The following is a 55834-nucleotide window of genomic DNA, read 5'->3' as shown; positions in this document are numbered from 1 at the left end:
AGCGGACAGGATCGTAACCTGCGCCGATTTGCGGCGCCTCGATGATCTCATGATAGGCGATGACATAGGGGATAGTGCTGCCTCCGGGCACCTCGGCACGGGCCACGGCAGACCGCGCGCCATCCGCGCCGATGATCAGGCGGGTGGGAATGCTGTGCAGTTCACCGCTTGCCTTTTCGCGATAGACAATGCTTGGGTTCGGCCCGTTACGGTCAACCTTGACGAAAGTGCCGGTGAGCCGCGTTGCCCCGGCCCCTGCCGCGCGGTCGCGCAGGAATTCGTCGAAATGCTCGCGGTCCACCATACCGATAAAGCCGTTTTCAATGGCCATGTCGACGCTGCGCTGGGTGGGCGAGATCATTCGCGCCATGGTGATATGCGCCACGAGCTGATCCTCGGGAATGGCGAAATCGGCGATCAGGCGCGGCGGGATCGCGCCGCCGCAGGGCTTGATGCGCCCGGCGCGGTCGAGCATCGCGACCTTGTGGCCCGAGCGGGCCAGATCCTCGGCGGCGGTGGCACCGCTTGGCCCCCCGCCGATCACGACGACATCATACATGGCTATTCTCCCGGTATCAGGCCGGCTGCGCCGGGGTGAGGTTTCATGATCTGGACCGCCAAAAGCGCGGCGGCCGTGAACAGAAGGGCTTCGCCGACAAAGACGAGCCCGAAGGATTCTGCGTCACCAAGGGTGGTGTGGCGCAGGATGTCCACGGCGGCAGCCCCGGCGAGACCGCCAAAACCGGCAGCGATGGCCTGCGCCCCGCCCCAGAGCCCCATCCTCGTGCCTTCACGCGTTTCGCGCCCGCGCCCCGCCAGAGCCATCATCGCGCCGATGGCGGCGACCGCGAACATGCCGTTGAAGAAACCGAGCGTGACGACGGCAGGCACCAGGGGCGCGCCCTGCCCGATTTGCCCGAGAAGGGTGATCGCAACGAGGCTGGCGGCAGAGCCGATACAGCCCGCGACGACCCAGCCACGCAGCGATCCGATCCGCAATCCGGTCACCGCGATGCCGACCGTCAGCATGCCAAGGAAAACGCCGCCATTCTGCGCGCCCGACAGCTGCGTAGACTGGCCGGGCGTATAGGCAAAGACCAGACCTGCGTAAGGTTCCAGGATCAGTTCCTGCATGAAATAGGCGACCATCGAGAGGAAAACGAAGATGGTGAAATGGCGGGCCTCGGGTTCGGCCCAGATTTCGCGTAGCGCGATAAGAAAGGGCACCGGTTCGGGCTGCGGCTGGCGGATCAGGCCGTGCTCGACACGCCAGACAGCGACAGTGGTCAGCGCCACCGCGCCAAGGGTGACGATGGCCACGATCCGGAGCAGCAAGCCCGGACTATAGGGATGAAGAACCCCCCCCACGGTGGCCGCCGTCACGGCAATGCCCGCGATCATCATCAGCCATGTGATAGTGGCGGCGGCGGCGCGGCGTTCGGGCTTTGTGGCGGTCGCGAGCAGCGCCAGAAGCGAGGTGCCGGAGGCCCCCACGCCAAGGCCGATCAGCGCATAGGAAACAACGGAGAGCGCGAGACCGGCGGCATAGCTGCTTGCAAAGAGAACAACTCCGAGAGCCGCCCCGAAACCGCCGAGCGCCAAGGCGACCATGCCGCCAATGATCCATGCCGTGCGGCGACCGCCGGTGTCGGAACGATAACCCCATTGAGGCCGGGTGATCTGAATGCCGTAATGCAGCGCCACCAGCAGGGCGGGCAGCACGGCGGGCAAAGCGAGTTCCACGACCATGAGCCGGTTCAGAGTCGAGGTTGTCAGCACGAATATCGCACCGAGGCACATCTGTACCAAACCCAGCCGGATGATGGAAAACCAACTGAGTGTCATGGCAAGACCTCGAGCGTTCGGATGGCAAAGGCGGAGATCAGCATGCCCGATACGTAAAGTGTCACGCCGACCCCATTGTACCAAGGCGCCTTGGCGCGCGGGTCGCGCAAAAGCACACGCATCGCTGCAAGCTGGCCGATCAGTACAGCGAGAATGGCGGCGGCGTGCAGCGGCCTGTCCCACGTAAACAAGAGCGCGATGACCAGAACCTGCGGCAGCGCCATCACCCAGCAGGCCAGCCGGGCCGCGCGCTCCGGGCCCATGGTGACCGGAAGCGAGTTGACGCCCATGCGGCTGTCGCCCTCAAGCGCCTTGAAATCGTTGAGCGTCATGATGCCATGCGCGCCTATTGCATAGAGCAGCGCCATCAGGATCACCGGCGTTTCCGGCAAGCCTGCGGACAGGACCGCCGCTCCGGTAAACCATGGCAGGCCTTCGTAGCACAGGCCCACAAGCCCCGGACCCCAGAGGCCCGAGCGTTTGACCCGGATCGGTTCCGCCGAATAGGCCCAGGCCGCCAGAACGGCCAAGACGGTTGCGGCGAACCCCCAGGGGCCGAGCGGGATGGCAAGCAGAAGCGACAGAACCGTCATCGCCAGCGCGATCCAAAGACCCCAGCGCCCCGGTATGCGGCCCGAGGGAATGGGGCGATTGGGTTCGTTGATCGCATCGACGAACCGGTCGCACCAGTCATTCGCGGCCTGGCTCATTCCGCAAACGACGGGACCGGCGAGCACGATGCCGAGAACTACCAGCGTCCAGCGGCCTTGCGGTGTTTCTCCGGAGGACACGACTCCACATAGATAGGCCCACATCGGCGGGAACCAGGTGATCGGCTTGATCAGCTGCAGCGCCGCGGCGGGCTCGGGAAAAGACCGGGGATGTGAATCCAAGATGACACTCATGTGTCTATCTTGATTTACATGTCGAGTCGTTGCAAGGAAAAGGATGGCCGACGCTGCGACCGGGGGTCAGCTGTCGGATTCGCTGTCGTGCAGCCCGTATTTCCGAAGCTTTACATAAAGGCTCTGGCGCGAAAGGCCGAGCATTTCAGCGGCGGCGGCGCGATTGTTCCGGGTCAGTTCAATGGCGGTTTCGATGCAGAGCTTTTCGACGACATCGTTGGTTTCGGCCACGATGTCCTTGAGCTTGGCCGAGCCGACCAGTTCGACCACGTTCTGATGCACCGCCTCTTCGGACTGGGGGTTGAGCGTGGTACGCATGGCTTCGACACGGCTGGCGTCGCGCACGAGGAAGGCCAGCGAGGGTCGCGCCCGCAGGTTCAGATAGGAAACCGAGATCTCGACAGCCGTCCAGCCGCCGAGTTCGTTCTTGAGACGCGTGGAATAGACGCGCATGTGGCCCGAGCGCGCAGCGTTTTCGAGCAGGATCGTCATGTCGATCTGCCCGCGTGACAGGTAGTCGGCGATGCTGCGGCCCTTGACGTCGGAAGCATTGCCGAAATCGATCATGTCGACAAAGGCTTCGTTCGCGGATTCGATCACGCCCTTGGTATCCGTGAAGACGATGGCGTCCTTTCCGTCACGGAACAGGGCGTTGAGGTTCAGGCTGAGCCGGTCATCGACGAGGTGCTCCGTATCTTCGGCATCAAGCCTACACAGAAGGTAACGCTCGCCCGCGGCGCGGAACAGGTTGGGCACGATGGAAACAAATCGTCGGCTCGCGCGGGTCATGACCGACAGATCGGCGGGCTGTTCGGACATCGCGATGCTGAGCAGGCTTTCGGTAAATTCAGTTCGGCGGCGATCCTTGAATTCCTGTGCGAAAGCCGACCCCTTCAGCTCTTCGACGCCGGAACCGAGGAGATTGGCGGCGGCATCGTTGAGATCGCGCACCCGCCCGTCGTTCACATTCACAAGAACGAAGGCTTCGCGCGTTGAGGCCATCACCATGCGGTAGCGGGCATCGAATTCTCGCCGTTCCTCGTAGCCGCGCTCGAGTGAAATCTGGGCCTGAACCAATTGCTGCTGGGCCTCTGCGACCTGCTGGAGATCGCGACCGATCATCAACAGCGTGCCTTCGCGGCTTACCTTGTGGACGTGGTAGCGGATCGGGAACTGCCAGGTGGCATTGTCGCGGTGATTGAGCTCGGCCGTGATCGACTTGTCATGACCTTTGGCAAACCTGTCGAGCACCGACTGGAGTTTCGGCCGGCTCTCGATCGTCAGGAATTCGCTCAGCGGTCTTCCTTTCCAGTGATCGAGATTTCCGTACCGGCTGCTTTGCTCTTCACTGAGAACTGAGATGACCTCACCGTCATGGGAAACGACCAGCGCGATGTCGGATGCCGAGGCAAGGACCGTGGGCAGGTATTCACTGTCGATACCGGGAATAGAGAAATCTTCCATCACGTTCCGCTGGTCAGAATTCATTTACGGTCCATTACTCTTTCATTCATGTCGAAGTCGGTCGACGCCAGAGCGATATTATAGTCGGCGGTCACCAGATCAACGCCGGTCTTTGCCATAAGGTCCTCTTCGCATTGAATGATCGGACCACCAAGGACAATACGTGGGGTTTTTGCAAGCCTGGAACGCATGACCTGCACGGTTTTCACCACATTGTCCAATGCGACGGACCCGCTGCACGATATCAGCACGGTTTCAAAAGGCTCTGACGTCAGCTTGCTGACGATCTTTTCGGGCAATGCAGGGGCCATCAGATGAACCGAATAGCCCGAGCGCCTTATCTTGTCGGCAAGCACGACGGGACCGATCAGGTGATCTTCCCTGTCGCAAACGGCGATCAAAACAGATGCCATCGGAGTAAGGTTGCTGCTGTGATGCCAGTCCGCCGAAAGGAGCTTGCATAGCCCGTGCAACCGGGCCGATCCCAGCGAGACCGCCGCAAAGCTGGCCTCGTCCTCTTCCCACTGCCGGCCCATTTCGCGGGCTGCATCGGAAATACAGTAATCGATGATGTCTGCCGGGCTGAGATCGCGGGATAACAGCGCGTTTCGCGCTTCTTCCAGAATAAAGATGTCCTTGGACATGGCGGTTCGAACCAACCAGTCGGTCGCATCGGTGACTCTTTCGCGGAATTCTTTCGGTGGTTTGTTGCGGAGTTCTGATATGACGCGGCGCGCTAATGCGTCGACGTTTTTGGCTGCGACTCCTTTCAGCCCATTGTCCCTCTTAGGTATTGGCATTGACGCGCCTCCCCGACCCAACACGGCGACGAGCACGGCGATAGGGCCAAAATTTCCTCCAAACGCCTCTCAAGTTTCATCCAGAGGCTGTAAAATGTCAAAGAGATTAGACAGAACCGGAAATTTGTAAGGATATTCAAGGGGCGCAAATAAACTTATGGGTCTAAACTCCTTTATTCACTGGCTCTGAAAGAAGGAATCGGTCCCACCGTTAGTCGAGTGTCAGGTTAAATGTGTAAGTTTTGGTTGACACTTATCCGAAACGCCCGTTAGATTTTCTCACAAGCAAGTGAGGAATCGGATATGTCCCGACGCCACGATGCACTTCCAGGCCCCCTGTATACGCCAGTTCAGCGTAAGAGGCGCGACGCCTCCCGCTGGACGCTGGTTCAGGGCATTCTGGCGCCCCTGCAATTCGCGGTGTTCCTGATCTCGGTCATTCTGGTGCTGCGCTACCTGCTGACCGGCGAAGGATATCCGCTGGCTACGCTGTCCATCGTGGTGAAAACCGGCGTGCTGTTCCTGATCATGATCACCGGCGCCATCTGGGAAAAGGTCGTTTTCGGCCAGTACCTTTTTGCGCGGGCCTTTTTCTGGGAAGATGTGTTTTCATTCGCCGTTATCTCTTTGCACAGCGCTTATCTCTACGCGCTCTGGGCCGGGTCGCTGCCTCCCGAAGGGCTGATGGCGCTAGCACTGGTCGCCTATCTTGCCTACGTAATCAACGCGGGTCAGTTCGTCTGGAAGCTCCGCATTGCGCGGCTTGAAGACCGGGTGACAGAATGACCGGGCGCGCCCTCGGTTGTGCGGAAATGCCGGTGCTGCGCCAGCGGGGCCAGCGCGAAGTGTTCTGCGGTCTCACCTCGATCATCTGGCTGCACCGGAAAATGCAGGATGCCTTCTTTCTTGTGGTCGGCTCCCGCACCTGCGCGCATCTTTTGCAAAGCGCCGCGGGGGTAATGATTTTTGCCGAACCGCGTTTCGGTACGGCGGTGCTCGAAGAAACCGATCTTGCCGGGATGGCAGATGCGCAGGAAGAGATCGACCGCGAGGTCGAACGTCTTTTGTCGCGGCGCCGTGATATCCGGCGGCTGTTTCTTGTCGGGTCCTGCCCATCGGAAGTGATCAAGCTGGATCTTTCGAAGGCCGCCGAAAGGCTTAGCAGGAAATACGCGCCGCAAGTGCGCGTGCTCAATTTCTCCGGGTCGGGTATTGAGACGACGTTTACCGAAGGCGAGGATGCCTGTCTTGCGGCGATGGTGCCGGATCTGGCCGAAATTGATGACCGGCAGTTGCTTATGGTGGGCGCGCTGCCCGACGTGGTACAGGATCAGGCGCTGAGCCTGCTGGACCAGCTTGGGATCGGCCCGGTCACGGTGCTGCCGTCGATGCGCGCGGACGATCCGGTGGGCGTGGGTCCGAAAACGGTCTTTGCCATGACGCAGCCGTTTCTGGGCGAAACCTGCGCCGCACTTGAGCGTCGGGGCGCACGCCATATCCCGGCGCCCTTCCCCTTTGGCGAGATCGGCACGACGGCGTGGTTGCGTGCGATTGCGGATGAATTCGATGTGTCGGATGCCGTTTTCGAGCGTGTCACTGAGGCGCCGCGCGCCCGGGCGCGCAGTGCCGTGGCGCGGGCGTCTGAAGTGTTGCGCGACCGTTCGGTGTTCTTTTTCCCGGACAGCCAGCTTGAGATCCCGCTGGCCCGGTTTCTGACCACGGAATGCGGGATGCGCGCCGTGGAAATCGGCGCGCCTTATATCCATCGACAGCTTGTCGAACCTGATCTTGAGATGATCGACGAGGGGCCGGTTCTATCCGAAGGGCAGGACGTCGATTTACAATTGGATCGGGCGCGCGCTGTACGGGCAGATCTGACGGTCTGCGGGTTGGGGCTGGCGAACCCATTGGAGGCCGAAGGGCTGACGACCAAGTGGGCCATCGAACTGGTGTTTACCCCGGTTCATTTCTACGAACAGGCGGGCGATCTGGCAGGCCTTTTCGCGCGGCCTCTGCGGCGACGCGATATGTTGCGGGTGGCGGCGGAATGAAGCTGACCGTCTGGACATATGAAGGCCCGCCCCATGTGGGCGCCATGCGTGTCGCGACCGCGATGAAGGGGCTGCATTACGTGTTGCACGCACCGCAGGGCGACACCTATGCCGATCTGCTGTTCACGATGATCGAGCGACGCGACCACCGCCCACCTGTCACCTACACGACCTTTCAGGCGCGCGATCTGGGTGCCGATACCGCAATGCTTTTCAAGACCGCCTGTCAGGACGCTTATGACCGATTCCGCCCGCAGGCGATGATCGTGGGCGCATCCTGTACGGCTGAGCTTATCCAGGACGACCCCGGCGGCATGGCGGAAGCGATGGAGCTTCCGGTGCCCGTCATCGCGCTGGACCTGCCAAGTTATCAACGCAAGGAAAACTTTGGCGCGGATGAGACCTTCTTCCAGATTACCCGCGCGCTTGCCCGGCCTGTGGATCGGACGGAATGGGTAAGCTGCAACCTGATCGGGCCGACCGCGCTTGGGTTTCGTCACCGCGATGACGTGACCGAGTTGACCGGGCTGTTGTCGGATATGGGCATAGATGTGAATGTCGTCGCCCCGCTGGACGCGACGCCCGCCGATATCGCCCGGCTTGGCGCGGCGCATTTCAACGTGCTGATGTACCCGGAAACCGGCGAGAGTGCCTGTCGCTGGATGGAGCGCGAGCTTGGCCTGCCCTTTACCAAGACCGTGCCGATCGGCGTCGGCGCAACCCGTGATTTCGTGACCGAGGTGGCCGAGTTGGCAGGTTTGGCCCCGCGTCTGGATACGAAACGGCTCCGCCAGCCCTGGTACACGGCCAGCGTGGACAGCACCTATCTGACCGGCAAGCGCGTCTTTATCTTTGGAGATGGCACGCATGTGGTTACTGCGGCGCGTATCGCGCGGGACGAGATGGGTTTCGAGGTTGTCGGCATCGGCTGTTACAACCGCGAACAGGCGCGCGCCGTGCGGCGCTTGGCCAGCGATTTCGGACTGACGGCGCTGATCACCGACGATTATCTCGACGTAGAGGCAGCGATTGCGGATCTCGCGCCGGAGTTGATCCTTGGCACCCAGATGGAGCGACATATCGGCAAACGGCTTGGCATTCCCTGCGCCGTGATTTCAGCACCGGTGCATGTGCAGGACTTCCCGGCGCGCTATTCGCCACAGATGGGGCTGGAAGGTGCCAACGTCATTTTCGACACATGGGTGCATCCGCTGGTCATGGGGCTTGAGGAACATCTGTTGCACATGTTCCGCGACGATTTCGAATTTCACGATGATGCGGGCGCGAGCCATCATGGCAGCCCGGCCGTGCCGCGCGGCAATGCAGCCCCCGCATCTGCGCCGACTACCGTGGCGGTTGATGCCGTTGCCGATCCGGGAACGGTCATCTGGCTGGCAGAGGCAGAAACCGAGTTGCGAAAGGTCCCGTTCTTTGTGCGCGGCAAGGCGCGGCGCAACACCGAGGCTTTTGCCCATGACCGGGGCCAGCACGAAATCAGCGTCGAGACTCTTTACGAAGCAAAGGCCCATTATGCGCGATGATTTCAACATCACGGCCAAGGCCTATAACGTGGTGATCATCACGCTGGATTCCCATGCGGCGGGGCCCGTGACGCGGGCAAGCCTGCGCCTTGCGCGGGACTTTCCGGGACTACGGGTAACGGTTCATGCGGCGGCGGAATGGGGCGAGAACCCGGAGACACTGCAAAAGGCCAAAGCCGCCATCGCCAGCGCGGACATGATCCTGGCCAACCTGTTGTTCCTCGAAGAACATGTGCGCCAGATCCTGCCCGACCTCAAAGCGCGGCGCGATCATGTCGATGGCATGATCGGCGTCATCGCCGACGCCGAAATCGTCAAGCTGACGCGGCTGGGACAGCTCGACATGGCAAAGCCTGCCTCATCGATGATGAAACTGGTCAAACGGCTGCGCGGATCGAGTGCGCCCTCGACCGAAAGCGGCGCAAAGAAGATGCAGATGCTGCGCCGCCTGCCGCGTATCCTACGGTTCCTTCCCGGCAAAGCGCAGGACCTGCGGTCATGGTTCCTTGTGATGCAGTACTGGCTTGCCGGATCGGACGACAATATCGAAGCGATGGTGCGCTATCTGCTGGGCAGATATGCAAACCGGCCCGAATGGCAGGGGGCTGAGGCCGCAGCGCCAGTCGAGTACCCGGAGGTTGGCCTTTACCATCCCGATCTTCCGACGCGCATCACGACCTGTGCGAGCGATCTGCCCGCGCTTGGAAAAACCCAAGGCACCGTGGGGCTGTTGTTGATGCGCTCTTACGTGCTGTCCGGTGACACGGCTCATTATGACATGGTCATTCGTCGGATGGAGGCGGCGGGGCTGCGGGTGATCCCGGCTTTTGCCGGCGGTCTTGATGGGCGACCGGCCATCGAAAGCTATTTCCGCAAGGCCGGTGCCGTACAGATCGACGCGCTAGTGTCGCTCACCGGTTTCAGCCTTGTCGGCGGGCCGGCCTACAACGACAACGCCGCCGCAATAGAGATTCTGAGGGCGCTGGATGTGCCCTATCTGGCGGCGCACCCGCTGGAATTCCAGACGCTGGGTCAATGGGCCGAGAGCACGCAGGGGCTTGGTCCGATCGAGACGACGATGCTTGTTGCCCTGCCCGAGTTGGACGGGGCGATCAACCCGACGGTCTTTGCCGGGCGTCATGGGTCTGACGGATGCGCTGGTTGTGCGCATCGCTGCACGAATGGGGCGGGCACCAAGTCGATGGCCCCTTGCCCCGAACGTATCGACAGCCTTGTAGAGAAGACCCTGCGCATGGTGCGGCTGCGGCAGCGCGAACTGGCGAAGAAAAAGGTCGGGATCGTGCTGTTCGGCTTTCCGCCAAATGCCGGGGCGGCGGGCACGGCGGCCTATCTGAGCGTCTTTGAATCCCTGCACAACACGCTGCGGGCGATGGCCACGCGGGGCTATACCGTGGAGGTGCCCGAAAGCGTCGATGATTTAAGGTCGGCCGTGCTCGAAGGTAATGCGGGGCGATACGGTCAGGAGGCCAATGTCGCGGACCGGATCAGCGCCGAGACCATTGTACGCGGCACCGCCCATCTTGAGGCGATCGAAGCGGTCTGGGGTCCCGCGCCGGGTCGGGTGCAGACCGACGGGCGTGACGTCTTTGTGCTGGGGCAGCATTTCGGCAATGTCTTTGTCGGTGTGCAGCCTGCGTTCGGCTACGAGGGCGATCCGATGCGCCTGCTGTTCGAGCGCGGCTTTGCCCCGACCCATGCTTTTGCCGCCTTTTACCTATGGCTGAGAAATACCTACCAGGCCGATGTTCTTCTGCATTTCGGGATGCACGGGGCGCTGGAATTCATGCCAGGCAAACAGGCGGGGATGGGGGCCACGGACTGGCCAGACCGGCTGATCGGCGAGATTCCGAATGTTTACCTTTATGCCTCGAACAACCCGTCCGAGGCAACTTTGGCGAAACGGCGCAGCGGCGCAGTGACGGTCAGCCATCTGACCCCGCCGCTGGCCAGGGCCGGTCTCTACAAGGGGCTTGCCGAGTTGAAGGACAGCCTGACCCGATGGCGCGGCACCTCGCCCGACGCGGTGGAGCGCGTTGAGCTGGAGGCCCTGATCCGCGAACAGGCTGCAGCCGTCGATCTGGCGGAAAGCGATCCGCAGGTGCTGTGGCTGCGCTTGCTGGAAACCGAGGATGCGCTAATCCCCGATGGGTTGCACGTGGTTGGACGAGCACTGAGTGCTGAGGCCAAGGCGGAATACCTCGAGCTCGTGGCGGATGCGCCCGAGGAAACGCGCCGGGTGGTCGAAACCCATCTGGGTGGTGACAGCGAAATTGACGCGCTGATGCGCGCATTGGAGGGTCGGTTCATCCCGCCGGTGCCGGGCGGCGATCTGATCCGCAATCCCGAGATCCTGCCGACCGGGCGCAATATACATGCCTTTGACCCGTTCCGGATGCCGACCGCCTTTGCCTGCCGCGAGGGCGCGAAACAGGCGCAGCTTTTGCTGGAAACCCATGACGGGCTACCCCGGTCGGTCGCGCTGGTGCTCTGGGGCAGCGACAACATCAAATCCGATGGCGGACCTATCGGTCAGGCGCTGGCGCTGATCGGGGCCACACCCCGGTTCGACAGTTTCGGCCGTTTGAGCGGCGCTGACCTTGTCCCACTGGCCGAACTTGGCCGTCCCCGGATCGACGTGGTGATGACGTTATCGGGCATATTCCGTGACCTGCTGCCGCTGCAATCGCGGCTGCTGGCCGAGGCGGCGTTTTTGGCGGCGACGGCCGATGAACCGCTGGAGCTGAACTATGTGCGCACCCATGCGCTGGCCTATGCCGAGCGTATGGGTGTCAGTCTCGAAGTCGCAGCCCTGCGCGTGTTTTCGAATGCCGAGGGTGCCTATGGGTCGAACGTGAACCAGCTGGTCGACAGTTCCGCCTTTGGCGATGAGGACGAACTGGCCGATGCCTATCAGGCGCGCAAGAGCTTTGCCTATGGCGTGAACGGGAAGGCGCAGCAGAATCCGGCGTTGCTTACCGAGGTGCTGCGTGATGTCGAAGTCGCCTATCAGAACCTCGAATCCATCGAGCTGGGCGTCACCACAGTGGACCACTACTTTGATACGCTGGGCGGGATATCGCGCGCGGTGAAACGCGCCCGTGGACAAGAGGCCGCCATTTACATCAGCGACCACACGCGGGGCGCGGGCCAGGTTCGAACGCTGGCGGCGCAGGTCGCGTTGGAAACCCGGTCGCGGGCGCTGAACCCGAAATTCTATGAACCGCTGCTGTCCCACGGCTCGGAAGGGGTGCGCCAGATCGAAGCGCATCTGACAAATACGCTGGGCTGGTCCGCGACCACCGGACAGGTGGAACCTTGGGTCTACCAGCGGCTGTCTGAAACCTTTGTGCTGGATGCGGATATGCGCGCGCGGCTGTCGGCTTTGAACCCGGTGGCAAGCTCCCGGATGGCCAATCGCCTGCTTGAAGCGAACGACCGCGCCTATTGGCAGCCCGATGCCGCCACGCTTGCCGCGCTTCAGGACGCCGCCGACCTTCTGGAAGATCGCATGGAAGGGATTGCCGCAGAATGACCCTGTTGACCCCCAAGCCGAAAAGGATGCCCTCATGAGCCCGCTCGACAAAGGCGTTCCGTCCCTGCGCGGACTGGACGGAGAAGGATCGGTGCAGGTGCATCAGGACGATGCGCTGAAGATCGAGGGGGCCAAGGTATTCTCGGTCTATGGCAAGGGCGGGATCGGAAAGTCGACGACTTCGTCCAACCTGTCGGCAGCGTTTTCCATGATGGGCAAGCGGGTTCTGCAGATCGGGTGCGACCCCAAGCATGACAGCACCTTTACCCTTACCGGTACGCTCGTGCCGACGGTGATCGACATCCTCAAGGAGGTCGAATTCCACACCGAAGAGCTGCGCCCCGAGGATTTCGTCTTTGACGGTTTCAACGGTGTCAAATGCGTCGAGGCCGGCGGGCCGCCCGCCGGAACCGGCTGCGGCGGGTATGTCGTTGGCCAGACCGTCAAGCTGCTGAAGCAGCACCATCTTCTTGATGACACCGACGTGGTGATCTTTGACGTGCTGGGCGATGTGGTCTGCGGCGGCTTTGCCGCGCCCCTGCAACATGCGGACCGGGCGGTTATCGTGACCGCCAACGATTTCGACAGCATATACGCCATGAACCGCATCATCGCGGCGGTGCAGGCGAAATCGGCCAATTACAAGGTGAGGCTGGCGGGATGCGTCGCAAACCGTTCGCGCGAGACCAACGAGGTGGACCGTTATTGCAGCACCGTCGGGTTCAACAGGATCGCGCATATGCCCGATCTCGACGCGATCCGCCGTTCACGGCTGAAGAAAAAGACCCTGTTCGAGATGGACGCCGACGAGGACATCGTCGCGGTCCAGAAGGAATACATACGTCTGGCGGAAACGCTCTGGAACGGGACCGAGCCGCTGGCACCTGCACCGCTGCCCGACCGCGAAATCTTTGAATTGCTGGGATTCGATTGATGACCTACGAGGCGACACGCAACCGGGTCGAAACCTATTTCGACCAGTCCGCGACCCGCACATGGGAGCGTCTGACCAGCACGGCAAAGGTCAGCCGCATCCGCGAAACCGTGCGACGGGGACGTGACCAGATGCGTGCCCGTCTGCTGGCGCGGCTACCGGATGATCTGCACGGCGCGCGGATACTGGATGCGGGCTGTGGCGCCGGTCAGATGACAGAAGAACTGGCCGCGCGCGGTGCAGATGTCGTCGCCGCGGATGTCTCACCCTCGCTGATCGACATCGCCCGGCGACGGCTAGACCCGGCACTGGCGGGCCGCGTGCGCTTTGCGGTTGGCGATATGCTCGACGCGGAACTAGGGACGTTCGATCACGCGCTGGCAATGGACAGCCTGATCTACTACGGGCCAGAGGATATAAAAGCCGCGGTGGCCGGGCTTGGCGCGCGCTGCACGCAGTCGCTGGTTTTCACCGTCGCACCGCGTACGCCGCTGCTGATGGCGATGTGGCACAGCGGCAAGATGTTTCCCCGCGCCGACCGGTCGCCCGTCATGGTGCCGCATTCGCCCGGACGTCTGGTGCGCGAACTTGGCGGACCCGCACGCATGACCGATGTGGGACGGACAAGCTCGGGCTTTTATATCTCGCACGCGCTGGAGTATCGCTCATGAAACCCCGGCGCAGCCCCCTGACCCTTTTGTCGCCGAGCGCCCTGCCCTTTGCGGATGCGGCCAGCCCGGGACTGACGATGGGACAGTTGCTGCGCCTTTCGCTGTTTCAGGTTTCGGTCGGCATGGCCTCGGTCATGTTACTGGGGACGCTGAACCGGGTTATGATCGTAGAGCTGAACGTCATGGCGAGCGTGGTGGCCGTGATGATCGCCCTGCCTGTTCTGATCGCGCCGTTCCGCGCCTTGCTTGGATTTCGCAGCGACACCCATCGCAGCGCGATCGGGTGGAAACGGATTCCCTATCTCTGGTTCGGCTCGCTTTGGCAGATGGGCGGGCTGGCGGTGATGCCCTTTGCGCTGCTGGTCCTTGGCGGCAACCCGGTTCACGACGTGCCCTTTGCCGGCGAAGTGCTGGCCGCGCTGGCCTTCTTGATGACAGGGCTCGGGCTGCATATGACGCAGACCGCCGGGCTGGCGCTGGCAAGCGACCGGGCAAGCGACGAAACCCGGCCGCGCGTCGTCGCCCTGCTATATGTGATGTTCCTTGTGGGCATGGGCCTTTCGGCGGTGATCATCGGCTGGCTGCTTCGCGACTTCTCGGGTCTACGGCTGGTGCGGGTAGTGCAGGGCGCGGCGGTGGTTGGCATCGCGCTGAACCTGATCGCACTTTGGAAACAGGAATCCATGCGCCCGATGAGCCGGTCCGAACGCAGCGCGCCGCGCCCAAGATTCGCGGATGCGTGGACCGATTTCGCCGCGCGCGCCCAAGTCGTGCGCCTGCTTGTGGTCGTCTTTTTCGGCACCATGGCATTCAACATGCAGGATGTGCTGCTGGAGCCATACGGCGGCGAGATCCTTGGTCTTTCGGTCGGAGCGACGACCATGCTTACGGCCGTCTGGGCGTGCGGCGCGCTGGCCGGATTTTGCGCAGCCGCGCGGAGGCTGGCCCGGGATGGCGATCCGTTCCGTATTGCCGCGCTGGGGCTGATGGTGGGGCTGGTTGCCTTTTCGCTGGTCATCTTTGCCGCGCCGATGCAGTCGGGCCTGTTGTTCTTTGCCGGTGCCGGGCTGATCGGGCTGGGCGGCGGGTTCTTTTCGGTCGCCACCCTGACCGCCGCCATGGCATTGCCGGTGGGAGACGTCGCCGGCCGTGGTCTTGCCCTTGGCGCGTGGGGCGCGGCGCAGGCCACGGCCGCCGGACTATCGATCGCGATTGGCGGCACGCTGCGCGATGTCATCAACACGCAGGCGCTTGCCGGGCATCTGGGTGCCGGGCTGAACAGCGCCTCGACCGGATACTCCTTTGTCTACCATATCGAGATCGGACTGATCTTTGTGACCCTCGCGGCGCTTGGACCGCTTGTGCGCAACGCGGTCCGTCCTGCCCCCCCTTCTGCAACCCCGACGCGGATCGGCCTTGCCGATTTCCCGACATGACATCTTTGACGCCGGAAAGGATCATTCCATGACACAGACATTCTTTGGCAATTTCGATCTCGCCAGCCTGTCGATCTGGCTTTTCTGGATCTTTTTCGCGCTACTGATCTACTACCTTCAGCGCGAGAACATGCGCGAAGGTTATCCGCTGCAAAACGAAAACGGCGAGCCTTCGGCGAACCAAGGCATGTTCCCGGTACCGGATGACAAGACCTTTATCCTGCCGCATGGGCGCGGGGTCGTTTCGTTCCCAAGCGACCAAAAGGGCGAACGCGCCGGTCTTGATATGGCGCTGGCCCGTACGGCGGTCAGCGAAGGTTTTCCGATGGTCCCGCTTGGCGATCCAATGATCGACGGGGTGGGGCCTGCCTCATGGGCGATGCGGCGTGACGTGCCGGAACTGGACGGGGCCGGCCACCCGAAGATCGTGCCGATGGCAGCCTCTGAACATTACCAGATCGTTGCGGGCCGCGATCCGCGCGGCATGCCGGTTGTCGCAGGCGACAGGGTGATCGTTGGACGGATCAAGGACCTCTGGCTCGACGAGCCGGAGCAGATGGTGCGCTATCTCGAAATCGAGCTGGACGGCAATATCGGGATGGGTTCGCGGCTGGTGCCGATGCCGATGGCAAAGGTGAAATCGAACCATGTCGCTGTGCGGTCGATATTTTCCAGCCATTTCGAAGCGGTTCCCAAACATACGGCGCCCAATCAGGTGACGCTGCTCGAGGAAGACAAGATCAGCGGCTATTACGCCGGGGGTCTTCTGTATGCGAGCGCGGAGCGACTTGAGCCGCAGCTTTGACACACCGACGCAAGGAGACGACGCCATGAGCCATGACGATTTCGCCGCAGAACCGATAAAGGGCCTGCCGGAGCTGCCGCCAAAAGGCGAAGCGATCCTTTGGCAGGGGCGTCCGGAAACTTGGGCGCTGGCGCGGGAGGCGTTGAATATCCTTTGGGTTGCGGGGTATTTCGTTGCGCTCACGCTTTGGCGGTTTGTCACCGTGGTCGATCAGATGCCGCTCGATTTGGCCATCGCAGCGGCCATTCCTTTTCTGATCCTTGGCGCGATCAGCTGCGGGCTACTCTGGATCGTCGCCTTTGTGCAGGCACGGTCCACGGTTTACACGCTTACCAATCGACGGGTCGCGATGCGGATCGGATCGGCCCTGACGGTCACGCTGAACATGCCCTTTACCCGTATCGCGACAGCCGATCTGTCGCTGCGCCGCGACGGAACCGGGACGATCGCGCTGAAGCCTGATGGCAGTGCGAGGCTGAGTTACCTCGTCTGCTGGCCGCATGTCCGGCCCTGGCATTTCCAGACACAACCGGCCCTGCGCTGCATTCCCGACGCCGAAAAGGTCGCCGCGCTGCTGGCCGATGCCGCCGAAACCCGTGTCTCGACACCCCGGATCGAACGGCGCCCGGCGCCGCAGGCAATTGCCGCAGAGTGAGATGAGATCATGACCATGTACGCCAGCGCAGAACGCAGATCCGCCCCAGACGGGAAAATCCCGCGCTACCTGCTGCGCGCGATGTTCGCGCTGGTTGTCTGTGTGCTGGCCCTAGTCACCTATGCCCGGTTGAGCGACGTGCCCCTGTCCGCCACCCCGCCCGAAGGTGCGATTGTCGCGAAACGCCAAATGACCCTGTCTTTCAACGATCTCAGCGGCGCGGTGCAGGTGCTCAACCCCGACGGCAGCCTGATGGTCGACCTTGGACCTGAAGAAGGCGGGTTTGTCGCCGGTGTCGCCCGGGTCATCAACCGCGAAAGAATCAAGAACCGGGCCGCGCCGGACGGGCCGGTCGTGCTGGTACGCCGCGACACCGGCCGGATTGCCATTACCGACCCCAGCACAGGCTGGAGCGCCGACCTCATGGGGTTTGGCGCGGATAATGCCAGGGCCTTCGCCAGGCTTCTGGACAGATGAGAGGGAAGCAAAAATGGGACTGATCACTAAGGAAGTCGAACGGGCACCCTGTACCGTCGAAATCAGCCACAGGTTCGAAAGCCTGCACGCGCATGTACGATTCAGCAACGGCGTCACCGTCAATCCGGGTGACGAGGTTCAGGTACAGGGCCCGGAGATCATGGCGCCCTTTGGCGAGGTCGTAAGCGAAGAACGCGAGGCCGTCATTTTGCGCGCCAGTGCGCTGGAGCGGTTCTGGACCCGCTGGACCGGAGATCTCGAAGTGATGGAGCTTTGCGAATTCTCGTTCTCGGAAGAGGTGACGCTATGAACATCCAGACCATGCACACCGCCGACATGACCAATGCCGAAGAGTCGCTGGCGCTTCAGCAGGCTCAGTCGGACATCGACAGCACCTCGGCCACGGATGTGGCGATGCAGAACACGCTGCTGACGCCCCGGTTCTATACGACCGATTTTGACGAGATGGACGCAATCGACGTGTCGCCTGTTCGCGCGGATTGGGACGCTTTGATAGACGAAATGAAAAGCGACCCTAACAAGGGCCATTTCAAGAAAAACGAAGACTGGGACCATGTCGACTGGGATGGGATGGAGCCGGCGCTGCGCAAGGAATTCATTGATTTTCTGATCTCGTCCTGCACGGCAGAATTTTCAGGCTGCGTGCTTTACAAGGAAATGAAACGGCGCGGGACGAACAAGGACATCACCCAGCTTTTCCAGCTTATGGCGCGGGACGAGGCACGGCATGCCGGGTTCATCAACGACGCGCTGCGCGAAGCCGGTGTGGCGATCAACCTCGGCTTTCTGACGCAAAAGAAAAAATACACGTATTTCCGGCCGAAATTCATCTATTACGCGACCTACTTGTCGGAAAAGATCGGCTACGCGCGTTACATCACGATTTTCCGGCATCTGCAGGCGCATCCCGAGCACCGGTTTCACCCGATCTTCAAATGGTTCGAGGAGTGGTGCAACGACGAGTTCCGCCATGGCGAAGCCTTTGCCCTGCTGATGAAAAGCGACCCCAAGTTGACCTCGGGGATGAATGTCTACTGGATCAAATTCTTCCTGACGGCGGTCTACGGCACGATGTACGTGCGCGACCATCAACGCCCGGCCTTTCACGAAGCCCTAGGCGTCGATCCCGACTGGTACGCGCGTGAAGTGTTTACCAAGACCTCCGAGCTGACCAAGCAAATCTTTCCGGTCACATTGGATATCGACAACCCGAGATGGCAGCGCGGCTGTGAGAAACTCCAGCGCGCCAATGCCCGTATCGCCGAGGGCAAGCGGCGCGGCGGGCTGGGCGGCTGGATGACGAGCACGCTGAATTCAGCGCGGGCAGCGATGGCCTTTGCCGGACTTTATACGATCCCGGTCAAGCGCCATGTGGTTCCAGCCTCGACCCGTCTGGAGCCTGCTTACTGATGGAAAACCCCTGGATCGCCGCACTGTCTGCATTGTTTCTCTGGTGGTTCGCCACCGGCGCGATCCTGATCGTGGTGCGGCGTGCCGGGACAGCCGGAGCCAATGTCGCTCTGGCCGCCCTGCCCCTCCTTGGGCTTGGAATCTGGGGATTCACGGCGACATTGCAGGACACGAGCGGCATAGGGGCCTATGGCGGCTTTATTGCGGCGCTGGCGATATGGGGCTGGATCGAGCTTGCCTTTCTGACCGGGCTTGCCACCGGTCCCAATCTGCATCCCTGCCCGAAAGACATTCCCGAATGGGAAAGGTTCATTCGCGCATGGGGGACCATCGCCCATCATGAAATGTTGATCCTCGGCTTTGCGCTGGCCATGCTGGCCCTTGGATGGGGGGCGGAAAACCAGGTGGGCGTCTGGACCTTCCTCGTGCTTTTCGCGGCGCGGATCTCGGCCAAGCTGAACCTCTATCTCGGCGTGCCACGGATCAATCTGGAGTTCCTGCCAGAAGCCCTGTCGCACCTGCCAAGCCATTTCCGCATGGCGCCGATGAACTGGCTGTTCCCGGTGTCGGTGACGCTGCTCGCCTTTGCTACCGATTGCTGGCTGGAGCGCCTGCTGGCGGCCGAGAGCGCTGGCGCGCGCACCGGCTATGCGCTTATTGCGGCGATTACCGGGCTGGCGCTGGTCGAACACTGGCTGATGGTCCTGCCTTTGCCCGACGCGAAACTCTGGCGCTGGATGCTTCCCGCGCCGAAACCCACACAAACCAAGAAAACAATACGGGAGGCGCATCATGGATTTTGATGCCATGTTCGACACACAACTCGACGCTTTGAAGCAAGAGGGGAATTACCGCGTTTTCGCCGAGCTGGAACGGCGCTGCGGCCATTTTCCCCGTGCGAAGAGCCATGATGACAATGCGCCCGACGAGGTGACCGTGTGGTGTTCGAACGACTATCTTGGGATGGGTCAGCATCCGGTGGTGCGCGACGCCATGAAAGAGGCCGTCGATCGTTGCGGCACCGGCGCGGGCGGGACGCGCAATATCTCGGGGACCAACCACCATCACCTGCTGCTGGAGCGGGAGCTGGCCGATCTGCACGGCAAGCAGGACGCCCTGCTGTTCACCTCGGGCTATGTGTCGAACTGGGCTGCCCTGTCGACGCTGGGCAGCCGCCTGCCCGATGCGGTGATACTGTCGGATTCGCTCAACCACGCGAGCATGATCGAAGGCATTCGCCAGTCCCGCGCCAACAAGGTCATCTGGAAACACAACGATCCGGAAGACCTAGACCGTGCGCTGTCGGCTCTGCCGGCCAATACCTGCAAGATCGTCGCCTTTGAATCGGTATATTCAATGGACGGCGATATCTGCCCGATGCAGGAGATCGTCGAAGTGGCCGAAAAACATGGCGCGATGACCTATCTGGATGAGGTTCACGCGGTCGGACTCTATGGCGCGCGCGGCGGTGGCATCAGCGAACGTGAAGGGCTGGCAGACCGCATTACCCTGATCGAGGGGACACTGGGCAAAGCCTATGGCTGCATGGGCGGTTATATCACCGGATCGGCGTCGATGTGCGATTTCATCCGCTCTTTCGCCTCGGGTTTCATTTTCACCACGGCCCTCCCCCCGGCCATCGCGGCCGCGGCTCAGGCGAGCATTGCGCATCTGAAGCAGTCTGATGAGGAACGCAAAATCCAGCGTGACCGCGTGGCGAGACTGCGGTCGATGCTCAATGCGCAGGGAATTCCCCATCTCGACAACCCCAGCCACATCATACCAGTGATGATCAAGGACCCGGTCAAATGCCGGATGCTGGCCGATATCCTGATGAACGATTACGGCATCTACGTGCAGCCGATCAATTATCCGACCGTCCCCAAAGGAACGGAGCGCCTGCGCTTTACGCCATCGCCGCTGCACAGCGACGCGGATATCGATCATCTGGTGCAAGCGCTTACGGTTCTGTGGAAGCAATGTGCGCTGGCCCGAGCGGTTGCCTGATCACAAAACGCAGGTCTCTTTTTCATGCACTTGACAACTAACATGGTGCGCTAGGTTTACAGATATCATTTTGGGAGGTTCAAATGAGAGTCGTGTTTTTGGTTTCGGCGGCAGCCATTAGCTTGGCAGTTCCCGCTTTCGCGCAGGACGCATCCGGAGACCCGGAAAAAGGTGCCAGAGAATTCAACAAGTGCAAGGCGTGCCATTCCATCGTCGATGCGAGCGGCGAAGCCGTGGTCAAAGGCGGCAAGGTTGGCCCCAATTTATACGGTGTGGTCGGTCGGAAAGCTGGCAGCGTCGAAGACTTCAACTATTCAGAGTCGATGGTGGCAGCCGGGGAAGCGGGTCTGAACTGGGATCTGGAGCATTTCATTCCCTATGTCGCAGATCCAACAGGTTTCCTGAGAGGCTACCTTGAAGACGACAAGGCCAGAGGCAAGATGATCTTCAAGCTCAACAAGGAAGAAGACGCGCAGAATGTCTGGGCCTACATCGCTTCCGTCAGCGAGTGATCGGATCGTATCCGGACCGGCAGCTTGAAGGATTTCTCGGGGTAATTCGTACCCTGCCAGAGCTACTGTAATCTCGCCGCGATGCTCTGGGGACTAATGACGACGGCTTATGGCTTGGGAACCGGTCTGTGCCCTGCGATGCCTATCGACGTGAAGAGTACGAACCAACGCCTTTGAGTAGCTTCGTCATGCTACGGATAGAACAGCTGTTTCCTCTTCCGCGGCGGAAACCGGGAGGTCAAATTGGAAGCGGCTGCCCTTGCCGACTTCGCTTGTTGCTGACATCCGGCCTCCGTGAGCTTCGACGATCTGCTTAGCGATGGCAAGCCCAAGGCCAAAGCCGCCATGCGCCCGGGTCGGCGAGTTATCGACCTGCTGGAACCTTTCGAAAATGCGTTCAAGATCCTCACGCTCGATGCCGCAACCTGTATCTTCAACGCTGAAGAAAACGCGCCCTTTGTTCTCTTCGGCAGTTATAGTTATGCCGCCCTCGGTGGTGAATTTTGTCGCGTTGCCGACGAGGTTATACAGAACCTGACGCAGGCGTTTTTTATCCGCGAAGGCGGTTGCCGCGTTCACCTCTGCGGTCAATGTCAGCCCCTTTTTCTTTGCCATAGGGGTCAGATCATCGAGGATGGACTGAACCGCTTCCTCGACATCGACACTCGTGAAATCGATGTCGACCTTGCCACGTTCCACTTCCGCCCAATCCAGCAAGTCATTCACAAGGGTGAGCATGTGGTCGGCCGATTTCTCGATCTTGGTCGAGTAGAGTTCGACGGCCTGATCATAAGCGAACCCAGCCTTTCCCAGCCCCTCTTCCTGGTCGGTGATCTCCAACTCGGAAAGAAAATCTGTTCGCTGCGGAAGGAGGCCTTTTTTTGCAAGAAACTGTGCGTAGCCGATGATTACCGTCAGGGGGGTACGGAGTTCGTGTGTGACGTTGCTAAGGAAATCCGACTTTTGTGAGTTCGCAGCCTCGGCTGCAATCTGGGCATTTTTCAACGCCGTAACTTCCGTCAGGATCGAGACCGAAAAACCATCTGCGGTGCGGCTTTCAGAAACGCTCACCCAGCTTTCGTCAGGGCGCATGTAGACGAACTCCTGACCTTCCTTGTGCGCATCGAGCCGTTCCCGGACCCATTCTTCATCAGAAACCAAATCCCGATTGCGGCGACCCTTCGAGGCAATACGGATAAGGGTTTCGTACCGGATTCCCGGTCCGATATCGCCGAGGATTTCTTGGAAAGGTGCCGCGAAACGGGAATTACAGACGAGCAGGCGATCATGTTCGTCATAGAGAACAAATCCTGCATCGATGGCTTCGACGGCATTTTTCAATAGCTTGTGCGCGCGGACTTTCGCGCGGGAAAGACGCCGAACCCATTCCAAGGCGATCGTTACAAGAGAAATGACCAGAAGGATTACGGCTAGCAGGAACAGGAAATAGGCCGAAATAGAAGGCCATCCATTTGAAGGGACCGCGAGAAGTTCCCATTCGTTCGATCCCAAAGCAATCGTTTTACTGACCGGCTCCATCGTCAAAGCTCTTCGGCTGCCGAGAAGCGTTTGACTTGCCGAGGATGGATCGACGGATCTTAACGCAACGAGCAACTTACCATCGTAGCTTTCCTGCCCGGTCGGAACCGTCAGGACCTCATCATCACGGAAGGCGACAAGAATCGAACCCCATAGCCTACCCGTCGTGGCGCCAACTTTTCTGTAGATCGGATAGGCAACAAGTTGGAATTTGGAGGCATCGCTGCCTTGGATCGTTTCACTTATGAATGGTGACGGAAAGACCGTGAACTGCAATGCGATATCTGCGTAGACAATCATTTCCGGCGATTGAAATCCGTAGCTCACCTTGCTTCCGTTCTGGTTATCCAGAATGGACACGCCCGCGATGCTTGGGTGGAGCCCCACGAGGACTTGAGCTGCGTTTGACGCGATTTCTGCGGTAACGCCCGCATCTGAAGCCGCGGCTGTTCCCAGACGTCCTGCCGTCACATCAAGACCATAGAATTTGCTCTGGAGATCTCGGGCAATATCCTGCAGATCGTCCTCAACCTGAGCGAGGACCAAGCTGTTATAGCGTGAATTTTCCAGCAGCAGGAGGCCGCTGCCGAGGGTGCCGAGGATCAGCGTCAGAATTACGATGCCTGCACCAGACAAGCGGGCAATAGTTTCGGAATTAAACATTCTCTCCATCCCATATATTGCCAGCGTTTTAGTAAGCCCCCTCCTCCGCGAGGACTTTCAGCAAGCGCTAGCAATACATTATTCGAAAATGTTTATTTTATGACGAATGCTTGATTATTAAAAAACCTGGCAAATACAGCGGTGTGAATTTCTTACAATATTTATTATAGTGTCACGCCGCAAATTAAAGTTTTATGTCAATTCCTTACCGATACTACCCATGTTTCTTGACGGAGCTGTTCCTGAAAAAAACCGGCAACATACACACGTCGGTCCTCAGATTTTCCCGGCGGTTCGCAAGCTTTCTATCGCGCCATCATCATAGCCCAGAGCGCCAAGCACCGCATCGGTGTCTGCGCCAAGTTCGGAAGGCACGCGGGTAGCAGTGGTCGCTTTGCCATTCGCAACGAAGCTGAGCGAAGGCACGTGGACCGGGTGATCAATCCCTTCGATCTCAAGCGTGGACATCAAACCGCGCGCAGCAATCTGGTCTTCGTGCAGTATTTCCTCCAGCCCGCGTATGCGTCCTGCGGGGACTGTTACGTCAGCGAGAATTGTCTCCCATTCGGCGGCTGTGCGGGTCAAAAATATCGCGTTCAGTTTTTCACGCAACTCTGCAGCATTCTGACTGCGATCCCCGGGCGTACCCCAGCGCGGGTCCTGCAGGATGTCGGGTGCGCCGATTGCGTGGCACATACGCTGGAACTGCAGTTCATTGTTGGCGGCCAGCATCAGCACCCCGTCCGCGGTTTCGAAAGCTCCGGACGAAGGGCTCTGGCTCCAGGCTTCATTGCCCGATTGCTGAGGGATCCAGCCGGTTGTGAGATGGGTGCTCATCAGGGAAGCCATCAGCATCAGCGACGTATCGAGCATCGACACATCAACCTGAACGGCTTCGCCGGTGCGTTGAGTTTCGAGCACGCCGGAAACAACGGCCAGGGCTGCGTTCATTCCGGTGGCATAATCGACATAGGGCGATCCCACCTTGTTCGGCCCCGATCCGGGCTGACCGGTGGTCATCATGATACCGCACATGCCCTGGATGACATGGTCATAAGCCGGACGGCCGCTGAATGGGCCGTTCTGCCCGAAGGCGGATATGGAGCAATAGACGATCTTGGGCGCCAGCGCCTTGACCACCTCGAAACCCAGACCCAAGCGTTCGGCAACACCCGGCTTGAAATTCTCTATGAAGATATCGGCGGTCGCGATCAGTTTCTTCGCAACCTCAAGACCTTCCGGGGTTTTGAGGTCAAGTGTGACAGACTTCTTATTGCCGCCCTGAACAATGTAAGCCAGTCCCAGCTTTCTTTCAGCCAATTCAGGGACTCCGCCGCCAACGCGGGTCCAGTCCCCCTCACCCGGTTTCTCAATTTTCAGCACTTCCGCGCCCATCAGTGCGAGAAGATAGGTGGCATAGGGTCCGGCGAGCACCTGTGACAGGTCGACGACCCGCAGGCCCTTGAGCGGTTGGAACATCGGTAGAGTCCTTATGAAACGTTCGGGTAAGGGAATGTGCCGCACAGCCCTAGCCGGGGCCGTGCGGTCAGATGCAGACAATTATTGCGGTTCGATACCCGCTTTGCGGAATATCTCGCCATGCACCTTGTAGGTCCGATCCATCTCGGCGCGGGCCTCTTGTGCATTCATGTACATGACCGGAATGGCGGCCGAACCGGTGACCTTCAGAAAGGTTTCATCGGTTTCGGCCTTGGCCAGCGCATCGGAAATCTTTTGCACGATCTCCTGCGGTGTGCCCTTGGGAAGCATCACCCCAGCGCGGCTGTCCATGGCAAGTGGATAGCCGTATTCCTCGATTGACTTAACATCGGGCCAGGACGGCTGGCGATAGGTGGTCAGTGTGGCCAGAGTTTTGATCTGGTCAGGATACTTAACGTGGATGCCCCCGGAATAGGCCGCCGCCACCTGATTTCCCAAGAGCGTATTCACCATGTCGCCGCCACCCTTGACCGGGACATAATTGACCTCCAGTCCCTCTTTCTTAGCGATCTCGTTCATCATCATTCTTGCCGTAGGACTGAGAGATGCGACCGAAAAGCCGGGGTTTTCTTTTCCCCAAGCGATGAACTCGTCGAGATCGTCATAGGGCGCACTGGCGGGCGCGGCGAGGCTGACCTGATAAGCCGTTATGAACCCGGCCCATTCAAAATCTTCCGGTGTGAAGTTCACGCGTTTCATCAGGAAAGGTTCAGCGTTCACGACCGAGTTGGCATGGAACAGCATCGTATAACCGTCAGGCTCGGCCTGGGTCACCTCACGTGCGGCAACAGCCCCGCCCGCACCCGGGCGGTTTATGACGTTGATCGGTTGGCCGAGTTCGGCCGACATGACCTGCGCCGCAGCGCGGGCAACCAGATCGGTCTGTCCGCCGGCGTTGTAGCCGACCAGCATCGAGATCGGTTTGGTCGGGTAGTCCTCTTGGGCCAGCACGGGGCCGGTCAGCCCGGTTGTGCCCAGAAAGAGCACGGCAAAGGCCGCTGTAAGGTGGCGTCGGTTCAGTTTCACGATATCCTCCCTTCGTGATTTTGTCCTGTGACGGCGGGTCCGGTTTCGCGGGACGCGCTTTGGGTGCGGCCCCGCGCAAGGATGACAAGCGTCACCAGCGTGAGGGCCATGAAGACAAGCGCAATCGGGTGGTCGCCCAGATTGCGCCAGTCGTGGTTCAGAAGCTGAAGGGACTGCCGAAAGGTCAGCTCGGCCGACGGGCCAATGACAAAGCCGATCAGAAAGGTGACGAACGAGAAGTCCAGTTTCTTGGCGAAGAAGCCCAGCAATGCAAAGCCAAGCATGATCCATATTGGGAAGAGGCTGCTGGTTTCCATATAGGAACCGATGCAGCACAGCAGCAGCACGCCCGGGATGATCAGCCGGATCGGCACCCGGACGACCTGCGAAAACAGACGCTGCCCTGTCAGGCCGATAGCAAGCAGCACGACGCTGGCGCAGAGCATGGCGGCATAGACTGCGGCGACCAACTGCGGGTCCTCGCGGAACATCAGCGGCCCCGGCGTCAACCCGTGTAAGACGAAGGCCGCGATCAGGATGGCCGCAATCACGCTGCCCGGAATTCCGAGCGCGAAGAGCGGGACGAAACTTGACGGCACCACAGCATTGTCGGCGCTTTCGGCAGCGGCGACGCCTTCGATCCGGCCGGTTCCGAAGCTGTCGGGGTCGTCGGACGCTCGGCGTGTGGCGCCATAGGACAGGAACGACCCGACACTGGCACCGAGGCCGGGCAAAATGCCAACGAGCGACCCGATGAACGTGCCGCGCAGGATCGGCATGGCGCAGCGGCGCCAATCATCACGCGTGACCGTACGGTCGGCGGGATCATCGCTTTCGGCCATGGCAGCTGTCTGCTCATCCAGTTGTTCCATGTTTCCCGCCTGGATCGCCATTTCGGCGACGGCCAGCATACCGATGGCAATCGGGATCAACGGCAGCCCGTCGTCTAGTTCGAGGAGTCCGAAGGTCAGCCTTGGAATGAAGCTTTCGGTTTCGAGCCCGACCGTGGCGGCAAGAATCCCGAATGCGGCAGCGATCAGGCCTTTAATCAGGGACTTGCCGGACAGACCGCCGATAAAGGTCAGGGAAAAGACGAGGATCGCGCAAAGTTCGACCGGACCGATCAGCAACGCATATTGGGCCAGTGGCGCGGCAAGGGTGATCAGTACGACGGTAGACAGGAAATCGCCGATGACGGACGCATAGAGTCCCATCTTTAGCGCCTTCTGCGCCTTGCCCTGCCGGGCCAACGGATAGCCGTCGAGTGCGGTCGGCGCGGAAGACGGCTCGCCCGGGGTGTTCAACAGGATGGCCGATACGGCACTGCCTGCGGCTGATCCCTTGGCGATGCCGATCAAAAGCGCGATGGCGGCCACGGGTTCAAGATAAAAGGTCAAGGGAATGGCAACGGCCACACCGGTGCCTTTGCCGAGCCCCGGGAGCGCGCCGAGCACGTAGCCCGTCGTGACGCCGACCAGGATCCAGAACAGGGTGTAAAAGTTCAAGACGTCGTTGAAGCCGCCGATCAGGGATTGCATGTCAACCTCACAGGATCGGAGTTCGCAGTATCTGGTAAAACAGCACCCACGCCGCGCCCAGCAGCGCTGCGGTCATCACCGCAACCACAAGCGGTCGGCGTTCGCCCAGCAGCAGGAGTGTGCCAGCGACCAGCGCGATCCCGGCCCAGAGTGGACCGGCCAGAAAGAACAACGCCAGCGCGACGGCGAAGGCTACCATGAATTTCAGCAAGGCAAATATCTCTGAACGTGAAATCGGTGCAGGACCTTCGTCTGCAGTGCTGCGCAAATTTGTCACGATGAGGAGCAGCGACAGTCCGGTAATCGACCAGAGCATGATCTGAGGCACCAAACGGGGCGAGACCATCCCCGGCGGCCCTTCCTCAATCTGAACGGGGATGACAACAAAGATCATAAGCAGCCCGAACACCGCCAAGGCAGCGCCGGAAATTATGTTTGCGGTTCTCATCTATTCCTCCCTTGGAAAGGACGCGCCTTTCCGACCAGCTCGCCCTGATGATGAAAACGGCTGGTTTTTGAAGACAATCAAATGGTGCATGATAAGAAAAGATCGAACTTTCTATCATGTGATCAGGAAACCTGATGGCTAATCCCCGGTACTATCGTCTTCGTCTGCGACACATCCTATTGCTCGAACTGATCGAGGAGGAAGGATCCCTTCGCGCTGTGGCCGAAAGACTGAACATCAGTCAGCCAGCCGTTTCGGCCATGGTCCGCGATCTCGAGGAAGCCTTTGGAACCGAGCTTGTGGAGCGTTCCGTCCGCGGAGTCGTCCTTAACCAGGCGGGTCAGCTTGCGCTGACGCGCAGCCGTCCCAGCCTTGCGTTCATCGAACAACTGGCCGACGAAATCGCGATCAAGGACATGCCTGAACTGAGAGTCGGCGCCAACCCGGCCGTCATGCTAAACCCAATTCCCATGGCGCTCCGAAGGCTTATGTCAGGAAACATTCGCAACCGATTCACCTTTCGAACCGGACTTGTCGGCGAAATGGTCGATGCATTGGTGAATGGAGAAATTGATTGCTACATCGGCCAGGTAAACTGGGCCGGTATCGACTCGGATGCTGCTGACATGCTGAAGTGCCGCCATCTTGGCCAATTCGGATTGTCGATCGGTTGCGCCAGAGATCACCCGCTGACCCGGAAAGAGGTAGTGCGTCCGGAAGATTTGTTAGACTACCCATGGGCTTCCGCGTCGGAGGCTTCGGCGAACTGGCAGGCCATCAGCACCCAGTTCCGCCGAAACGGATTGAAACCGCCCGACGCTCTGGTGACAACCGGTTTGATCGGGATACTGTCCATCTCCGCCGATACCGAGTGCCTGTTCTGTGGTCCCAGTTGGGTCATCCGTCATCGGATCACGGGCGGTTCTTTAACGAGTCTCGACGTCGAAGATTTTGACATGACCCCCGCCGCATTTGATTTTCTTTCTCTCGTAGAACCAAGGCCTGGGTCCGCGATGGGTGACTGGCTAGCTGCGCTCGAAGCCGAATTGACGGCGCACGAGATCAAACCGTTTTGAAAACGTCCCATGCACCGGCTTTTCCGAAGCGCGTTGCCATACACCGGATACCTTTGGACGGAAGATTTTTATTCGACATGCGTATCGACTGTGGGCGGAAAAAGAGATCAGTCGGATTCCCGGGCAGGCATGATGGTCCTCTCTTACAGGAGGGTTCCGCCATCGTGCTCAGGAAAACGGACGCCGGATGGATCCGAAACGCTAGGATCTGTAAGAGATCATCATGAACTTGCGGGATCTTTAAATGGGTATCGTCCAAGGAATTGGAGACATCTTCAGATCATTAAATCGCTCTTCTGTTTTTGTGGTCAGACCTCATTTTGTTTCGTTCGCGTAAACCGGCCGCTCAAGTTCGAACAGGTCGCGTGCCTGAGCATACCAGCCCGCGCCGTGCATTCGTGCGATCAGATCAAGCGCGACAGTGTCGACATGGCCGCGCTTCGGGTCGAGCAGACAAGCATCGGCGATGTGGATTGCCTTGACCTCGCCGATCAGGAGACGCTGAACAGGCCCGGTTTCCACCACCTGCTGCATCACACATTCGAACGACACCGGGGCCCGCACGATCCTCGGCGCGGCAACGTGCGCGCCGTGCAGGGTTTCAAGCTTCGCAAGATCCACTTCGCTCACGTCGGGCGGCGCGTCGATGCAGGTGAGGTTCATCGCTTCGGCCAGGTCCCGGCTTACCAGGTTCACCACGAAGTCCTTTGCCGAAAGGATGTTGCGCGCGGTATCCTTGAGGCTGCCGTCGGGCTTGCCCATGATCCCAAGCGCGACGACCGGGGGCGCATCGCCCATCACGTTGAAAAAGCTATAGGGTGCAGCATTCACGGTGCCTTCGGACGAAACACTGGTGACCCACCCGATCGGGCGCGGCGTCACGGTGGCTGTCAGCAGCTTGTAACCCAAAGTGCGCGTTTCAGGTGTCAGATCATAGCGCATTGTGGCGTTCCAATCGTGGTGTTGCGGTCACCCCGAGCAGCGCGGCGGTATTCCTCCGCGAAAGACGATACCGGTCAGCACGCATCTCATTCTCCCGGCGGCGTGTTGTCGACAACCGGGTGCCGCAGGGTGCCGACACCTTCTACACAGGCCACGATCACGTCACCCGGCCACATCCATTCCTGCGGATCGCGACCTGCGCCCACACCTTCGGGCGTGCCGGTGGCGATGATGTCGCCAGATTCAAGCGTGATGCCCCGGCTGATATCCGCGATCAGTTCATCGACCTTAAAAAGCATCTTCGCAGTGCTCGAATTCTGCTTTTTCTCGCCGTTCACTGTCAGCCACAGGTCAAGCGTATGCGGATCGGGGATTTCGTCGGCGGTGACGATGCAAGGGCCGAAGGGCGCATAGCTGTCCATACCTTTGGAAAAGATCCACTGCTCGGCACGACGGTTGTCACGGGCCGACACGTCGATCATCACTGAATAGCCAAAGACATGCGACAGCGCGTCTTCCCGGCGCACCCTTTTCGCGCGGGTGCCGATGATTGCGGCCAGTTCGACCTCCCAATCCAATTGCTTGGTCATACTGCTGTCATGCAGGATCGGTTCACCCGGTCCGATAACGCTAGTCGGGGGTTTCGAGAATACAACCGGCTCGCGCGGCAGATCGGGGTTCGTGTCGAGCGTCTTTGCGCTTTCCGCCACGTGCTCTGTATAGTTCAGACCAATTCCGAAGATGTTCTTGCGCGGCCGGGGGATCGGCGCCAGAAGCGTTACATTTGCCAGCGCGGTCGCGGTGCCAGCCGGCAGCGTCTCGCCCACGCGTTTCATAAGTGCGCGCAGCGCATCCAGCCCGGCCTGACCGGTGTCGATCAGTCCCAGCATCGTGTCCGGCAGCTTTTCCCCTTGCGAGGTCGCCAGCGCCGCCACGTCAATAACCTGATCTCCATGGCACAGTCCGAGCCGAGCTGCGGCCTCAACGCCGCTGCGAAACGTCACGAGTTTCATTTCTTATTCCTTTATTAGAGTGCGTCACAGGACAGGCTGATGGCCGCCATTTTCGCCAAAAGCCTGTTCACGAAAGAGCCCCATGGCCCGCATAACCGGCAGGTCGTTCAGACAGAATAGCACGGCATCGTCGCGGTCCGAGGCATTGGCGTGTTCATGCCAGGCCCAGGACGGGACGCAGAAGATATCATGCTCGTTCCAATCGAAGCGCTTGCCGTTGATGATTGAATGGCCACTGCCTTTGGCGACGTGATAGAGATAACTGCCGGTATGACGATGGGCCTTGGTCCGCTCCCCCGGCCGCAGCATCTGCATGCTGGCCCCCAGGGTCTTCATCACAGGTCCGTTCGTGACAGGGTTAACGTATTCCATCAGTACACCGTCGAACGGCGATCCGTCCGAGCAGCTGGCAAGTTTGACAAGAGCTTCGTAGGTCGGTGCCCATTCGTACTTGAACATAGGGCTATAGCCCTTCGTCCAGTTTCCGCCGCCCGGCGTCAAACCGGGATTACCCCATGTCTTCGTCATGTCATCGACCGGATAGGCGACAGCCTGACTCAGATCCGGATGAACCTCGTAGAAATTGGCCTCCATCGCATTGACAAAGGGAATATCGAGCCCGTCCTGCCAGATGCAGGGTGAGCCATCTGACGAAACTGCATGTTCGTGCCATGTACCGTTAGGCGTCAGAACGAAATCGTTATGGCCTAGCGTCATCTTGTGGCCGTCGACTACGGTGTAGGCTCCGGTGCCCTCCATGATGAAGCGGATCGCGCTGGCCGAATGGCGATGCGCGCTGGCCTGTTCGCCCGGATGCATTACCTGCAGACCGGCGTAGATCCACCCCACCGCTGCCGCGACATCGCTGCGACCCGGGTTGTTTAGATAGATTACCCTTCGTCCGGCTTTTTCAGGCGTCACCAGTTCGACTGAACGCAGCACATGCTCGCGAAGGTCTTGGAACCGCCACAGCACCGGCTTCGAGCTGCTCACGGGCTCCCAAGGTTCGATCTTGTTCGCGACAGTCCAGAGAGCGCCCGCATCATAGCTTTCAAGCTCATCGTAATAAGCCAGCAACTCTGGCGTATCCTCGACGTTAGCGCGTCCGGCAACGTCCTCGCGGTAGCTGTCTCTCGGCTTGCTCATCGATTCCTCCATTCGCGTTCTGGAAACGACCATATCGACGTTCAACACAAAATCAAAATATTATCGAAAATGTTATATTCTTGATATTATTCTGAGTATCAGCGAAAATATTCTATGATTTCGGTACTATTGGCGCTTGCTTGCGCTGTTCAGTGCCGAGCAGAGAGGACAGTTCGTGGGCAAGGCTTTGAGCAAATCAACCAAATCGCGCGGCGAGCAGGCCTATTCGCTACTGCGTCACGAGATCATTAGGGGGGCCTTTGCCCCCGAACAGCCATTGCGGTTGGCTCAGTTGCAGGAGCGCTGCGGCGTTGGCTTTTCCCCGCTGCGTGAAGCTTTGACACGGCTGGCAGCCGAAGGTCTGGTTACCTCCGAAGCCATGCGTGGCTTTCGCGTGGCCCCGCTGTCGCTTGACGATTTGCGCGACACTATGGAAACGCGAACCTATGTCGAAACCGAGGCTCTGCGCCGCTCGATCGAGCGCGGCGACGACGATTGGGAAGGACGTATCGTTTCGAGCCTGCACGCGCTGGGTCGCCAGAACGAACGCAGCCATCCTGACGATCCCGACAGCCTCGCCGCGCTCGAAGACCGTCATCGCGATTTTCACGTGGCCCTGATCTCCGCCAGCGGCTCTCGCAGGCTGGAGCAAATTATTGATAATCTGTACCTCGGGTCGGTCCGTTACCGGATGCCCAGCCTCGGCAACCTTTCATCGAACCCAGCCCGCGACCTGATGATCGAGCATGGCGCGATTTCGGACGCGGCGCTTGCCCGCGATGCACCACACGCCGTCGAACTGCTGACCGCTCATTACAGTCTGACCGCCGAATTGCTGATCCAAGCTCATTCTGACCGGTTAGGCCGGGCTGCCAACGGCTGAGAAGAATGAGGCGGAGACTTTCCGGACCTGGGACATTCGGACCACAGGTGAACCGATCCGCCCGCGTCCGTACCGGTGATTCATGGAAGACAGCTTAACATGTGGTCTCGGACCTGACTCAAGTTCTAAGTGCTGAAATCATACCCGCATCCTCCATTTGCTCTCTGTCTGGAAGGTCGCGTAGGCTCTGCAACCCGAAGGCCACCAAGAACTGCTCCGTGGTCACATAAGTGTAGGGTGCGCCCGGGCGTGGCGATCTTGGCCCGGTCGCGATCAGTTTACGCGCGTGCAACCGACCGATCAGGTCACGGCTAATGTCTCTGCCGAAAATATCCTTTAACCCGTCGCGTGTAACCGGCTGATCATAAGCGATGGCAGCAAGCACTGCGATGTCGAATTCAGCCAGGTCCAGAAGTTGCTCGGCAACGTCGGCAGCGGCGCGAATGGCAGACGCGTAGGGAACGCGCGTCCGGAACAGCCAACCACCGGAAACCTTCGCAAGCTCAAACGCCCGCCCTTCCAGATCGGCTGCTAAATCATCGATCAGAAGGTCGACCGAGACCCCCTGCCCTACCACCCGCGCCAGATCTTCGCGCGACACTGGTGATCCGGTTGCGAACAGCACGGCCTCGATGCGCCGCATCCATTCACGCCAGCGCAACTCCGGTAACAGATCGGACAATTCTCGGTCAAATTCAGGCTTGGATCGATCCTTTGTCATCGCTTAGACGCCGTATAACCGGAATGTGTCACGCCCCGTAAGCTCCCGCACTACACCGAGCTGCACCAGACGATCGCAAAGGCGGCGCGCCGCACGGTCCGGCAAGGGCAGAGCCGATGGCATGACGGCATCGCGGGTCAAGAAGATCTCGACTGCTCCCCCCGCTCCTTTGGACCGGAGCTTCGGCGCGACCGCCTTTAAGCGCATGGTGCGCCGGGCAAGATCGGCGGCAAGAGGTACGACATCGCTCGCCGAGGTGATGATCGCCCGATGACAGGCCAGTCGAAGGTCTTCACCCCGCTTGCGCAGGTCTGCGCGATTCAAGCCAACTGCCAAAAGAGGTACGACATAGTCCCAACCAAGCGCTTGGGCCAGAGCGGCATCAGCCATGATCAGCGCCAAAGTTTCGGTATTCGGTACGTCCTCCAAAACGGTTTCCAGAACCGTAGCCACGCGGGCCACAGGGGCACCCCGCGCTACGGCAAGCCAGCTGGCAATCTGGCTTTTGCTTAACTTTGGCAGTATCCGGTCCAGCGCGTTGAGCCTCACCGGACGCTCGACTGCACGACGCCAAGCCAAGCATATCTCTCCAGCCGGACCGGGAAGATCGCCGGGGCGCAGAAGGTGCAGCGCATCCCGCAATTCCCGTTCGCGCTCCTGCCGGCCAGAGAATGCCACACAGGCCGTAGCAGCTCTGAGGGCCAGGCGATCTCTTAACAAGGCTTGGGGGACGTCGTTCTGACTGAACACCAGATGCAGGTGGCTCAACGCCGCACCCGACAAAAACGCCACATCCTCAAGCGTTTCGACACGCGTCGAGGTGACCCAAGAGGGCATCCGAGATATATTCTCGAGACCGCCAGTCAGCGTCATCTGGGAAAACGTCATTCCCAACCACTACCCGACCACGGCGCTTTTGCCTACATTTTAATAGAGAAACCGCCCGTCCCTAGTGGGTCTTGCTATGTCCGATAATCTTGATTTGGTCAACGGCGATCCCTACGCTCCAAAGTAGCGTTTAAGTTAGGCGGATTCCGAATACAGCACTGCTTCCGAAAAGAGAGTATTGGTATCGGCTTTCAGGTCTACCCGACATAATCTCAATGCCGGCACAAAGGTAAAACAATGAGAGAGGGTAAAACGAAATTTTCGATGGGCGGGATAGCATCAGACACCGTCGATGAGGATGTCCAGAGCGCGCTTCAAGGCGTCCCGGTGCGCCGCCAGAGACCCTACCACTTCACGCAGCTCCGATCCCGGCACCGCAGCCATTTCCTGTACACGAACGATCCAAACACTCCCTGCAACCTCAACAGACGGAGTGAGACCTGGAAAAGCCGCGTACCGTCCAGCATCACGCAGAGGAGCCACGATCCGAGACGCTTCTATGCCAATCAGGTCAGTCTGAAGGTCCACGACAAGTTGACCACTTGCCAGGCGGTAGAGGTCGAACTGCGCCATTGTCCACCTACCCTAAAAACTTCTGTAGCCGACCAGCGGCAACCCTTCCTTCGTAACCTCCTCGGCATAGGCGTCGATCGCCGATTTATTCTCAGTGCGCCACAAGCGATTTCGCTCCAACTTTGCGGCATCGGCTATCGCTGCTTCGGCGAGACGTGACATATTGAGCCCAAGCGCGCGGGCAGTCTCCGCGACATCGGCATCGAGGGTCAAATTGACTTTCACGCGTCCCATGGTAGCCTCATATGTAATGCGTATAATTTAGGAGTATAGACCAGGCTCATCGTCCGAGCAAGATATTGCGGAAGACTCTGGTCTTCCCTCGGATATAGCAAAGGCGCGCTCATTTGATTTGCGGGCAGAAACGAAAGCGATTGCGATTTGCTGTCAGTGTCAGAAAACACGCTGAAGGCCTACACTTGGGACTGGGCGCATTTTACGCGTTGGTGTCGGTTCAAAGGCACCAACCCCCTGCCCCCTTCGCCAGAGACGATTGGTCTTTATATCACCGATTTGGCCGCTGGCGCTGACCCTTCATCTGTACTGTCGGTTGAAACCGTTGAACGTCGTCTCGCGGGATTGGCTTGGAGTTTCGCGCAGCGTGGATTCCATCTGGAACGCAAGAACCGTTACATCGCGAACGCAATCGCTGAAATCAAGCGTAAGAATACGCGACCAAAAAGGCAAAAGACCGCTATCTCAGCCAACGATATCTTAGCGATGATTGCTACCTTGCCTTTCGACCTGCGCGGGCTTCGCGATCGAGCTATTTTGTTGATTGGCTTCGCTGGTGGGCTGCGCAGATCAGAGATCGTAAGCCTCGACGTCCTTCCGTATTCCACGCGTGAAGGCGGCAATCGCATCGAAATTTTGGAAGAAGGAGCATTGCTCACCCTCCGTGCCAAATCTGGTTGGCGTGAGGTGGAGATCGGTCGAGGGTCTGGCGAGCAGACTTGTCCGGTTCATGCTTTGGAACAATGGTTAACGTTCGCGAAGATTGATGTCGGGCCGGTATTCGTTGGAACATCGCGCGATGGCAAGCGGGCGCTTGAGACACGGTTGAATGACAAGCACGTGGCACGGCTCATCAAGCAGGCGGTTCTTGACGCTGGCATCCGGTCCGAATTGCCGGAGAGTGAGCGGCTAGCGCTTTTCTCCGGTCAATCGCTGCGCACCGGTCTTGCCAGTTCAGTTTCAACTGAGGAAAACGACTTTCCGAATCTACGCGGGCAGACCTCGTTCGACATCATCCGCAACTCCGGGGGGCGCCGAAAAAGATTTGGAGTGAATTTGACCAAGGCCGCCGGTCTATAGGAGATCGTTCAATTTGGCCGCGGACTGCTTGGGTTTCGCGGCGAAACCTTATGACTTTTCCAGCAAGAATTGTATTTCGGTCAACAGGCTGTCCATACGTTCGGCGTCAATCGCCCTGCCCTCGAACCTGACAACAAAACCCTGGCTATCTTGCATTGATCGGATTGTGATCCCCGTAGATGTTTTGACGCTCTTCGCGCCCGCCCAGTCTGATGGCTGCTTTTCAGTCTTTGGCCTGCCGCCTCGACTCTTGTCGCGCGGCGCGGACTCTAATGCGACAATAACAGGTTCCATCAGCGCCCATTCCTGATCCGCGTCGTCCACCGAATGGCTCGACAGCGCGTCACGTAGGCGAGCTTCGGCCCCAAGCCTCAAAGCCGCAGCAAGCCGCAGGCCACGCTTTTCGGTCAGCAACTCAGCATGTTCAAGCATATCGCCGAGCTCTTCGAAGATCAGCGCAAAGGACCGCACCTTGGACCGCTTGGCCTTGGACCCGTTTGCAAAAAGTTTCGCAACCGCCTCCTCCGTATTCGCGAACGCGCCCTGCTGTGCCGAGATGACTGCAATTCGGCCACGCTCGAAATGGCTGAGTTCGGAACGGATCTCATTCTCTTCGACCATCGAGACAAAGGCAGCATCCATCCCGGTTCGAGGACGAAGGATGGCTCGGATCCTCGTGTATTTTTCGGCCTCGGTTAGATCGTACAAACCGCGCACAGCCAACAGACGCCGATAGCCCGAAATCAACCCGTAGCGCACACCGTCGGGCCGGGGCTTTTCCAACTCGTAAACTTCAATCGGCAAGCGTAGCCCGCTGGAACTGATCGAGAGACGCAGCTCAAGCATTTCGGCTTCGTCGACGTTCATCCGGTCGCGTATCATCGCACTCTCGGCTATCTCGCGCGTCGGAAGTTCGGTTATCAAAAGACCTTCTTCCTGTGCTTTGTGATACCGTGCGGCGTCGGCCTCGGTGCGCGCCCGGACCGCCCTGACGTCGGCCCCCTCAGTCTGGACCTGCGACGCAGTTTCGGCGGCGACCTGCGCGATCGGCGCGATCGAGTGCGATAGCGGCGGGCGAGGGGAGGTTTCGCTGCGAAATTCCTGCTCGATCCGGTCGAGGTCGGCGGTGCTCGGTGTTTCCAGACGTCTGCGCTTAACCATTGCCTTACTCCTCCTTCTCTGCGTTTGCCATCTGCTGGTCCCGCCACCACGTCCCCAGAACGAGTTCCTTTATCTCCGCCCATGTCTGATCGAAGGTCTCGCGACCACGAACATAAGTATCGCGATTGAACTCCCGGTAATCAGCCTCGTAGATACCATTGACCTGCTCGCCAGCTTGCCCGACCATCGCTGTCATCTCCTGACGGTAAGTGGTCATAAAATCCCCGAAATAAGCTTGGATGACATTCGCCAGATCCGTCTGCTGGCCTGCGTCGAACCGGGTTATCAAAGCTCTCACAGCGTCCCATTCGAATTTCATTTCCGGCAAGCCATCCCTCCGGCGGGCGGCATTCTCGCCATCCTCCACGCTCGCAAAGGTGGAATAGAGCATATCAAAAAAGCGACCCGTTGAGTCGAATTCCAGAAAAGACGCACCAAGTGGTACCAAAAGGATATCGGCAGCAGCCAGTGCATTGATCGTCAGGTAGCCGAGGGCCGGCGGCGTATCCAAAATGATGATATCGTATTCATCAACGATCGCCTCTCTTGTTAAGGCGTTGTTCAACGCATCCCATAGCGGCCAGTTGCGAAGACCCATTCTCCAGACGGGAACCTGAAACTCGGCCCAGTAGAGATTGAGCTGCGACCCCATCAGATCGATGTTCGGCCAGTGAGTCGGTTGAATCACATCGCGCGCAGACACATTCAGCGCCTCCGACAGTGTTTCGTCGAAGGGCAGGGGGGCTTTACCCGCGGCTTCCCGAACACGATTTTCATCCTGTACGGAGAGTGCGTAGTCCTTGGCTAAAAGCGGAAAAGCAGTCGACCATTCATCGGGCACAACACCGCCCATGATCGAGGTCATGCTGCCCTGACTGTCAAGATCTATGACAAGAACCTTGTACCCGTCCAAAGCAGCGGACATTGCCAGGTGAGCCGCGGTAGATGTCTTGCCAACACCGCCTTTGAAATTCGCCACCGCAATCGTTTTGGCGGGCAGGCCCTCAGGGCGCCATGGTCGATACTCCCGGCCCGCCGCGCCCTCGGCCGCAAAATGGTCTCGCAACGCAAGTACTTCTTCCAGGGTGAACCACTTGGAATTGCCTTCACCTGTGCCTTGCGGCAAATCCGGGTGGCTTCTTAAAACCCGTCTGAAATGACCGGGCGCAACCGGTATCAGATACCGGCAAACTTCCCATGTGGAAAATCGGCGTAGCCTCTTGCGTCCGTCAGGAGCGTATCCACGCTCTGCAAGATCCTGCCTACCCTTCGATGCAAAAGCGGCAGCCTTGGCGAATCGTGCTGTATCGATAGGCTGTGACAAACGCTGCGCTGCCTTGGCCGGATCAATGTTGAAATAAGGCGGTATATCGTCTTTGCCTGCAGACATGTCGTATCCTTGAGGATGTTCGTTATTATTTGGGTTTTGCCAAAATCTATCGCACATCAACAGCTCTATGTGAATCCTTTCCGACGATTCAGGCCCTGTTTCAGCTCATTTCATTGAGAGAAGGCATCAACAAGTTTGTAGAGTCTTTGAGTAGTTTAGATTCTTTACTTCTAATAATCCTTTTCTTCACAATAGCTTAACCGACTTTCGGTACCTAGATACAGGTGCAAGGGTACCCGTCAACAGGATGTAAGGTACCCGGTTGCGGGCGGAAAGGTGGCGATTCGCGGTATTAAGGGTCTCCGCAAGCGGTAAGAGTCTATTTTGCGGTGAATTTCAAAGGATCGCGTGGTTTTCGCTTCGGTTGATACCGCATCAGGGTACCTTAGGCTCCCCGTTCGCAGGTGATTAGACCGTTAAGGTACCCATTCCCGGGATTGGGAATTCGGCGTAGAAGGACCCATATGTCAGTTGCTATAGGGTACCTAATCGGCCATACTTCGCAGAAAAGCCAAGAGCGAGCAGGAACATGGACGACATACCTCGGGACAAGCTAAGCGGCGCATTGCGCCGTGGTGCAGTGAAGAAACACGTCGCCGCTATCCACGTGTCGGGGAAGTTGACGCTTCTTCAAAGAAAACTCTCGAACGTCTTGCTGCTTAATGCCTACGATACCTTGGTAACACGTAGCAAACACCAGATAGACGCGCGAACTCTATGTTTGATGATCGGCTATAATTCCAACGATATGGATACCCTAAAACAGTCTCTTAAGGGTCTGGCAGAGACTGTTGCGGAATGGGATATGCTCGATGCCGACGGCGAACAGGAGTGGGGCATCTCCAGTCTCCTGAGCTATGCCAAGCTCAAGGGAGGTATCTGCGAATATGCCTATTCACCCGCGCTTGCCGAAAAGCTGAACGACCCCAAGGTCTTTGCCCTGATCAACCTTAACATCCAGCGCCGTTTCACATCCGGCCATGCACTGGCTCTTTACGAGAACTGCTATCGTTTTGTCAGGACAGGATCGACGGGATGGTGGCCGCTTGATCTGTTCCGCCGGCTCATGGGTCTCGACGGATCAAGTTATTATGAAAGCTTCAAGCATCTGAACGCCAAGGTCATCAAACCGGCCGTTTCAGAAGTGAACAAGACCAGCAATATCCTGATCACGCCCGAAACACGCAAACAGGGCAGGGTGGTCACCGAAATCAGGTTTCGGATCAAGGAAAACCCTCAACTCGCTATTCTCGACATCGATGATGGTGAAGCGGTTCGGCACGGTGCTGTCTATTCGCGACTGCGCGAGCTTGGTGTAAGCGATCGACTGGCAAGACAATGGTTGAACGCTCATGGGGAAGACGAAGTTTCAGCGCGGTTGGACTATGTGGAGTCGCGTCGAAACGTCAAAAGCAAGGTCGGCTACCTCAGCGCTGCATTGAGCAATGAATTTGGAGGGGAACCTGCGGCTAAACCGCAGCCGAGTGAGCGTGGGGAACGTCTGCGTCGGGTTCAGGATGCGATCAGGAAACGGACACCGACGCAGAGAGACGCGGACAAGCGACTCTTTCTAAGCCAGGTCCAGGATTCAGCCGCGCGGCAGGATTTCGAGAATCATGGGTGGATGTCGCCGCTGAACGCTACGCGTATCGCCTTGTTCTGGGAAGAAATGTCCCCGGGTATCTTCGACGGTTTGCCGTCGTCAGAATAATCAGGCGTCGCTCTTGGGAAGAGCCACTTCGACACCCGCGTCACTCAGCAGTTCGTAGATGTGTGCGAATGTTTCGTCTGCCGTCATCGATTCAGATTTGCGTTGATTCAGGAACTCTTCAGCAGGGGCGAAAAAGCGGATCGCGGCATCGACCTCGCGATCGGTGCCCTGACGATAGGCTCCGATGCGGATGAGTTCTTCCATATCGGCATACCGTGCCAAGGTACGTCGCGCCGCCTGCAGGACTGCGTATTCCGCCTCGCTATGACAATCTGGCAGCATCCGCGAAACGCTCTTGTAGAGATTGACCGCCGGGAACCGGCCGCGCTCCGCGATTTGGCGATCAAGCACGACGTGGCCGTCCAGAATGCCTCGGACTGTATCAGCAACCGGTTCGTTCATCTCTCCGCCGTCGACCAGCACCGTATAGATGGCGGTAATGTCACCGCTTGTTCCGATGCCCGGACCGGCTCGCTCCATCAGCTGCGGTAATTCAGAGAAAACGGTGGGCGGGTAACCTTTGGAGGTGGGCGGTTCGCCTCCTGAAAGACCGATTTCGCGCTGCGCGGTTGCAAAACGGGTCACACTGTCGAGCAGCAAGAGCACCTGCAGCCCTTGATCACGAAAATATTCGGCAATGGTTGTCGCGGTCCAGGCTGCCTGCCGACGCATCAGCGGGGGCTCGTCCCCGGTCGAGACCACGATAACCGATCGGGCCATGCCTTCGGGACCGAGGTCATCCTGAATAAAGTCCTGAACTTCCCGCCCCCGTTCGCCGACAAGACCGACCACAATCACATCCGCCTGTGCCCGTCTGGCCATCATAGCCATCAAGGTGGACTTACCGACGCCGGACCCGGCAAACACGCCCATCCGCTGCCCTCGGCAGAGCGGCGTGAAGACGTCGAATATCTTGATACCGGTATCCAGACGCTCGCCCGTGCGGCGTCGTTCAAAGGCCGGGGGAGGGGGAGATTTCACATAGCGGGGATCGTTGCCTTCGTGCAGAGCGCCCTTTCCATCGATCGGGGCTCCGAGTGCGTTGACCACCCGTCCTTTCCAAGAAATGTCCGGCCTGACGATATTGGCATCGGCGCAGAGCACGACTTTGTCCGCGACGGCGACCCCGGCCCAGGTGCCAAAGGGAAGCACATGTGTGCCATTGCGATCGATACCGACAACTTCGCCCATGACTGGCCCGCGATGCCCATGAACTATGCAGCGCTGCCCGATGCCCATCGCCCGTTCGATTCCGGTAACGGTAAGGTTCAAGCCGGTGACAGAAGCGACTTGCCCGACTATTCTTGAGTTTTCTAGCGTTCTGGCAAGAGTAGATAGTTCAGAGAATGCAGTTGTCATGTATAAACCACTGGAATTCAGATTTAATACATGGTACTTCTTAGGCGACCAAAAGGAAAGAGCCCTTGAAGCTGGAATCTATTTCATATTTTGGCCTTGCATCGCAGCGGATGGAATGGCTTGGCGCGCGGCAGAAAGTTCTGGCCGAGAACGTTGCCAATGCTGACACGCCGGGCTTCAAGGCGCGTGAGGTGAATTCCTTTGAGGATGTACTCAGCAAGACGGTCTCCGCCGGGCAGGTGACGGTGACGGCGCCCGGACATATTGCTGGTACGGGAACTGGTGTGGATGGGGTTCGGGTCGAGGAAGACCCCGAAGCGTGGTCGAACAGCCCGGATGGCAACAGCGTTGTGCTGGAGCAGCAGACAATCAAGGCAACCGAAGTGGCTGAAAGCTATCGGTTGGCGGCAACCCTGTATCGGAAAGGGTATGAGATGCTCACCCTGTCCGTGACGGGCATGCGATAAGCAAGGGTAGGGAATGGATCCGCTTCAGACGATAGCAAGAATTGCCGCCAGCGGCATGCATGTACAGAGCGCGCGACTTCAGATCGTTGCAGAGAACGTGGCAAATGCGGATTCCACCGGGAATACGCCCGAGGCCGATCCTTATCGCCGCAAGACGATATCCTTCGAGGAGTTCATCGACAGAGAGACGGGTATGACTTCGGTTCGCGTGGCTGACGTTGGGCGCGACGAACGGCCGTTCACGCTGCGGCACGACCCGTCCCACCCGGCGGCGAATGAGGATGGTTATGTCAAGGTTTCAAATGTCAGCCCAATTCTTGAGATGGCCAACATGCGTGAGGCTTCCCGCAGCTACGAAGCGAACATGAACCTGTTCGAGGCTGGGCGTCGTATGCGTAGTCAAATGATTGATTTATTGAAGTAATTTAGGGAACGAAAATGGCCGAAGGTATTTCAGTCATATCCAGCGCCTCGGTTCGGGGCGCCTATGGCGCTTCGAAATCGATGGTTGCGGAAAAGTCGGAAGCCACAGAGGCGACGAGCTTTACTCAAATGGTTGAAAAGGCCGCCGGGGACGCGGCCCAGACGGTGCGCGAATCCGACATGGTCGTTCGTTCCGGTCTGGCTGGCGAGGCAAGCACCCAGCAGGTGGTTGAGGCGACAATCGCGATGGAATCGACGGTGAAGATCGCGGTTTCGATGCGCGACAAACTGGTCGCAGCCTATCAGGAAGTTCTGCGGATGCCGATCTGATCCGGAGGATCCTGGGCAATGAACGAAGCTGACACCTATACGATCTTATCACAGACGTTTCTGACAGTGCTTTATGCTTCGGGGCCAATCATGGCGCTTGCGCTTGCGGTCGGGCTGGTCATCGCCTTTTTCCAGGCGCTTACACAGATCCAGGAAATGACACTGACCTTCGTGCCAAAGATCGTCGCGATCTTTCTGGGGCTGCTGGTTGCTACACCGCTCGCTTTTGCCGTGCTTCAACGCCTGTCGGACAGGATTTTCGATATGATGGTTTCGGGGACGGTATGATCCGGGCGGCTGCCATCATTTTGATCCTGTTGATGCTGGCGGTCCCCGTTGCGGCAACAGGCTGGCAGGGATTCTACACGCCGAGTGAACGGGCGGGTTATGCTGGCATGGCCATTGATGACGATGCGGTCTGTGTGCGCGAAATCCTTAAGGCTCAGCTGCGCTATGGAATCCCCAGCAACATATTGCTGGGGATCGGGTTGCAGGAAGCCGGGATCAGGCGCGAAGGCAGCCTGACAGTATGGCCATGGTCGGTGAACGCCGAAGGTGAAGGCCGGATTTTTGCCAGCCGCGAGGCAGCCAACGACTGGGTGCAACAGCGTCGCGCCGAGGGGGTTCAGTCCATCGATGTCGGTTGTCTTCAGGTCAATCTACACTGGCACCCCGATGCTTTCAGCCATGTGCTCGAAGGCTTCGATCCGGCGGTGAATGTCGACTATGCGGCGCGATTCCTGAAATCCCTCTACCGCAAGACGGGCGACTGGGAGATCGCCGCGGGCTCTTACCATTCCTTCACGCCTGAGCGTCGCGAGGTCTATCTGTCCTCGTTGCGTCAAAACGTAATGGTGGCCAATGGCCGGCTTGAAGAGTTTCGCGTTCTAGCAGGGCAGGCGCGTCCTCGCGGCGAACAACAATTGGAAAGGCCGGAGCTGCAGACAGGCATGGTCTGGTCATCGGGGTTGAGCCGCAGCCAGCAAGGCGAAAACGGCGCACGCAGCATCTATTCGCAGCATGATATGCAGCCATTGTTGCCGCAGTTTCTACAAGGGCCGGATTGATGGCAGCAACGGATCAGGGTGGATTCATGACCAGTTTCGCGCGCGGCTTTGCCGGGCGCGACGTGGGTTTTGCTATTGGCGTGACCCTTGTTCTTGCTGTGCTCTTTGTGCCGCTGCCGGCAGTGATACTGGACCTCGGACTGGCGATTTCACTTTCGGTGTCGGTTCTGATCCTCATGGTCGCGCTGTGGATTCCCAAACCGCTTGAATTCAACTCCTTCCCGACTCTGCTGCTGGTGGTCACCCTTCTACGCCTTTCGCTCAACGTGGCTTCAACCCGGCTCATTCTCTCCGAAGGCCACACCGGGGCAGGGGCTGCCGGCGGTGTGATCGAAGGGTTTTCGCGCTTTATTGTAGCTGGGAATTTCATCATCGGCATTGTGATCTTTGCGATCCTCGTTGTGATCAATTTTGTCGTGATTACAAAAGGTTCGACCCGTATTGCCGAGGTCGCGGCCCGTTTCTCGCTCGATGCATTGCCGGGCAAACAGATGGCAATCGATGCCGACCTTGGATCGGGCCTGATCGACGAAGCGACTGCAAGGGCGCGTCGCAAAGAGCTTGAAGACGAGATGGGATTTTTCGGCGCGATGGATGGTGCGTCGAAATTCGTCCGTGGTGACGCGGTTGCCGGGATCATCATCACGCTTGTCAACGTCATCGGCGGTATCCTCGTCGGGGTGACACAGCACGGCCTGTCACTGTCGGCCGCAGCAAATTCCTACACCACGCTTACCATCGGCGACGGTCTGGTATCGCAGGTGCCCGCGCTGATCGTGTCCATGGCAGCGGGCCTGATCGTGACCAAGGGCGGTACTGAAGGTGCCGCGAACGAAGCGGTGTTAGGTCAGCTTTCCAAGTTTCCCAAGGCCCTCTTCATGGCCGCCGGTCTTTTGATGGCAATCGGACTGTTACCGGGCTTTCCGATGCCGATCTTTTTCATTCTCGCCATCGTAATGGTTTCGCTCGGGTATGCCATGCATAAGCGTGTCATTCGCGAGAAAGAAGAGGAACGGCGCGCCCAGGCTGCGAGTGAGCGGGCAGGCGCAACGAATCCCGAAGAAGACATGCGTGCCAATATGAAGCTTGATGATCTTAGGCTCGAACTCGGCAATTCGCTGGTGCCATTGACCGTCGGGTCCGATGCAGTACTGCCCGGCAAAATCCGTAGCTTGCGCGGACTTTTCAGCCGAGAATACGGGTTCATCCTGCCATCTGTTCGTATCAAGGACGACGCGAACCTTCCGGCGATGGTCTACACGGTGTCGATTCAAGGTGTTGAAGTGGCCCGGGGCGAGGTGAGGCCAACGCTCATGATGGTCATCAATCCCGCCGAAGCGCCGATCCAGATTCCCGGCGAAAAGGTCAAGGATCCGACGTTCGGGCTGGATGCGGTCTGGATCGATCACGCCAACGCGGCCGACGCCGAAAAGCAGGGCTATACTGTCGTCGATCCGGAGAGTGTGATTACGACTCACCTGACAGAGGTCATCAAGGAGCACATGCCCGAGCTGCTGACCTATTCGGCGACGCAGGAACTGGTGAACGGTCTTGATCGCGAGTATCAGAAATTGATCAATGAAGTTTCCGGAAAAACGCCGGTGATCACCCTGCAGCAGGTGTTGCAGACGCTGTTGTCCGAGCGGGTTTCGATCCGAAATCTGCCCTTGATTGCCGAGGCCATGGCAGAGGTCGGACATTCCACCAATAACGTCGTCACTATCACCGAACACGTACGTAAACGTCTGGCCAATCAGATCTGCCGCGCCCTGACCGACGAAAGCGGTTTTATCCCGGTCTTCACGCTCAGCGGGTCTTGGGAAAAGGAATTCGCCGAAGCCGTTCGCATATCCGGTGATGAGCGTAATTTCCTGATGTCGCCCCAACGGGTTCAGGAATTCGTGCTCGCGGCACGTCAGCAGATCCAGAAATGCGCGGCAAGGGACGAATGGCCTGCCTTGATGGTGGCACCCGAGGCGCGGAGTTTCGTGCGTTCCATGCTCGAGCGAGTAAGCCCCAACACCCAGGTGATCTCGCATAACGAAGTGCATCGAAAGGCGCATATGCGCACCGTTGCGACGATTGGCAGCTAAGCCATGGATCTGACCGCCCTGTGGACTTCGCAGATCATGGGGTTTGCGCTTGTGTTCGCCCGGCTGGGTTCGATCATCGTTTACATGCCCGCCATCGGCGAACAGCTGGTTCCAATGCGTCACCGTCTTGTCTTTGCGCTGGTTCTGACATTGGCACTGTACCCAGCGACGCCAGTTGGCTCGCTGTCGATAGGATCGCCGCTGGAACTGTTGCCCCTGCTGTTGATCGAGGTTTTGATCGGCATCTGGATCGGCGTCACGGGACGTATCGTTCTGACCGCGTTGCAACTTGCGGGCTATCAGGTGGGCATCGTGTCGGGTTTGTCGAACGCTTTCGCCCCGAATGTCGGGTCGTTTCAGGGCTCAACTCTTCTTGCCACGGTGCTCATGCTGACCGGTGTCACCCTCATTTTCGTGACAGATCTGCACCATGCTATCATCGAAGCAATGCTCATGAGTTATGATGTCTTTCCGCCGGGCGGCGCCATCATCGGGGATATGGCCGAACAGGTAGTTCTGGCCGCGAGCAAGAGCTTTTATATCGGCACTATGATAGCTGCACCGTTTTATGTGATGGGGCTGGTTTTAAACGTCGGCCTTGGGCTTACAAACCGAATGATGCCGACCCTGCCGGTGTTTTTCGTCGCCGCGCCTTTGCTGATTGTCTGTGGCCTGTTCGTGCTGGTCATGTCGTCTCCTATGATGCTTCGCTCATGGCTTGGCTTCTTTGCCGACTGGCTCGGCCTTCTGGCATTCTGACGGGAGGCGTGCATGGCAGAGGAACAGGAAGACAAGAGCTCCAAAAGTCAGGAAGCGACGCCGCAAAAGCTCAAGAAGGCGCGCGAGCAGGGGGACGTACCGTCTTCTCAGGAAGTGGGCATGATGATGACCGTCGTTTCGCTGCTTGCGCTGACAGTTTTTATTCTGCCGGCTATCGGTCCGCAGCTTGCAGGCATCCTAAAGCAGATGCTTGAAGTCTCTGGAACAGCGCGCATTGGCGAAGGTGTCGGCGGTGTGCGGGACATCGGTTCGTCCGTGACCGCTTTTGCCGGACGTATCAGCCTTGTTCTGGCACCCGTTCTGGGGGTGTTTGTCGTTGCTGCCATTGTTGGTGTGGCCATACAGGGTGAAACGGTTTTTGCGGTCGAGCGTATCCGGCCAAAATTTTCCAAACTGTCTCCGGCAAAAGGGTTCGCGCGGATCTTCTCTGGCGGCGCATTGGTCGAGTTCCTGAAAAGCGTTGCCAAGGTTCTGGTGGTCGGCACGCTTGCCGTCTGGCTAACCTATGTCTCGATCACCGAGATCTGGCAGACCGAGAACTTTCTGCCTGAATTCCTGCTTGGTTACGTTCAGGGCTTTGTCCAGCGATTGCTTTTGATCGTTGCGGTTTTCGCAGTGGTCCTCGCCCTGATCGATGTGATCGTTAAGCGTGTCCGCTGGCTCATCCGTCAGAGGATGAGCGTCAAGGAAGTGCGCGATGAGCATAAAGATCAGGAAGGCGATCCGATGATCAAGGGCAAGCGCAACCAGATCCGCCGCCAGAATTCGCGCCGACGCATTGCAGCCGCGGTATCAGAGGCGACCGTCGTCTTGACCAACCCGACCCACTACGCTGTGGTGCTGAAATACGAACCGGGCGCAGATTCCGCGCCGGTCTGTACGGCAAAAGGGGTGGAGCTGATGGCCGCCCAGATCCGGCGTCTTGCACATGAGGCAGAAGTGCCCGTTGTCGAGAACCGACCCTTGGCCCGGGCGCTCTATTCCGTCGCCCAGGTCGACGAGGTAATCCCTGTCGAGCACTGGCAGGCGGTGGCCGGAATTATCCGCTACATTCTGGACATGCGGGCAAACATCGAAACGAAATTGCCCGAGGGTTCAACGCTCCGCGACGACTGAAACCTTTAAAGCTTCAGGTCGTGCAGGCGCTGGTCGCCAGGCAGTTTGGAGCGTTCGAGAATGATCCGCGAAATGGCGCGTGCGCGGGTTCGGTTCAGTTTCGCAAGGATCGGCGCTGCATCCCGTTCAGGCATCGTGGCAAGCACCATGACGGAAACCTCGATATCGAGATCGTCCATGATCGCGGCGGCTTCTTTCGGTTTCATCGCGGCGTAAAGCGCGACCAACCGGTCGACGTCATCGGTCTGTGCCTTCTGGATGCGGTCGAACATCTCTTCAAGTTCAGCTTTCAGATCAAGCAGGTTCGCCTGATCTATCGCCAGCTTCTCTTCGGCAATTTCGATTTCGGCCTTGCGCTCGGCCAGACGTTCTTTCTGGCTGTCCAAAAGGTCGCGTTCCTCGCTCATCGCCTGCAACATCATTTCGGGCGTTTCGCAGATCGGGCGCGGTTCGGGAGAACAGCTCTGCGGCGCCGTCGCCGTCTCTTCTGAATCGGCCGCAAAGGCAGCAGAGATAAAGGCGCTTTGGATAACATCGCCCGATTCACTGTCGAGGTTCATGATCGAGCTGCCAGTCTTGGCCACGCCGGCAATTGCCAGCGCACCCAGCATCAGAGTGATCAGACGAGGGCCTCTCATGCTTCGCGGCTCCGGACAGTGTCAAAGAAGCTCCGCACCATGTCCGCTTTGCCGGTAACAGACGCGACGCCAGCCGGTTTTTTCTGAGCCGTGGGACGGATCGAATGGAACGACGGGGTCTCCGTCTGGCGCGGCACAGCCGCTGCGGCGGCTTTTTGTTCCTGCAGGGACTCGGTTACCGATTTCATGGCCGCAACCGAATCTTCCGATTTATCCACGGCGGCTGAAAACTGACCTACGACGGGTTCAAGATCGCGCAAAACGGCAACGAGGTTTCGAACCCGACGATCGACCAGATAGGCATAGCCCAGCACGCCAGCCAGAAGAGCGAGGATGAGAATATCAATCAAAAGCGACATCTGTAGGTTCTTCCTTTTCACTAAAGTCCCGCGTGACACGCAGCGCGACAGCGCCATTTCTTCTGTGTCCGACGGCCGCGTTGAACATTTTCAGCTCTGCGCAGCTTACGGTCACTTCCTGATCTGACTGGATGCCAAGATCGACAACTTGGCCCGGTTTCCAACCAAGAATGTCGTGTAGTTGAATTTCCGGTTCATGCAGCACTGCATCGACGGTTACATCCGTACCCGACAATGTTTCCGTAATAAGTTCCCGCCATGAACTGTCACCGCCCAGTTGACCGCCGCGAAACGGCTGGGCAAGGATATGGCGGATTTCTTCAAACGAGGAATGGGGCAGCACAAAGGTCAGAACGCCGCCACGGTCATCTTCAAAAACGATCTTCATGACCAGCTTGATGCAGGCCGCTGCCGGTTGCGCCAGCACCATTGTGTGCGGGCTGGTTTCGGCGCGTTCAATTTCGAAATCGATCTCGCTGACCTGACTGAATGCGGCGGTCAATTCGTATAGCACGGTTTCGCAAAGCCGGATTCCGAGACGTTTTTCAATTGCTGAATATGCGCGCGGGGTCCAGTTGCTCTGGCTGACCATGCGGCCGCCGAGGTTGATTTCGAGCGTGGTGAAAAGAAGCTTTGGGTCGATGACCACACCGATTGGCGCGCCCCATGGAAGCACCGAAACGACGAGAGGCAATTCGTCGGTTGGCAGGCTTTCCAATGCCGCGCCGCAGGACATGTATTCGAAGCTTTCAAGCGAGGCTTCTGCGCCGGTTCCCGAACAATAGCTTTTCATTACCGGACCAAGTGCCAGCGCAAAGCGGTCGAACAGCACTTCGAGCACCGGGAGCCTCTGGTGGCTCGTGCTTGCCGAGCGGATGATCAGTTCCTCGACCCTTTCGGACGAGGACGTATCGATCTGTGGGGATGTCTGTGTCTGAGCCATGTTATTGAACAATCAGATCCGAAACGAGCATTTCCTGCGGTGAATCGCTTTCGGTGATGGTGCGGGCACGGTGCAGCAATTCCTGTTTGATGGTGATCAATCCGATGGACCCGCGCAGGTCACGCTCGTTCAACTGGCGAAGATAATCCTGAAAGGAATCCCGCAAGAATAAACGCCGTTGTTCCACGCGTTCCGACCCTGCAATCTTTGGATCATACACCATTGCGATGTTCAGCTTCATGAAACGGCTGGTGGTACGCCCGGTTGCTGTCGTCGCATTGATGTTCACGATGATTTCCCGGAACGGCGAAACAGTCATCGCCGGTTCTGCGTCAGACGGAGAACCATGGCCATCGTCCGTTCCATGCGCCGTTTCCGCCGTTTCGACCTCGCCGTGATCTTCCTCGGCTTCGACCTCTGTCTTTGTGCCCAAAATGCCTGCAATTACATCGTCCCGCCCGGGCGACAGCATAAGGCCGCCAATAGCGCCGACACAGCCAAGCACCAGCAACAGCAGGTAAATCCCAAGCTTTTTGCCCAGACTTATACTGTCCGAAGGGTGCGAGTCTGTTTCCGCTGCCATTTTGAGCCTGTCGAGACCATGTGTAATTAAGAATAATATCGCGTTTTTGCAGTAATTGTGCAAGTATAATATTAACATCTTTACTTGATCTTCAAGAATAGTTTCGGTTAAATCTTTTTATATTCTTCGAGTCCAATAGCCGAGGCGCGCTGCTTGAAACCAATTCTGGATAACCTGAAGTCTCTGGGCGGGGCGCGTCTGGCAATCCTGGGCGGCACCGGTCTGGCCCTTCTGGTCGCGCTGTTCGTCGGGATGCGGCTTGTAATGGCGCCAGATTTTGTCGAGCTCTACGGCGGGCTTAGCCCCTCGGCTGCAAACGGCGTGGTCGACACGCTTGAGCAGGCCGGTTTCGATGTGCGTCTCGATGATGCCGGATCGACGGTCAGCGTGCCGCGCGAATCTCTGCCTCGCGCAAGGATGGCGCTTGCGGAGCAGGGTCTGCCCGGTGATGGCACACCGGGCTGGGAACTCTTCGATGATCAGAGCGGGTTGGGCATGAACTCTTTCCTGCAGCGCGTGAACCGGCTTCGGGCGCTAGAGGGCGAGCTGGCCCGGTCCATTCAGACAATCGATGGCGTTGCAGCTGCGCGTGTGCATCTCGTCATGCCCGAGCGTGAAGCTTTCTCGCGTGAGCGCCCCGAGCCGAGCGCCTCGGTCATTGTGCGTGGCGCGGCAAGCAGCAACATCAGTCGCCGTCAGGGGCATGCCATCCGGGCGCTTGTCGCGGCGGCCGTTCCCGACCTGTCGTCGGGCAGGGTCACTGTACTTTCTGCCAGCGGCGAAACTATTCTTGCAGAAGAGGGCGACAGCACCAGCGACATCACTCTTCAGTCTGTTCGTACAGGCATAGAGGAGCGCATGGCGCGCAACATCGCGGCCATGCTGTCCGCCCGTGTCGGTGCCGGGAATGCGCGTGTTCAGGTCAGCGTCGATCTGACGTCCGAGCGCGAGGTCGTTCGCCAAAGAAGCTTTGATCCCGCGCAGCAGGTTGTTCGCTCGACCGAGACCCAGGAAGAGACCCGCGAAGATCGTGACATTGCCGAGGGTGAAGTCGGCGTCAACGGGAATATCCCGGCGGAACTGGCCGATGATGTCCAGGGCGGCGGCGAAACCAACTCCAGCGAACGCACGCGTGAGATCGTGAACTATGAAATCGGCAATACCGAGAGCGAAACCGTTCGCGAACCCGGTGAGGTCAAGCGCATCTCGGTCGCCGTGCTGGTCAACGGGATCTATAATGTCGCTTCGGACGGTGAGGTCGCGTATGAGCAGCGCACGCCGGAAGAACTTGCCAGACTTGAGGAGCTCGTGAAATCGGCGGTCGGGTTCGAGGAAGCGCGGGGCGATATCGTTTCCGTCGATAGCCTTCGTTTCATGGACTATTCCATGGATGTCGGTGACCCGTCGAACCTGTCGGTTGCCCAACTTCTGTCGGAAAACTTCACGTCGATCCTGCGCGGCATGCTCGCGCTTGGTCTGGTCAGCCTGATCCTTATTCTGGGTGTGCGTCCGCTGATGCGCCAGATGCAGGAATCCGGTGGGGCAGGGGGGCTTGCCCTCGCAGGACCGGCACCCGCCATCGGCAATGACTCAGAACGCGCAGGAACGAAAACCGAAGTCGCCGTCGCGAGCCAGGCGGCGCCTGCAGGAAACGTGACGCAAGTCGCGGCGCCGGGTGTCGCGCATACCGGCACGGTTCTGCCCCCGACCGGCGAAGCCCCTGAACTTGTGCGGCTGGCATCGGTAGCCGGCGGCGTCAATCGCGGCTGGATCGATACCGTCGGCCAGACGCTCGAACAACATCCCGAGGAATCCCTTCGGGTCGTAAAATCGTGGCTGGCAGAGGACTGATAGGTCATGAACAAGATCTTTGAACGCGACTTTGATCAGGAAATCGAACTGGAACATCTTGAGGTTCTTCGGAAGCAGCGCGCCTGCTACACGCCCGAAGATCTGAATGAAGCCGTGGAACGCGCCCGTAAGGAAGGTTTCGATGCGGGCAGGGGAATCGGCAGGCAGGAAGCGGCCGCCGAGGCAGCTGAAACGGACAGGCTGCGCAAGGTAAAGGCGCTTGAAGAGGTCGCTTCGGGCATCGATTCCATGTTCCGGACCGCGGATGAATACGTATCGGCGCTGGAAAAGCAGGTGTTGTCTTTTGTGCTGGCGGTATTCGAAAAGATCGTCCCCGAAGTTATGGACACGCGCGCTCGCGTTCGCGCGGAAACAGAAGTCCGCGCTGCACTGGCCGTGGCTCTTGGGACATCGGCCCTGCGTATCTACCTCTCCCCCGTTGCATGCGAGGAGATGGCTGAAAAGCTCGAGGAAAGCGCACGTCAACTTGGCCATAACGGCCGCGTTGAAATCTTGCCCGATCCGGAACTCGAACTCGGAGACGCCCGGGTCGAGTGGGACAACGGGTTCATGCAATACAGTTTTGGATTGATCTGCGAACGCATTCTGACGGCGCTCAGGGCCGCGGCGCTTTTGCCCGAAGGCGAACAGAAAACTCCGGCAGATGACAGCAAGGGCCACGGCCCCGATGAGGAGAAACTCGCGTGAGTGACGAAACAGAAACCACAGAGCAAGAAACCGTGGCCACGGCAAACCCCGGCATCCTCGGCGGCGACATCCCTGAAAGCGGAGAGGCACCGCCTTCCGAAGGTCGTAACATAGATGCAATGCTCAATGTCGGCTTACAGGTGCAGATCGTTCTGGGCCGTAGCCGGATGCCGATTTCGCAACTGCTCAAGCTGACACGTGGATCGATCATCGAGCTCGACAAGAAGATCGGCGATCCCGTCGAAGTCATGATCAACGACCGTCTCGTGGCGCGCGGCGATCTTGTAAAGCTTCAGGACGACCGGCTTGGTGTTTCGCTGACCGAGATCGTCAAAGACTACATCCCCGGAGAATGACGCGGAGATGAATCGCCCCTTGCCTGCGGCCCTGCAATGGGGCGTTCCCGTCCTTGTTGCAGCTGCCCTTATGGCTATGGCTTCCCCGGGTTTTGCGCAGGACGGGGCAGGGGGGCTCTTGTCTTCGATTTCTGACGCGATAAGCGACGCACCTGCCGGTTCCGACGAACAGGCCAGCCTTTCGGGACGCATCATTCAGTTGATCGCGCTGATGACGGTGCTGTCGATTGCGCCCGGTCTTCTTGTCGTGATGACCAGCTTTACGCGTTTCGTTATCGTGTTTTCGATGCTCCGATCGGCTCTCGGGTTGAACCAGACGCCGCCCAACATGGTACTGTCGTCGATGGCTTTGTTCATGACCTTCTTCGTCATGCAGCCGGTATTTGAGGACGCTTGGGACGGCGGCGTGCAGCCCCTGATCGACAACGCGATCACCGAGGAACAGGCGCTGGCGCGCATCGGGGAACCGTTCAAACGGTTCATGTATGCAAACACTCGCGAAAAGGATATCGCGCTTTTCGAGAATATCGCGGCCCGCAGCGAAGGCGCCGAAGAAGCGACTGAAACGGCCACCAGTGCCGAGGCGGCAAGCTGGCGCACGCTGGTGCCAGGTTTCATGATCTCGGAGTTGCGCCGGGCATTTTCGATCGGGTTCTTGATCTATCTGCCGTTCATCGCAATTGACCTGATCGTCGCGTCGATCCTGATGAGCGCAGGCATGATGATGCTGCCGCCCGTGCTGGTATCCTTGCCGTTCAAAGTGATTTTTTTCGTGCTGATCGACGGTTGGTACATGCTCGCCGGCAGCCTGATGGAAGGTTACCTGCCGATGTCGGGGAATTAGATTTAAAATGGAGATGGGACGATGGCAGTAGCAGCAATGAAGCGCGCGAATGCAGAAGTAGCAGAGCAACCGCGTCGCAAGCGTCTGAAAGGCCCCGAAAAAGCGGCCATTCTCTTTCTCTGCCTCGGCGAACGTCGCGGTTCCGAGCTTATGCAGCAGCTCGATGAAATGGAGATTCAGAAAATCACCCGCGCCATGTCTCGTCTGGGTGTCATCGACTCGCCGCAGGTCGAAAAGGTGCTGTCGGAATTCGTCGAAAGCGCCGCGAATGGCGGAGCCATTGTAGGATCTTTCTCGGTCGCCGAACGTCTTCTGCGGAACTTCCTGCCGGGCGAACAGGTGGACGGAATTCTCAAGGATATCTCTGGTCCATTGAAGGTCCGCGATCTCTGGGACCGTTTCAGCACGATCAACGAAAACGTCATCGCGAGCTATCTCAAGGGCGAACATGTCCAGACGGTCGCTGCGATCCTGACGAATGTGAAAGTCGACGTCGCCGCCAAGGTTCTCCCGCTTATGGGAACCGAAAAAATGCAGGACGTTGTCGAACGGATGATCCGTATGGACGCTGTACCCCAGGATCTGATGAAGGAAATCGAAGAAACGCTGAAAACGGATCTCATGGGCTCGGCGCTGGAATCAAACGGTCAGGACATGCAGCAGCATATGGCTGAACTGCTCAACAAGTTCGACCGGGATACGTTCGATGCAATCGCGCCCGAGCTGGAAAAACGCGTGCCCGAAGCCTTTGGCAACATCAAGCAGAAGATGTTCACCTTCGACGACCTCATCAAGCTGGACGGTATGTCCCTTGCCCGCGTGATGCGTGGCGTTCCGGGAACGACGCTGCCGCTGGCCCTGCGTGGCGCCAGCGAGGAAGTGCGCAACTATTTCCTCGACGTTCTGCCGGGCCGGTCGCGCGACATGCTGGTCGACGAAATGGAAAACATGGGGCCGGTACGTGGCCGTCACGTCCGCGAGGCGCAATCCGCCATGGTCGATTACGCCAAGGAACTGGCCGAAGAGGATGTGATCTCCTTGCCATCGGATGATGAAGAGGATGATTTCATCGACTGATCAGAAGTTTAGCTGAGACCGGGCAGAGGCGCGGTCTCAGCGATAGGCTTTCAGCGAAGCAAAATCGATTGTGCTGATGTTGAGCGTGATCGGCACAAAGCGTCCCGACCCGATCGATGTCGCACCGCTCATCATCTGGACGATTGGATTGTTGGCGACGTTGGACCCGTCCTTGGCATCCGAAATGATCGTGAAACGCTTGATCAGCTTTTCGACTTCTT

General features: G+C 58.8%; 56 protein-coding genes and 1 pseudogene (2 of these 57 cut by a window edge). 32 read left to right on the top strand and 25 right to left on the bottom strand.

The genetic code is table 11. From position 1 onward, the window contains the following. The 5 genes from MF268_RS21240 to MF268_RS21220 form a co-directional block, all read right to left on the bottom strand. On the bottom strand, positions 1–559 hold the start of the coding sequence (locus MF268_RS21240; RefSeq protein ID WP_238372864.1) for a geranylgeranyl diphosphate reductase. It extends 620 nt beyond the left edge of the window; only the first 559 of its 1179 coding nucleotides appear in the window; it begins with the start codon at positions 557–559; its stop codon lies beyond the left edge, outside the window. A gap of 2 nt (positions 560–561) precedes the next feature. Then, positions 562–1845, bottom strand: a complete 1284-nt coding sequence (locus MF268_RS21235) for a BCD family MFS transporter (RefSeq protein ID WP_238372863.1) — start codon at positions 1843–1845, stop codon at positions 562–564. Beyond that, positions 1842–2750: a chlorophyll synthase ChlG gene (gene chlG / locus MF268_RS21230; RefSeq protein WP_238372862.1), complete on the bottom strand. Its 909-nt coding sequence runs from the start codon at positions 2748–2750 to the stop codon at positions 1842–1844. The genes MF268_RS21235 and chlG overlap by 4 nt, the downstream gene beginning before the upstream one ends. A 66-nt stretch (positions 2751–2816) precedes the next feature. Further along, on the bottom strand, positions 2817–4238 hold the full coding sequence (gene ppsR / locus MF268_RS21225) for a transcriptional regulator PpsR (protein WP_238372861.1): 1422 nt from the start codon (positions 4236–4238) through the stop codon (positions 2817–2819). Beyond that, positions 4235–5014 carry a cobalamin B12-binding domain-containing protein gene (locus tag MF268_RS21220; RefSeq protein ID WP_238372860.1) on the bottom strand — a complete coding sequence of 260 codons (780 nt, stop codon included), beginning with the start codon at positions 5012–5014 and terminating at the stop codon, positions 4235–4237. The genes ppsR and MF268_RS21220 overlap by 4 nt, the downstream gene beginning before the upstream one ends. A 303-nt stretch (positions 5015–5317) precedes the next feature. Between MF268_RS21220 and bchF the strand changes: the two genes are divergently transcribed. From bchF to MF268_RS21145, 15 genes are all read left to right on the top strand, one after another. After that, positions 5318–5800: a 2-vinyl bacteriochlorophyllide hydratase gene (gene bchF, locus MF268_RS21215; protein ID WP_238372859.1), complete on the top strand. Its 483-nt coding sequence runs from the start codon at positions 5318–5320 to the stop codon at positions 5798–5800. Beyond that, on the top strand, positions 5797–7065 hold the full coding sequence (locus tag MF268_RS21210; RefSeq protein ID WP_238372858.1) for a ferredoxin:protochlorophyllide reductase (ATP-dependent) subunit N: 1269 nt from the start codon (positions 5797–5799) through the stop codon (positions 7063–7065). The genes bchF and MF268_RS21210 overlap by 4 nt, the downstream gene beginning before the upstream one ends. Next, complete coding sequence (gene bchB, locus MF268_RS21205) at positions 7062–8606, top strand: ferredoxin:protochlorophyllide reductase (ATP-dependent) subunit B (protein ID WP_238372857.1); 1545 nt, start codon at positions 7062–7064, stop codon at positions 8604–8606. Before MF268_RS21210 ends, bchB begins: the two co-directional genes overlap by 4 nt. Continuing rightward, positions 8596–12159 (top strand): magnesium chelatase subunit H, encoded by a 3564-nt coding sequence (locus MF268_RS21200; RefSeq protein WP_238372856.1) that lies wholly within the window; start codon positions 8596–8598, stop codon positions 12157–12159. Before bchB ends, MF268_RS21200 begins: the two co-directional genes overlap by 11 nt. A 34-nt stretch (positions 12160–12193) precedes the next feature. After that, positions 12194–13093 (top strand): ferredoxin:protochlorophyllide reductase (ATP-dependent) iron-sulfur ATP-binding protein, encoded by a 900-nt coding sequence (bchL, locus tag MF268_RS21195; protein WP_238372855.1) that lies wholly within the window; start codon positions 12194–12196, stop codon positions 13091–13093. Then, complete coding sequence (bchM, locus tag MF268_RS21190) at positions 13093–13764, top strand: magnesium protoporphyrin IX methyltransferase (RefSeq protein ID WP_238372854.1); 672 nt, start codon at positions 13093–13095, stop codon at positions 13762–13764. The genes bchL and bchM overlap by 1 nt, the downstream gene beginning before the upstream one ends. Next, positions 13761–15200 (top strand): PucC family protein, encoded by a 1440-nt coding sequence (locus MF268_RS21185; RefSeq protein ID WP_238372853.1) that lies wholly within the window; start codon positions 13761–13763, stop codon positions 15198–15200. The genes bchM and MF268_RS21185 overlap by 4 nt, the downstream gene beginning before the upstream one ends. Positions 15201–15228: 28 nt before the next feature. Then, positions 15229–16005: a photosynthetic reaction center subunit H gene (gene puhA / locus MF268_RS21180; RefSeq protein WP_238372852.1), complete on the top strand. Its 777-nt coding sequence runs from the start codon at positions 15229–15231 to the stop codon at positions 16003–16005. Positions 16006–16030: 25 nt separating this feature from the next. Continuing rightward, complete coding sequence (gene puhB / locus MF268_RS21175) at positions 16031–16660, top strand: photosynthetic complex putative assembly protein PuhB (RefSeq protein ID WP_238372851.1); 630 nt, start codon at positions 16031–16033, stop codon at positions 16658–16660. A gap of 9 nt (positions 16661–16669) precedes the next feature. After that, entirely contained in the window at positions 16670–17137 is a 468-nt protein-coding gene (gene puhC, locus MF268_RS21170; protein ID WP_238372850.1) for a photosynthetic complex assembly protein PuhC, read from the top strand. Positions 17138–17150: 13 nt separating this feature from the next. Next, a complete protein-coding gene (locus MF268_RS21165) occupies positions 17151–17447 on the top strand; it encodes a hypothetical protein (RefSeq protein ID WP_238372849.1) in 297 nt (98 codons plus the stop codon). Continuing rightward, positions 17444–18568 carry a magnesium-protoporphyrin IX monomethyl ester (oxidative) cyclase gene (gene acsF / locus MF268_RS21160; RefSeq protein ID WP_238372848.1) on the top strand — a complete coding sequence of 375 codons (1125 nt, stop codon included), beginning with the start codon at positions 17444–17446 and terminating at the stop codon, positions 18566–18568. The genes MF268_RS21165 and acsF overlap by 4 nt, the downstream gene beginning before the upstream one ends. After that, positions 18568–19371: a putative photosynthetic complex assembly protein PuhE gene (puhE, locus tag MF268_RS21155; protein ID WP_238372847.1), complete on the top strand. Its 804-nt coding sequence runs from the start codon at positions 18568–18570 to the stop codon at positions 19369–19371. Before acsF ends, puhE begins: the two co-directional genes overlap by 1 nt. Continuing rightward, positions 19361–20575 (top strand): 5-aminolevulinate synthase, encoded by a 1215-nt coding sequence (hemA, locus tag MF268_RS21150; RefSeq protein ID WP_238372846.1) that lies wholly within the window; start codon positions 19361–19363, stop codon positions 20573–20575. The genes puhE and hemA overlap by 11 nt, the downstream gene beginning before the upstream one ends. Before the next feature lie 83 nt (positions 20576–20658). Continuing rightward, complete coding sequence (locus MF268_RS21145) at positions 20659–21087, top strand: c-type cytochrome (protein ID WP_238372845.1); 429 nt, start codon at positions 20659–20661, stop codon at positions 21085–21087. 186 nt (positions 21088–21273) lie between these two features. On the opposite strand, the gene MF268_RS21140 is transcribed toward MF268_RS21145, so the two are convergent. The 5 genes from MF268_RS21140 to MF268_RS21120 form a co-directional block, all read right to left on the bottom strand. After that, on the bottom strand, positions 21274–23289 hold the full coding sequence (locus MF268_RS21140; protein WP_238372844.1) for a sensor histidine kinase: 2016 nt from the start codon (positions 23287–23289) through the stop codon (positions 21274–21276). A 276-nt stretch (positions 23290–23565) separates the two neighbouring features. After that, positions 23566–24768 (bottom strand): CaiB/BaiF CoA transferase family protein, encoded by a 1203-nt coding sequence (locus MF268_RS21135; protein WP_238372843.1) that lies wholly within the window; start codon positions 24766–24768, stop codon positions 23566–23568. An 81-nt stretch (positions 24769–24849) separates the two neighbouring features. Next, positions 24850–25815, bottom strand: a complete 966-nt coding sequence (locus MF268_RS21130) for a Bug family tripartite tricarboxylate transporter substrate binding protein (protein WP_238372842.1) — start codon at positions 25813–25815, stop codon at positions 24850–24852. Then, positions 25812–27353 carry a tripartite tricarboxylate transporter permease gene (locus MF268_RS21125; RefSeq protein WP_238372841.1) on the bottom strand — a complete coding sequence of 514 codons (1542 nt, stop codon included), beginning with the start codon at positions 27351–27353 and terminating at the stop codon, positions 25812–25814. Before MF268_RS21125 ends, MF268_RS21130 begins: the two co-directional genes overlap by 4 nt. A gap of 7 nt (positions 27354–27360) precedes the next feature. Further along, entirely contained in the window at positions 27361–27801 is a 441-nt protein-coding gene (locus MF268_RS21120; protein WP_238372840.1) for a tripartite tricarboxylate transporter TctB family protein, read from the bottom strand. A 134-nt stretch (positions 27802–27935) separates the two neighbouring features. Between MF268_RS21120 and MF268_RS21115 the strand changes: the two genes are divergently transcribed. Beyond that, positions 27936–28877, top strand: coding sequence for a LysR family transcriptional regulator (locus MF268_RS21115; protein ID WP_238372839.1), 942 nt, complete (start codon positions 27936–27938; stop codon positions 28875–28877). 315 nt (positions 28878–29192) lie between these two features. Here the strand turns inward: MF268_RS21115 and MF268_RS21110 are convergent, their stop codons facing one another. The 3 genes from MF268_RS21110 to MF268_RS21100 all read right to left on the bottom strand — a co-directional run bounded on the left by MF268_RS21110 (position 29193) and on the right by MF268_RS21100 (position 31978). Then, entirely contained in the window at positions 29193–29819 is a 627-nt protein-coding gene (locus tag MF268_RS21110) for a flavin reductase family protein (protein ID WP_238372838.1), read from the bottom strand. 86 nt (positions 29820–29905) lie between these two features. Then, positions 29906–30832: a fumarylacetoacetate hydrolase family protein gene (locus MF268_RS21105; RefSeq protein ID WP_238372837.1), complete on the bottom strand. Its 927-nt coding sequence runs from the start codon at positions 30830–30832 to the stop codon at positions 29906–29908. Between the two features lie 24 nt (positions 30833–30856). After that, complete coding sequence (locus tag MF268_RS21100) at positions 30857–31978, bottom strand: cupin domain-containing protein (protein WP_238372836.1); 1122 nt, start codon at positions 31976–31978, stop codon at positions 30857–30859. A 187-nt stretch (positions 31979–32165) separates the two neighbouring features. Between MF268_RS21100 and MF268_RS21095 the strand changes: the two genes are divergently transcribed. Further along, positions 32166–32861 (top strand): GntR family transcriptional regulator, encoded by a 696-nt coding sequence (locus tag MF268_RS21095; protein WP_238372835.1) that lies wholly within the window; start codon positions 32166–32168, stop codon positions 32859–32861. A 118-nt stretch (positions 32862–32979) separates the two neighbouring features. Here MF268_RS21095 and scpB read toward each other — a convergent pair whose 3' ends face one another. From scpB to MF268_RS21075, 4 genes are all read right to left on the bottom strand, one after another. After that, entirely contained in the window at positions 32980–33582 is a 603-nt protein-coding gene (gene scpB, locus MF268_RS21090; protein ID WP_238372834.1) for an SMC-Scp complex subunit ScpB, read from the bottom strand. A 3-nt stretch (positions 33583–33585) separates the two neighbouring features. Further along, positions 33586–34470 carry a DUF1403 family protein gene (locus MF268_RS21085; protein ID WP_238372833.1) on the bottom strand — a complete coding sequence of 295 codons (885 nt, stop codon included), beginning with the start codon at positions 34468–34470 and terminating at the stop codon, positions 33586–33588. 279 nt (positions 34471–34749) lie between these two features. Then, on the bottom strand, positions 34750–35043 hold the full coding sequence (locus tag MF268_RS21080; protein ID WP_238372832.1) for a CcdB family protein: 294 nt from the start codon (positions 35041–35043) through the stop codon (positions 34750–34752). 12 nt (positions 35044–35055) lie between these two features. Continuing rightward, complete coding sequence (locus tag MF268_RS21075) at positions 35056–35277, bottom strand: type II toxin-antitoxin system CcdA family antitoxin (protein ID WP_238372831.1); 222 nt, start codon at positions 35275–35277, stop codon at positions 35056–35058. A 94-nt stretch (positions 35278–35371) separates the two neighbouring features. Between MF268_RS21075 and MF268_RS21070 the strand changes: the two are divergent. After that, positions 35372–36357, top strand: a pseudogene (locus MF268_RS21070) (site-specific integrase). A gap of 48 nt (positions 36358–36405) precedes the next feature. On the opposite strand, the gene MF268_RS21065 reads toward MF268_RS21070, so the two are convergent. Together MF268_RS21065 and MF268_RS21060 are read right to left on the bottom strand one after the other, a co-directional pair. Then, entirely contained in the window at positions 36406–37518 is a 1113-nt protein-coding gene (locus MF268_RS21065) for a ParB/RepB/Spo0J family partition protein (protein ID WP_238372830.1), read from the bottom strand. Positions 37519–37522: 4 nt separating this feature from the next. Next, positions 37523–38908 (bottom strand): AAA family ATPase, encoded by a 1386-nt coding sequence (locus tag MF268_RS21060; protein WP_238372829.1) that lies wholly within the window; start codon positions 38906–38908, stop codon positions 37523–37525. Between the two features lie 529 nt (positions 38909–39437). Here MF268_RS21060 and MF268_RS21055 point away from each other — a divergent pair. Continuing rightward, the gene (locus MF268_RS21055) at positions 39438–40619 is read left to right on the top strand and encodes a replication initiation protein (protein WP_238372828.1); all 1182 of its coding nucleotides are present in this window, start codon (positions 39438–39440) and stop codon (positions 40617–40619) included. Here MF268_RS21055 and fliI read toward each other — a convergent pair whose 3' ends face one another. After that, on the bottom strand, positions 40620–41978 hold the full coding sequence (gene fliI / locus MF268_RS21050; RefSeq protein ID WP_238372827.1) for a flagellar protein export ATPase FliI: 1359 nt from the start codon (positions 41976–41978) through the stop codon (positions 40620–40622). Positions 41979–42043: 65 nt separating this feature from the next. Here fliI and flgB point away from each other — a divergent pair, with 65 nt between their 5' ends. Genes flgB through MF268_RS21010 form a run of 8 tightly spaced genes read left to right on the top strand, consistent with a single transcriptional unit; the run spans position 42044 to position 48254 of the window. Further along, on the top strand, positions 42044–42445 hold the full coding sequence (flgB, locus tag MF268_RS21045; protein ID WP_238372826.1) for a flagellar basal body rod protein FlgB: 402 nt from the start codon (positions 42044–42046) through the stop codon (positions 42443–42445). A gap of 13 nt (positions 42446–42458) precedes the next feature. Then, complete coding sequence (gene flgC, locus MF268_RS21040; protein WP_238372825.1) at positions 42459–42869, top strand: flagellar basal body rod protein FlgC; 411 nt, start codon at positions 42459–42461, stop codon at positions 42867–42869. Between the two features lie 14 nt (positions 42870–42883). Next, complete coding sequence (gene fliE / locus MF268_RS21035; RefSeq protein WP_238372824.1) at positions 42884–43198, top strand: flagellar hook-basal body complex protein FliE; 315 nt, start codon at positions 42884–42886, stop codon at positions 43196–43198. An 18-nt stretch (positions 43199–43216) separates the two neighbouring features. Further along, positions 43217–43486, top strand: coding sequence for a flagellar biosynthetic protein FliQ (locus MF268_RS21030; protein WP_088634314.1), 270 nt, complete (start codon positions 43217–43219; stop codon positions 43484–43486). Continuing rightward, positions 43483–44265: a lysozyme family protein gene (locus MF268_RS21025; RefSeq protein ID WP_238372823.1), complete on the top strand. Its 783-nt coding sequence runs from the start codon at positions 43483–43485 to the stop codon at positions 44263–44265. Before MF268_RS21030 ends, MF268_RS21025 begins: the two co-directional genes overlap by 4 nt. Positions 44266–44291: 26 nt before the next feature. Continuing rightward, complete coding sequence (gene flhA, locus MF268_RS21020) at positions 44292–46358, top strand: flagellar biosynthesis protein FlhA (RefSeq protein ID WP_238372822.1); 2067 nt, start codon at positions 44292–44294, stop codon at positions 46356–46358. Between the two features lie 3 nt (positions 46359–46361). After that, entirely contained in the window at positions 46362–47117 is a 756-nt protein-coding gene (locus MF268_RS21015) for a flagellar biosynthetic protein FliR (protein WP_238372821.1), read from the top strand. A 12-nt stretch (positions 47118–47129) separates the two neighbouring features. After that, positions 47130–48254, top strand: a complete 1125-nt coding sequence (locus MF268_RS21010; protein ID WP_238372820.1) for an EscU/YscU/HrcU family type III secretion system export apparatus switch protein — start codon at positions 47130–47132, stop codon at positions 48252–48254. A gap of 5 nt (positions 48255–48259) precedes the next feature. Here the strand turns inward: MF268_RS21010 and MF268_RS21005 are convergent, their stop codons facing one another. The 4 genes from MF268_RS21005 to MF268_RS20990 are packed head-to-tail and all read right to left on the bottom strand — an operon-like array spanning position 48260 to position 50777. Further along, complete coding sequence (locus tag MF268_RS21005; RefSeq protein ID WP_238372819.1) at positions 48260–48892, bottom strand: MotE family protein; 633 nt, start codon at positions 48890–48892, stop codon at positions 48260–48262. After that, positions 48889–49251 (bottom strand): flagellar motor switch protein, encoded by a 363-nt coding sequence (locus MF268_RS21000; RefSeq protein ID WP_238372818.1) that lies wholly within the window; start codon positions 49249–49251, stop codon positions 48889–48891. Before MF268_RS21000 ends, MF268_RS21005 begins: the two co-directional genes overlap by 4 nt. Then, positions 49235–50194 (bottom strand): FliM/FliN family flagellar motor switch protein, encoded by a 960-nt coding sequence (locus tag MF268_RS20995; protein WP_238372817.1) that lies wholly within the window; start codon positions 50192–50194, stop codon positions 49235–49237. Before MF268_RS20995 ends, MF268_RS21000 begins: the two co-directional genes overlap by 17 nt. Position 50195: 1 nt before the next feature. Next, positions 50196–50777 (bottom strand): flagellar basal body-associated FliL family protein, encoded by a 582-nt coding sequence (locus MF268_RS20990; protein WP_238372816.1) that lies wholly within the window; start codon positions 50775–50777, stop codon positions 50196–50198. 153 nt (positions 50778–50930) lie between these two features. Between MF268_RS20990 and fliF the strand changes: the two genes are divergently transcribed. The 5 genes from fliF to MF268_RS20965 are packed head-to-tail and all read left to right on the top strand — an operon-like array spanning position 50931 to position 55613. Next, positions 50931–52628 carry a flagellar basal-body MS-ring/collar protein FliF gene (fliF, locus tag MF268_RS20985; RefSeq protein ID WP_238372815.1) on the top strand — a complete coding sequence of 566 codons (1698 nt, stop codon included), beginning with the start codon at positions 50931–50933 and terminating at the stop codon, positions 52626–52628. A gap of 6 nt (positions 52629–52634) precedes the next feature. Continuing rightward, a complete protein-coding gene (locus MF268_RS20980; RefSeq protein ID WP_238372814.1) occupies positions 52635–53336 on the top strand; it encodes a FliH/SctL family protein in 702 nt (233 codons plus the stop codon). Between the two features lie 53 nt (positions 53337–53389). Then, positions 53390–53692, top strand: coding sequence for a flagellar motor switch protein FliN (gene fliN, locus MF268_RS20975; RefSeq protein ID WP_238372868.1), 303 nt, complete (start codon positions 53390–53392; stop codon positions 53690–53692). Between the two features lie 7 nt (positions 53693–53699). Continuing rightward, positions 53700–54536, top strand: coding sequence for a flagellar type III secretion system pore protein FliP (fliP, locus tag MF268_RS20970; protein WP_420485451.1), 837 nt, complete (start codon positions 53700–53702; stop codon positions 54534–54536). 21 nt (positions 54537–54557) lie between these two features. Then, positions 54558–55613 carry a flagellar motor switch protein FliG gene (locus tag MF268_RS20965; protein ID WP_238372813.1) on the top strand — a complete coding sequence of 352 codons (1056 nt, stop codon included), beginning with the start codon at positions 54558–54560 and terminating at the stop codon, positions 55611–55613. A 36-nt stretch (positions 55614–55649) separates the two neighbouring features. On the opposite strand, the gene MF268_RS20960 is transcribed toward MF268_RS20965, so the two are convergent. After that, positions 55650–55834: the 3' portion of a DUF1217 domain-containing protein gene (locus MF268_RS20960; protein WP_238372812.1), read on the bottom strand. It continues 640 nt past the right edge of the window; the window shows 185 of its 825 coding nt (coding positions 641–825); its start codon lies off the right edge, out of view — the gene reads right to left on this strand; the stop codon is at positions 55650–55652.

It is taken from the genome of Heliomarina baculiformis (assembly GCF_019966545.1).
In the GTDB taxonomy this organism is placed as follows: Bacteria; Pseudomonadota; Alphaproteobacteria; order Rhodobacterales; family Rhodobacteraceae; genus Heliomarina; species Heliomarina baculiformis.
Note: the sequence above shows the minus strand (reverse complement) of the source record. Positions and strands in the feature narration are given on the sequence as shown.

What these genes read in the sequence shown, in the direction of transcription:
- MF268_RS21235 (WP_238372863.1), bottom strand. Translation starts at nt 1,845, where the DNA reads ATGACACTCAGTTGGTTTTCCATCATCCGGCTGGGTTTGGTACAGATG.
- chlG (WP_238372862.1), bottom strand. Translation starts at nt 2,750, where the DNA reads ATGAGTGTCATCTTGGATTCACATCCCCGGTCTTTTCCCGAGCCCGCC.
- ppsR (WP_238372861.1), bottom strand. Translation starts at nt 4,238, where the DNA reads ATGAATTCTGACCAGCGGAACGTGATGGAAGATTTCTCTATTCCCGGT.
- MF268_RS21220 (WP_238372860.1), bottom strand. Translation starts at nt 5,014, where the DNA reads ATGCCAATACCTAAGAGGGACAATGGGCTGAAAGGAGTCGCAGCCAAA.
- bchF (WP_238372859.1), top strand. Translation starts at nt 5,318, where the DNA reads ATGTCCCGACGCCACGATGCACTTCCAGGCCCCCTGTATACGCCAGTT.
- MF268_RS21210 (WP_238372858.1), top strand. Translation starts at nt 5,797, where the DNA reads ATGACCGGGCGCGCCCTCGGTTGTGCGGAAATGCCGGTGCTGCGCCAG.
- bchB (WP_238372857.1), top strand. Translation starts at nt 7,062, where the DNA reads ATGAAGCTGACCGTCTGGACATATGAAGGCCCGCCCCATGTGGGCGCC.
- MF268_RS21200 (WP_238372856.1), top strand. Translation starts at nt 8,596, where the DNA reads ATGCGCGATGATTTCAACATCACGGCCAAGGCCTATAACGTGGTGATC.
- bchL (WP_238372855.1), top strand. Translation starts at nt 12,194, where the DNA reads ATGAGCCCGCTCGACAAAGGCGTTCCGTCCCTGCGCGGACTGGACGGA.
- bchM (WP_238372854.1), top strand. Translation starts at nt 13,093, where the DNA reads ATGACCTACGAGGCGACACGCAACCGGGTCGAAACCTATTTCGACCAG.
- MF268_RS21185 (WP_238372853.1), top strand. Translation starts at nt 13,761, where the DNA reads ATGAAACCCCGGCGCAGCCCCCTGACCCTTTTGTCGCCGAGCGCCCTG.
- puhA (WP_238372852.1), top strand. Translation starts at nt 15,229, where the DNA reads ATGACACAGACATTCTTTGGCAATTTCGATCTCGCCAGCCTGTCGATC.
- puhB (WP_238372851.1), top strand. Translation starts at nt 16,031, where the DNA reads ATGAGCCATGACGATTTCGCCGCAGAACCGATAAAGGGCCTGCCGGAG.
- puhC (WP_238372850.1), top strand. Translation starts at nt 16,670, where the DNA reads ATGACCATGTACGCCAGCGCAGAACGCAGATCCGCCCCAGACGGGAAA.
- MF268_RS21165 (WP_238372849.1), top strand. Translation starts at nt 17,151, where the DNA reads ATGGGACTGATCACTAAGGAAGTCGAACGGGCACCCTGTACCGTCGAA.
- acsF (WP_238372848.1), top strand. Translation starts at nt 17,444, where the DNA reads ATGAACATCCAGACCATGCACACCGCCGACATGACCAATGCCGAAGAG.
- puhE (WP_238372847.1), top strand. Translation starts at nt 18,568, where the DNA reads ATGGAAAACCCCTGGATCGCCGCACTGTCTGCATTGTTTCTCTGGTGG.
- hemA (WP_238372846.1), top strand. Translation starts at nt 19,361, where the DNA reads ATGGATTTTGATGCCATGTTCGACACACAACTCGACGCTTTGAAGCAA.
- MF268_RS21145 (WP_238372845.1), top strand. Translation starts at nt 20,659, where the DNA reads ATGAGAGTCGTGTTTTTGGTTTCGGCGGCAGCCATTAGCTTGGCAGTT.
- MF268_RS21140 (WP_238372844.1), bottom strand. Translation starts at nt 23,289, where the DNA reads ATGTTTAATTCCGAAACTATTGCCCGCTTGTCTGGTGCAGGCATCGTA.
- MF268_RS21135 (WP_238372843.1), bottom strand. Translation starts at nt 24,768, where the DNA reads ATGTTCCAACCGCTCAAGGGCCTGCGGGTCGTCGACCTGTCACAGGTG.
- MF268_RS21125 (WP_238372841.1), bottom strand. Translation starts at nt 27,353, where the DNA reads ATGCAATCCCTGATCGGCGGCTTCAACGACGTCTTGAACTTTTACACC.
- MF268_RS21120 (WP_238372840.1), bottom strand. Translation starts at nt 27,801, where the DNA reads ATGAGAACCGCAAACATAATTTCCGGCGCTGCCTTGGCGGTGTTCGGG.
- MF268_RS21115 (WP_238372839.1), top strand. Translation starts at nt 27,936, where the DNA reads ATGGCTAATCCCCGGTACTATCGTCTTCGTCTGCGACACATCCTATTG.
- MF268_RS21110 (WP_238372838.1), bottom strand. Translation starts at nt 29,819, where the DNA reads ATGCGCTATGATCTGACACCTGAAACGCGCACTTTGGGTTACAAGCTG.
- MF268_RS21105 (WP_238372837.1), bottom strand. Translation starts at nt 30,832, where the DNA reads ATGAAACTCGTGACGTTTCGCAGCGGCGTTGAGGCCGCAGCTCGGCTC.
- MF268_RS21100 (WP_238372836.1), bottom strand. Translation starts at nt 31,978, where the DNA reads ATGAGCAAGCCGAGAGACAGCTACCGCGAGGACGTTGCCGGACGCGCT.
- scpB (WP_238372834.1), bottom strand. Translation starts at nt 33,582, where the DNA reads ATGACAAAGGATCGATCCAAGCCTGAATTTGACCGAGAATTGTCCGAT.
- MF268_RS21085 (WP_238372833.1), bottom strand. Translation starts at nt 34,470, where the DNA reads ATGACGTTTTCCCAGATGACGCTGACTGGCGGTCTCGAGAATATATCT.
- MF268_RS21080 (WP_238372832.1), bottom strand. Translation starts at nt 35,043, where the DNA reads ATGGCGCAGTTCGACCTCTACCGCCTGGCAAGTGGTCAACTTGTCGTG.
- MF268_RS21075 (WP_238372831.1), bottom strand. Translation starts at nt 35,277, where the DNA reads ATGGGACGCGTGAAAGTCAATTTGACCCTCGATGCCGATGTCGCGGAG.
- MF268_RS21065 (WP_238372830.1), bottom strand. Translation starts at nt 37,518, where the DNA reads ATGGTTAAGCGCAGACGTCTGGAAACACCGAGCACCGCCGACCTCGAC.
- MF268_RS21060 (WP_238372829.1), bottom strand. Translation starts at nt 38,908, where the DNA reads ATGTCTGCAGGCAAAGACGATATACCGCCTTATTTCAACATTGATCCG.
- MF268_RS21055 (WP_238372828.1), top strand. Translation starts at nt 39,438, where the DNA reads ATGGACGACATACCTCGGGACAAGCTAAGCGGCGCATTGCGCCGTGGT.
- fliI (WP_238372827.1), bottom strand. Translation starts at nt 41,978, where the DNA reads ATGACAACTGCATTCTCTGAACTATCTACTCTTGCCAGAACGCTAGAA.
- flgC (WP_238372825.1), top strand. Translation starts at nt 42,459, where the DNA reads ATGGATCCGCTTCAGACGATAGCAAGAATTGCCGCCAGCGGCATGCAT.
- fliE (WP_238372824.1), top strand. Translation starts at nt 42,884, where the DNA reads ATGGCCGAAGGTATTTCAGTCATATCCAGCGCCTCGGTTCGGGGCGCC.
- MF268_RS21030 (WP_088634314.1), top strand. Translation starts at nt 43,217, where the DNA reads ATGAACGAAGCTGACACCTATACGATCTTATCACAGACGTTTCTGACA.
- MF268_RS21025 (WP_238372823.1), top strand. Translation starts at nt 43,483, where the DNA reads ATGATCCGGGCGGCTGCCATCATTTTGATCCTGTTGATGCTGGCGGTC.
- flhA (WP_238372822.1), top strand. Translation starts at nt 44,292, where the DNA reads ATGACCAGTTTCGCGCGCGGCTTTGCCGGGCGCGACGTGGGTTTTGCT.
- MF268_RS21015 (WP_238372821.1), top strand. Translation starts at nt 46,362, where the DNA reads ATGGATCTGACCGCCCTGTGGACTTCGCAGATCATGGGGTTTGCGCTT.
- MF268_RS21010 (WP_238372820.1), top strand. Translation starts at nt 47,130, where the DNA reads ATGGCAGAGGAACAGGAAGACAAGAGCTCCAAAAGTCAGGAAGCGACG.
- MF268_RS21005 (WP_238372819.1), bottom strand. Translation starts at nt 48,892, where the DNA reads ATGAGAGGCCCTCGTCTGATCACTCTGATGCTGGGTGCGCTGGCAATT.
- MF268_RS21000 (WP_238372818.1), bottom strand. Translation starts at nt 49,251, where the DNA reads ATGTCGCTTTTGATTGATATTCTCATCCTCGCTCTTCTGGCTGGCGTG.
- MF268_RS20995 (WP_238372817.1), bottom strand. Translation starts at nt 50,194, where the DNA reads ATGGCTCAGACACAGACATCCCCACAGATCGATACGTCCTCGTCCGAA.
- MF268_RS20990 (WP_238372816.1), bottom strand. Translation starts at nt 50,777, where the DNA reads ATGGCAGCGGAAACAGACTCGCACCCTTCGGACAGTATAAGTCTGGGC.
- MF268_RS20980 (WP_238372814.1), top strand. Translation starts at nt 52,635, where the DNA reads ATGAACAAGATCTTTGAACGCGACTTTGATCAGGAAATCGAACTGGAA.
- fliP (WP_420485451.1), top strand. Translation starts at nt 53,700, where the DNA reads ATGAATCGCCCCTTGCCTGCGGCCCTGCAATGGGGCGTTCCCGTCCTT.
- MF268_RS20965 (WP_238372813.1), top strand. Translation starts at nt 54,558, where the DNA reads ATGGCAGTAGCAGCAATGAAGCGCGCGAATGCAGAAGTAGCAGAGCAA.